The 49,760-nt window shown below is 32.0% G+C and carries 39 protein-coding genes and 1 other RNA gene; 21 read left to right on the forward strand and 19 right to left on the reverse strand.

The annotated features are described in order from the left end of the window. Positions 1–2,135: SprB repeat-containing protein (locus OIU80_RS18800; RefSeq protein ID WP_264288514.1), on the reverse strand; the 2,135-nt coding region annotated here is incomplete at its 3' end. Between the two features lie 797 nt (positions 2,136–2,932). Here OIU80_RS18800 and OIU80_RS18805 point away from each other — a divergent pair. From OIU80_RS18805 to OIU80_RS18835, 7 genes are all read left to right on the forward strand, one after another. Beyond that, the gene (locus OIU80_RS18805; RefSeq protein ID WP_264288515.1) at positions 2,933–3,418 is read left to right on the forward strand and encodes a SixA phosphatase family protein; all 486 of its coding nucleotides are present in this window, start codon (positions 2,933–2,935) and stop codon (positions 3,416–3,418) included. Then, positions 3,415–5,493 (forward strand): polyphosphate kinase 1, encoded by a 2,079-nt coding sequence (gene ppk1 / locus OIU80_RS18810; RefSeq protein ID WP_264288516.1) that lies wholly within the window; start codon positions 3,415–3,417, stop codon positions 5,491–5,493. The genes OIU80_RS18805 and ppk1 overlap by 4 nt, the downstream gene beginning before the upstream one ends. Before the next feature lie 55 nt (positions 5,494–5,548). Continuing rightward, positions 5,549–6,439, forward strand: coding sequence for a Ppx/GppA phosphatase family protein (locus OIU80_RS18815; RefSeq protein ID WP_264288517.1), 891 nt, complete (start codon positions 5,549–5,551; stop codon positions 6,437–6,439). Positions 6,440–6,601: 162 nt separating this feature from the next. Continuing rightward, positions 6,602–7,198: a TMEM175 family protein gene (locus OIU80_RS18820; protein ID WP_264288518.1), complete on the forward strand. Its 597-nt coding sequence runs from the start codon at positions 6,602–6,604 to the stop codon at positions 7,196–7,198. 41 nt (positions 7,199–7,239) lie between these two features. Then, entirely contained in the window at positions 7,240–7,800 is a 561-nt protein-coding gene (locus OIU80_RS18825) for a Crp/Fnr family transcriptional regulator (protein ID WP_264288519.1), read from the forward strand. Positions 7,801–7,859: 59 nt separating this feature from the next. Beyond that, positions 7,860–8,891: a saccharopine dehydrogenase family protein gene (locus OIU80_RS18830; RefSeq protein ID WP_264288520.1), complete on the forward strand. Its 1,032-nt coding sequence runs from the start codon at positions 7,860–7,862 to the stop codon at positions 8,889–8,891. Between the two features lie 6 nt (positions 8,892–8,897). Next, positions 8,898–9,476 (forward strand): NAD(P)H-dependent oxidoreductase, encoded by a 579-nt coding sequence (locus tag OIU80_RS18835; RefSeq protein WP_264288521.1) that lies wholly within the window; start codon positions 8,898–8,900, stop codon positions 9,474–9,476. Positions 9,477–9,638: 162 nt separating this feature from the next. Here OIU80_RS18835 and OIU80_RS18840 read toward each other — a convergent pair whose 3' ends face one another. Both OIU80_RS18840 and dnaX read right to left on the reverse strand, forming a co-directional pair. Then, a complete protein-coding gene (locus OIU80_RS18840) occupies positions 9,639–9,983 on the reverse strand; it encodes a DNA polymerase III (protein ID WP_264288522.1) in 345 nt (114 codons plus the stop codon). Positions 9,984–10,291: 308 nt separating this feature from the next. After that, positions 10,292–11,377 (reverse strand): DNA polymerase III subunit gamma/tau, encoded by a 1,086-nt coding sequence (dnaX, locus tag OIU80_RS18845; protein ID WP_264288523.1) that lies wholly within the window; start codon positions 11,375–11,377, stop codon positions 10,292–10,294. Between the two features lie 308 nt (positions 11,378–11,685). Between dnaX and OIU80_RS18850 the strand changes: the two genes are divergently transcribed. The 4 genes from OIU80_RS18850 to OIU80_RS18865 all read left to right on the forward strand — a co-directional run bounded on the left by OIU80_RS18850 (position 11,686) and on the right by OIU80_RS18865 (position 15,357). Next, positions 11,686–12,252, forward strand: a complete 567-nt coding sequence (locus OIU80_RS18850; protein WP_264288524.1) for a DUF4256 domain-containing protein — start codon at positions 11,686–11,688, stop codon at positions 12,250–12,252. Between the two features lie 998 nt (positions 12,253–13,250). Next, positions 13,251–13,580: a hypothetical protein gene (locus tag OIU80_RS18855; protein ID WP_264288525.1), complete on the forward strand. Its 330-nt coding sequence runs from the start codon at positions 13,251–13,253 to the stop codon at positions 13,578–13,580. Continuing rightward, complete coding sequence (locus tag OIU80_RS18860; RefSeq protein WP_264288526.1) at positions 13,531–14,352, forward strand: hypothetical protein; 822 nt, start codon at positions 13,531–13,533, stop codon at positions 14,350–14,352. The genes OIU80_RS18855 and OIU80_RS18860 overlap by 50 nt, the downstream gene beginning before the upstream one ends. Before the next feature lie 126 nt (positions 14,353–14,478). Next, positions 14,479–15,357: a HEPN domain-containing protein gene (locus tag OIU80_RS18865; protein ID WP_264288527.1), complete on the forward strand. Its 879-nt coding sequence runs from the start codon at positions 14,479–14,481 to the stop codon at positions 15,355–15,357. 100 nt (positions 15,358–15,457) lie between these two features. Here the strand turns inward: OIU80_RS18865 and OIU80_RS18870 are convergent, their stop codons facing one another. Both OIU80_RS18870 and OIU80_RS18875 read right to left on the reverse strand, forming a co-directional pair. Beyond that, a complete protein-coding gene (locus OIU80_RS18870; protein WP_264288528.1) occupies positions 15,458–15,874 on the reverse strand; it encodes a lipocalin family protein in 417 nt (138 codons plus the stop codon). 493 nt (positions 15,875–16,367) lie between these two features. Beyond that, positions 16,368–16,661 (reverse strand): SH3 domain-containing protein, encoded by a 294-nt coding sequence (locus tag OIU80_RS18875; protein WP_129539065.1) that lies wholly within the window; start codon positions 16,659–16,661, stop codon positions 16,368–16,370. A gap of 122 nt (positions 16,662–16,783) precedes the next feature. On the opposite strand from OIU80_RS18875, the gene rnpB reads away from it, so the two are divergent. Both rnpB and OIU80_RS18885 read left to right on the forward strand, forming a co-directional pair. Further along, positions 16,784–17,105: RNase P RNA component class A (gene rnpB, locus OIU80_RS18880), an RNA gene on the forward strand. 199 nt (positions 17,106–17,304) lie between these two features. Continuing rightward, on the forward strand, positions 17,305–18,237 hold the full coding sequence (locus OIU80_RS18885) for a ketopantoate reductase family protein (protein ID WP_264288529.1): 933 nt from the start codon (positions 17,305–17,307) through the stop codon (positions 18,235–18,237). A gap of 85 nt (positions 18,238–18,322) precedes the next feature. Here the strand turns inward: OIU80_RS18885 and OIU80_RS18890 are convergent, their stop codons facing one another. Together OIU80_RS18890 and OIU80_RS18895 are read right to left on the reverse strand one after the other, a co-directional pair. Further along, positions 18,323–19,012 (reverse strand): response regulator transcription factor, encoded by a 690-nt coding sequence (locus OIU80_RS18890; protein WP_264288530.1) that lies wholly within the window; start codon positions 19,010–19,012, stop codon positions 18,323–18,325. A 117-nt stretch (positions 19,013–19,129) separates the two neighbouring features. After that, positions 19,130–20,491 (reverse strand): sensor histidine kinase, encoded by a 1,362-nt coding sequence (locus tag OIU80_RS18895; RefSeq protein ID WP_264288531.1) that lies wholly within the window; start codon positions 20,489–20,491, stop codon positions 19,130–19,132. 137 nt (positions 20,492–20,628) lie between these two features. Between OIU80_RS18895 and OIU80_RS18900 the strand changes: the two genes are divergently transcribed. Both OIU80_RS18900 and OIU80_RS18905 read left to right on the forward strand, forming a co-directional pair. After that, positions 20,629–21,585 carry a hypothetical protein gene (locus tag OIU80_RS18900; protein ID WP_264288532.1) on the forward strand — a complete coding sequence of 319 codons (957 nt, stop codon included), beginning with the start codon at positions 20,629–20,631 and terminating at the stop codon, positions 21,583–21,585. Further along, positions 21,582–23,678, forward strand: a complete 2,097-nt coding sequence (locus OIU80_RS18905) for an outer membrane beta-barrel family protein (RefSeq protein ID WP_264288533.1) — start codon at positions 21,582–21,584, stop codon at positions 23,676–23,678. Before OIU80_RS18900 ends, OIU80_RS18905 begins: the two co-directional genes overlap by 4 nt. Positions 23,679–23,757: 79 nt before the next feature. Here the strand turns inward: OIU80_RS18905 and OIU80_RS18910 are convergent, their stop codons facing one another. Beyond that, positions 23,758–24,360 (reverse strand): RsmD family RNA methyltransferase, encoded by a 603-nt coding sequence (locus tag OIU80_RS18910; RefSeq protein ID WP_264288534.1) that lies wholly within the window; start codon positions 24,358–24,360, stop codon positions 23,758–23,760. Then, positions 24,357–25,178, reverse strand: a complete 822-nt coding sequence (locus OIU80_RS18915; RefSeq protein WP_264288535.1) for a DUF3822 family protein — start codon at positions 25,176–25,178, stop codon at positions 24,357–24,359. Before OIU80_RS18915 ends, OIU80_RS18910 begins: the two co-directional genes overlap by 4 nt. 153 nt (positions 25,179–25,331) lie before the next feature. Between OIU80_RS18915 and OIU80_RS18920 the strand changes: the two genes are divergently transcribed. Both OIU80_RS18920 and ygiD read left to right on the forward strand, forming a co-directional pair. After that, positions 25,332–26,756 carry an ATP-dependent DNA helicase gene (locus OIU80_RS18920; RefSeq protein ID WP_264288536.1) on the forward strand — a complete coding sequence of 475 codons (1,425 nt, stop codon included), beginning with the start codon at positions 25,332–25,334 and terminating at the stop codon, positions 26,754–26,756. Positions 26,757–26,829: 73 nt separating this feature from the next. Further along, positions 26,830–27,660, forward strand: coding sequence for a 4,5-DOPA-extradiol-dioxygenase (gene ygiD / locus OIU80_RS18925; RefSeq protein ID WP_264288537.1), 831 nt, complete (start codon positions 26,830–26,832; stop codon positions 27,658–27,660). A 262-nt stretch (positions 27,661–27,922) separates the two neighbouring features. Here the strand turns inward: ygiD and OIU80_RS18930 are convergent, their stop codons facing one another. Beyond that, a complete protein-coding gene (locus tag OIU80_RS18930; protein ID WP_264288538.1) occupies positions 27,923–29,242 on the reverse strand; it encodes an outer membrane protein assembly factor BamB family protein in 1,320 nt (439 codons plus the stop codon). 138 nt (positions 29,243–29,380) lie between these two features. Between OIU80_RS18930 and kdsB the strand changes: the two genes are divergently transcribed. Next, positions 29,381–30,112 (forward strand): 3-deoxy-manno-octulosonate cytidylyltransferase, encoded by a 732-nt coding sequence (kdsB, locus tag OIU80_RS18935; protein ID WP_264288539.1) that lies wholly within the window; start codon positions 29,381–29,383, stop codon positions 30,110–30,112. 196 nt (positions 30,113–30,308) lie between these two features. Here the strand turns inward: kdsB and OIU80_RS18940 are convergent, their stop codons facing one another. The 8 genes from OIU80_RS18940 to OIU80_RS18975 all read right to left on the reverse strand — a co-directional run bounded on the left by OIU80_RS18940 (position 30,309) and on the right by OIU80_RS18975 (position 45,111). Further along, positions 30,309–32,714 (reverse strand): alpha-ketoacid dehydrogenase subunit alpha/beta, encoded by a 2,406-nt coding sequence (locus tag OIU80_RS18940; RefSeq protein WP_264288540.1) that lies wholly within the window; start codon positions 32,712–32,714, stop codon positions 30,309–30,311. 187 nt (positions 32,715–32,901) lie between these two features. Beyond that, entirely contained in the window at positions 32,902–35,649 is a 2,748-nt protein-coding gene (locus tag OIU80_RS18945; protein WP_264288551.1) for a gluzincin family metallopeptidase, read from the reverse strand. 197 nt (positions 35,650–35,846) lie between these two features. Further along, positions 35,847–36,575 (reverse strand): LOG family protein, encoded by a 729-nt coding sequence (locus OIU80_RS18950; protein ID WP_264288541.1) that lies wholly within the window; start codon positions 36,573–36,575, stop codon positions 35,847–35,849. A 157-nt stretch (positions 36,576–36,732) separates the two neighbouring features. Continuing rightward, a complete protein-coding gene (uvrA, locus tag OIU80_RS18955; protein WP_264288542.1) occupies positions 36,733–39,564 on the reverse strand; it encodes an excinuclease ABC subunit UvrA in 2,832 nt (943 codons plus the stop codon). Positions 39,565–39,914: 350 nt separating this feature from the next. Beyond that, positions 39,915–40,868, reverse strand: a complete 954-nt coding sequence (locus OIU80_RS18960; RefSeq protein WP_264288543.1) for a Fic family protein — start codon at positions 40,866–40,868, stop codon at positions 39,915–39,917. A gap of 63 nt (positions 40,869–40,931) precedes the next feature. Next, positions 40,932–42,716, reverse strand: a complete 1,785-nt coding sequence (locus OIU80_RS18965; protein WP_264288544.1) for a chloride channel protein — start codon at positions 42,714–42,716, stop codon at positions 40,932–40,934. A gap of 128 nt (positions 42,717–42,844) precedes the next feature. After that, positions 42,845–44,530, reverse strand: a complete 1,686-nt coding sequence (ggt, locus tag OIU80_RS18970) for a gamma-glutamyltransferase (protein ID WP_264288545.1) — start codon at positions 44,528–44,530, stop codon at positions 42,845–42,847. Then, positions 44,527–45,111 (reverse strand): acyl carrier protein phosphodiesterase, encoded by a 585-nt coding sequence (locus tag OIU80_RS18975; protein WP_264288546.1) that lies wholly within the window; start codon positions 45,109–45,111, stop codon positions 44,527–44,529. Before OIU80_RS18975 ends, ggt begins: the two co-directional genes overlap by 4 nt. 190 nt (positions 45,112–45,301) lie before the next feature. Between OIU80_RS18975 and glmM the strand changes: the two genes are divergently transcribed. Further along, positions 45,302–46,690: a phosphoglucosamine mutase gene (glmM, locus tag OIU80_RS18980; RefSeq protein ID WP_264288547.1), complete on the forward strand. Its 1,389-nt coding sequence runs from the start codon at positions 45,302–45,304 to the stop codon at positions 46,688–46,690. Positions 46,691–46,797: 107 nt separating this feature from the next. Here the strand turns inward: glmM and OIU80_RS18985 are convergent, their stop codons facing one another. Beyond that, positions 46,798–47,667, reverse strand: a complete 870-nt coding sequence (locus OIU80_RS18985; protein ID WP_264288548.1) for a lysophospholipid acyltransferase family protein — start codon at positions 47,665–47,667, stop codon at positions 46,798–46,800. A gap of 113 nt (positions 47,668–47,780) precedes the next feature. Here OIU80_RS18985 and OIU80_RS18990 point away from each other — a divergent pair, with 113 nt between their 5' ends. Together OIU80_RS18990 and OIU80_RS18995 are read left to right on the forward strand one after the other, a co-directional pair. Further along, a complete protein-coding gene (locus OIU80_RS18990) occupies positions 47,781–48,419 on the forward strand; it encodes a rhomboid family intramembrane serine protease (protein WP_264288549.1) in 639 nt (212 codons plus the stop codon). A gap of 50 nt (positions 48,420–48,469) precedes the next feature. Then, the gene (locus OIU80_RS18995) at positions 48,470–49,162 is read left to right on the forward strand and encodes an SIMPL domain-containing protein (protein ID WP_264288550.1); all 693 of its coding nucleotides are present in this window, start codon (positions 48,470–48,472) and stop codon (positions 49,160–49,162) included. Positions 49,163–49,760 lie beyond the last annotated feature (598 nt).

The following is a 49,760-nucleotide window of genomic DNA, read 5'->3' on the forward strand; positions in this document are numbered from 1 at the left end:
TTAGCACAAGTTGAAGAAACTACGAAAGTTCCACTTACTTTAGTATAAGTAACAGTAGAGCACGCATCCGTTGCTACAGGAGCACTAGCTTGAGCGGTAGTTAAACCAGCAGCATCACTACATTGTAATGTTACATTCAGCGCCGTTGGAGCAGTAGTCCAAGTAGGAGCCGTTGTATCTACAACATTTATTGTTTGACTTACAGGAAGAGAAACGTTGTTACAGGCATCTTTTGCAGTCCATGTTCTGGTTATCGAATAAGTTCCAGGACAAGATCCAGGAGTATTTACGTCTACAAAGGTTAGAGATGTTACCGTGCCACTATTATCACTAGCAGTAGCGACAGCAAATACTGGTGTCTGCGGACAATTAATAGTCGAGGCGGCAGGTAATGGGTTAACGATTGGTTTAGTCGAATCTCCACTATTGATAGTCACAGAAAGTTGTTTTTGACAGCTATTTGCATCAGTTACGGTCACAATATAAGCTCCCGAAAGAATATTTATTAAATCTTGAGTGACAGGAGCAAATGCATTTCCGTCTTTTGTCCAACTATAAGTATAAGGGCCAGTACCACCAGTTACAGTTATATCAATTGCACCAGTAGCATCATTGTTGCAAAGTACATTTGTTTTTGATGTTAAGGTAACAGTTAAGTCGGTTGTGGGTTGTGTAATGGCAATAGTACTAATGCCTTTACATCCATTAGCATCAGTTGCAGTAACTTCATAAGATCCAACTGTTAAACCGGTTAGATTTTGAGTAGTTGCAAAAGGGCTTCCGTTTTTCTTCCAAGAATAGGTATATGGAGCAACACCACCTGTAGCATTGTTAACTGTAATTGCCCCAGTTGAAGCTCCAAAACATTTTACATTAAGATGCGAGGCAGTAGCTTCTGTTACAACAACATTGCTAACAGTTACAACAACAGGTTTTGTATCTGAACAACCAGATACAAGGTTTTTTCCTTTTATATAATAAGTACCAGCAGTTGCAGCAGTTGGAGTATTGTAAGGAATAGTAGCTGCAGCATCTAGCCAATACGTGTAAGTTAATCCAGCAGTACTACCAGCAGTAACAGCTGCTGCAGTAAGGTTTACCGTATTAGGAGAACACACTGGAGCAGGATTTGTGATTACTAAAGTATTTGTAGCAAAACTTCTAGCTTTTAAAAATACACCAGCGTCATATAGTTGATCAGATGCATCGGCAATAGCCATTTTTATTTTATAGGTTTGCCCAGGAGTAACTGCATAAGTAGCAGTAAGAACAGTTGTAGATCCGTCGAATTCCATAACTGTAGATCCAGCAGGATTATTTACATAGTAAGCTGCATTATGAGCAGGAAAAGAAGTGCCGTACGTATTAGTCCCAGCAGAATGGATATTGTTTATAGTAACAGCATCATTGTTGGGTAATTGGGCAAGGTTTACTGCATTATTAGTATAAGAACCAGTGATTCCAGGACCACTTAAGAAAAAACCAAAAGCATCATTAAAATCAGTGTGAACATATTCAAGATATTCTTCAGAGGCAAATACAAACTTAAATTCAACAAGGTTTCCATCAGGAATAAAATTGAATTCAAGGATGGCAGCATCATGCATTGTTTCACCAGAAATGTTAGTTAAGTCTGGATCACTTGCGTTATTAACCATTGCATCTGATTTATTTGCAAAGGAATTGGGACCCATGGCAGAATTTATTTTTCCTGTTGAGATTAAAAGCCCTTCATCAATTGGGAATGTTGAAGTTCCTTTGCTGTAATAACCTAATTGTCTATCACCAGCGGTTCCAGACCAAATATGATCGGTCCAGTTCCAATTACTTCCACTTTTTTGGTAGTAACCAAATCGAACATTGCTCACAACCAAACAGCCAGAAGTTAATATGTTTTTTACTAACCCATCAGCAGTATATCCATTGTTTCCAGCAGCTGGATTAGCAACATCTATAGATCCTGCTACGGCTAATGCTTGTACAGCAGCGGGAGCTGCAAAAGCACTTTTTTTGGCAGTGGATTTGCTTTGGTATGGTGTATTTCCAATTCTAATCGGAATGTTTTTTTCTTGAGCGTATAAACCAAAAGAAAAAAAGAATAATCCTAAAATAGTTAATAAAGTAATTTTTTTCATAATCTTTAATTTCAAAAATTAATAGTTTCTCTAAAGTGATATCCTAGTGTAATTTTATTTAAATATAGTTTCGGTGTGTTTAGGAATTAAGATCCTTTGAATAGATTTTTTCTGTTTGATTTTTCCTTTTTCTTGCCTTCATATATTTAACTTTATGGTTTGTGATTTTTTTTATTTTTTTAACATAATCAAAGTTATATAGTCTATTTTTAATTGATTTTTTTTTCCTGCAAATGACCCAAATACTCGTTGAAAAGACATTTTTGACCTAAAAAAATGAAAAAAAGACGTTTAATTTTTTCGTTTTTCATTTTTTTTAGAAGCAATTTTTGTCAAAATTTTGTTGTAAAATATTTTTTAACTCATGAGTAATGCATTGATAATCAACTAATTGAAAGTTTTTGAATTTTATTTCAAACATCGATGAAATACATTTATCATAGATTAAGTACATGTTTTTCTTATAAAAAAACAGATGAGATTTTAAAAAAAGTTGAATCTTCAGAATATTTGTAACAAACAAAAAGAGACGTTAAAATTGAAGTAGTTTTTTTAAGAATTTATTATGATTATTTTTCGCTATATATAATTCATCCTAATAAATTAGAAATATAAAAATTCAACAAAAGAGATGCCTTTATGAAATTCTTTTGTAAATTGTAGCTAAATTTTCAAGGCTGTTTTTACGATTTAATCATAAAGTTTCCATTTTTGAAACTATAGTGATCAAAAAAAGAACCACGTACAAGTCAAAAAAATAAAAGCATATTCCTTATAAAACAAATAGTATCCGTAATATGAAAAATTTAATATTGATCAGACATGCAAAATCAAGTTGGGAAGCACCTTTAAAAGATTTTGACAGACCTTTGGTGAAAAAAGGAATTCATGATGCGCATAACGTTTCAGCGAGTATTTCAAAATTTCTGCCTAAGACCTTTTTGATATGGAGCAGTACAGCCGCAAGAGCAGTAGAAACGGCACTTATTTTTGCACAAAATATTTCATATCCAATAGAAAGCATCATTTACAAAGACGATCTTTATACCTTTGATGAGAAACAATTGGAAAAGGTTATCAAATCGTGTGATAATGCTTTCGAAAGTGTTATTCTTTTCGGACATAACGAGGCTATTACAAATTTTGTTAATAAATTTGGGGATGTTTTCATAGATAATGTACCAACATCAGGTTTTGTATCACTACAATTTGATACAGAAAGTTGGGACAAAATAGATAAAGGCAGGACTCAAAAAACAATTTTCCCTAAAGATTTAAAATGAATACAGTGTACGAACAAAAATATATAGATAGAGAAAAAAGTTGGTTGGCATTTAACGCAAGAGTATTACAGGAAGCAGCCGATATTTCAGTACCACTTTTAGACAGATTACGATTTTTAGGAATTTTTTCAAATAATTTAGATGAATTTTTTAGAGTCCGCTATGCAGCAATTCGAAGACTAAGTCTTTCTGGAATTTCAGGCGAAAAATATTTAGGCGGAATATCTGCTCAACAATTAGTTAAAGATATTACCGAAATAGTAATTCAACAACAATCTGAGAGTTTAAGAATATTAAGTAATATAGAAGCAGAACTCGAAACAGAGAATATCTTTATTATTACCGAAAATGAGATTACAAAAGATCAGGAAGAATATTTAAAAAATTTCTTCATTGAGAAATTAAGCCCAGAATTAGTTACAATTATATTAAATGACTTAGCCGAATTTCCAGTTTTAAAAGATACGCTAGGGTATTTGGCAGTTCGATTAGAAATGAATCATACCGAAGAAGTTCGATATGCAGTAATAGAAATTCCTAAAACCATCAATCGATTTGTAGTTTTACCATCACACGATGATAAAAATTATATTATTTTGATAGATGATGTCATTAGGCATAATTTGAGTAGCATCTTTACCATTTTTGATTACAAAAGTGTTTCAGCGCACATGATAAAAATTACTCGTGATGCACAGTTGGATATCGATAGTGATTTGAGTAAAAGTATGCTAGAAAAAATAGCCACATCAGTTAAAGATAGACGAATAGGAGAACCAGTTCGCTTTATTTACGACCAATTAATAGAGCCAGATACGTTACAGTTTTTTCTCGAAAAAATGAAAATCATTTCCACAGATAGCATTATCCCAGGAGGAAGATATCATAACCGACGTGATTACATGAATTTCCCTAATCTAGGGAGATATGATTTGTTATATAAAACAAATTTACCATTGCCAATTCCAGGATTGAGTATGGAAGGAAGCATATTAGAAAAAATTGGAAAAAAAGATTACTTGCTAAATGCACCATATCAGTCATTTTCATACGTAACAAAGTTTTTGCGTGAAGCCGCTTTAGACCCCAAAGTCACAACGATTAAGATTACATTATATCGCTTAGCTAAGAATTCCCAAATTATTAGTTCATTAATCAATGCTGCCAAAAATGGGAAAAAGGTAACAGTGCAAATAGAGTTGCAGGCTCGATTTGATGAAGCTTCTAATATTTCGTATGCAGAGCAAATGCAAATGGAAGGAATAGAACTTATTTTTGGAATCAAAGGGTTAAAAGTACATAGTAAAATATGTGTAATCGAAAGAATAGATGAAGGGAAAACCAAAAGATATGGATTTATTTCGACAGGAAATTTCAATGAGTCAACGGCTAAAATTTATACCGATGTTACATTATTTACAAGTCATCAACAAATTCTAAAAGATATATCCAAGATATTTGAATTCTTTGATATTAATTATAGAGTGCATCGATACAAGCATTTAATTGTATCACCACATTATACAAGATCCAAATTTGTAAAGTTAATCGATAGAGAGATTTTGCATGCTTTGGCAGGTCGTAAAACATACATAAAGCTTAAGATGAATAGTTTGTCAGATTTTAAAATGATAGATAAATTATATGAAGCTAGTAATGCAGGAGTAAAAATACAGCTGCAAGTAAGAGGAATTTGTTCCTTGATTCCAGGCATACCAGGGATGAGTGAAAATATAGAAGCTATAAGTATTGTCGATAACTATCTCGAACATTCAAGAGTTTATATTTTTGGCAATGCAGGATTGAGCGAAGTATATATATCATCAGCCGATTTTATGACAAGAAATCTTGATGGAAGAGTTGAAGTAACTTGCCCTATTTATGATATGGCAATTAAAAACGAATTAATAGACAACTTTAATATTGCCTGGAAAGGAAATGTAAAAGTACGTTTTCATTCCTATAGATTGGATAATAAATACAAAGCTAGAAATCATCATGCTATATTTAGAGCACAATTAGAAACATACAAATATTATCAAAACAAAGTAAATGCTATAGAAGAAGTTGTATAAAACTTAAAAGAGCAACCTTTATATCAAGATACTTAATTTCAAATCATAAGCGAGAATGATTAAAATAAAAAAATATGGAGCAATCGATATTGGATCAAATGCCATGCGATTGTTAATTTCCAATGTTGTAGAACAAGAGGGTAAGGAACCTCAATTTAATAAAAGTTCCCTAGTACGCGTACCAATTCGTTTAGGACAAGATGCCTTTACAGTTGGAGAAATATCAGAAGAAAATATCGAAAGAATGTGTGATGCAATGAAAGCATTTAATCTTTTGATGAAAGTACATAAAGTAGAGCATTATATGGCATTTGCAACATCAGCAATGAGAGAAGCCTATAATGGTAAAGAAGTGGTAGAGATAATCAAGAAGAAAGCAAATATAAAGATTGAAATTATAGATGGAAAAAAAGAAGCAGCAATAATAGCTTCAACAGATTTACATCATTTATTAAAAACAGATCAAACCTATCTTTTTGTAGATGTTGGAGGTGGAAGTACGGAATTTACATTATTCTCTAATGGGAAAATGGTTACTTCAAGATCTTTTAAAGCGGGAACAGTACGATTATTAAATGGTATGGTTTGCGACGTGGTTTGGGATGAAATAGAAAAATGGATTAGAACAAACACAGAAGAATACGAAGAAGTAACGCTTATAGGATCAGGAGGAAATATTAATAAGTTGTTTAAAATGTCGGGCAAGCAGCAAGAAAAGCCATTGTCATACATTTATATGAATTCGCAGTATGCGTTCTTAAATTCCTTAACGTACGATCAAAGAATAGCCGAATTAGGACTCAACCCCGATCGTGCCGACGTTATCATTCCTGCAACAAGAATTTATCTTAATGCAATGAAATGGAGTGGAGCAAGACAAATTTATGTTCCTAAAATTGGTCTTTCGGATGGTATAGTAAAAGCAATGTATTACGGTAAGATATAATTATTATAGGCTTTTTTTTAGCCAATTAGGATTAACTATTTTCTCGCAAAGACGTAAAGGCGTCAATTTTGTGTCAGATTTCTTTGAGACTCTGTGTCTTTGCGAGAATAAATAAATGCAGAACTTTTATTAATTACACCGGGATATTAAACTTAATTTTTTATGAATAAAACGAGATTAGAGGCTTTTAGTGACGGTGTTTTGGCAATCATACTGACTATTATGGTTCTGGAGATTAAGGTTCCCGAGGGAGAAAGTTTCAGGAATTTAATGCCTCTTTTTCCTAAATTTATAAGTTATGTTTTGAGTTTTATTTACATAGGTATTTACTGGAACAATCATCATTATTTACTACACGGAGTAACCAAGGTCAACGCTAAAATTCTTTGGGCTAATCTGCATTTGCTTTTTTGGCTTTCGCTGGTTCCAGTTTCAACAGGTTGGATGGGGGAACATAATTTTGCTAAACCAGCAATGGCATTATATGGTTCAATATTACTGTTGTCAGCAATTGCTTATGTTATATTGCAAAAGATTATCGTTTCTAGCGAAGGAAAAAATTCAGCATTAGCCAAAACATTAGGAAAAGATTTAAAAGGAAAAGCTTCGGTAGTTTTATATGTAATAGGAATCGTTAGTTCTTTTTATAACGAATGGATTTCAGGAGCATGTTATTTTATAGTGGCATTATTATGGTTGATTCCAGATAAAAGAATTGAAAATCTTTTTGGCTCCGCCGAAAAAACTTTCGATTCGTAAAAGCTATAATTTTGTAATTCCTTTATTTATAATAAAATACAATGAAATCAATATTTCAATCTCTTTCGATTTTACCTCAAGAAGAATTAAATAAACTAGATGGTTTAATTACGAAGAAGAAACTTAAAAAAGGAGATTTCTTAATTCAGGAAACACAAATAGCTAAAGAAATTGTTTTGATAAAATCGGGTGCTTTGCGCTCGTTTTATATCAATAACGAAGGAGAAGAAATTACAAACTGCATTACATTCGAGAATGAATTTATGGCAGCTTTTGCTAGTTTTATTACCCAGAAACCAACGGAAGAAAATATTCAGGCATTATTTGATACAGAACTCGAAGTTATAAGTCATACTAGTATTGAGCATCTTTATGAAAATAGTATCCATTGGCAAAAAGTTGGGCGAATAATAGCCGAAATGCAATATATAAACTTAGAAAAACGCATTTTGTCTTTTCAAAAACTAACAGGAAAAGAACGTTACGAAACCCTTTTTAAAAATCACCCCAATTATATTCAGTTAATTCCGTTGCAGTATTTAGCTTCTTTTTTAGGAGTTACACCAAGGCACTTAAGCCGAATCCGGAAAGCTATTTTATAGGACATTTGTCTAGTTATTGAGAGTCACTCCGTCATTAATTTTGCTAAAAACAATATGTAATGATGAGAAAAAATATTTTAGTAATTGGAGGAACAGGATTAGTAGGCAAAGTCATTTTACGTATTCTTCAAGGAAGAAATCCAGATTATAACTTATTTGTAGGGAGTCGACAATTAGGAAAAACAGCCAATGATTTAGTTATTGATGTAACCAATCCAAAAACTTTTGATTGTATTGTACATAATAAAATTGATCTAATTGTATTGTGTACAAAAGACAGTAACAATGAAATTTTAAAGTTTGCAATACAAAACAAGCTAGATTATATTGATATTACAAAACCAACCCCAGATTTAACTGTAGCGTATGATTTTGCTAAAGCAAATGAGCAAAGTGTAAATAGTCGTATCGTTTTTAGCTCTGGCTGGATGGGAGGGATTGTTGGGAATTTGATTGATTATGTAGAGCGTGATAAACGTAAAATTAAAGAAACCAATCTTTATATTTATTATTCTATAAAAGATTTAGCAGGGAAAAGTTCTGCTAATTTTTTAGCCGAAAATGTTTGTAAACCATTTATCGTTTATAAAAATAATAAGCCAGAAGAAGTAAAACATTTTTTAGATTCAGAAAAATTTAATTTTGAGTTCGGGATTGGAAAACGTCAAGCTTATAATTTAGATGTTCCAGATTTATTTATTTTAAATCAAATAGAAAAAATACCAACCGTTTCGGTTAAGATGACTTATAATTCTAAATTTGTTACAGGGCTAATGGGATATTTTCAATCGCTTAAGATTTTTAATATCATGTCTTTAAAAGAAAGGCAATTACTGTTTGGTTCTAGTGGAAATGGAGATCAAACTGTTTTTGAAATCGTTATTAAAACCCACGATAAAATAAAAAGAGTTAGCTTGCAAAGTGTTAAAGGTCAGGCTGAATTAACTGCATTTTCTACTGTTTTGCATATCGAAAAAATGCTAAGTGATACTTTAGTAAGCGGAATTTATTTCAGTCATCAAATACATTCAGCACAGGAAATTTATGAAGCATTAAATAATTACAGCACAATTAATCTTAAAATAAGCTAATTGAACATGAAAAATATTCTCATTATCAATGGACATCCTAATTCGGCAAGTTTTAATTTTGCCTTAGCAGAAGCTTATAAAAAAGGAGCTTTACAATCAGATGCAAAAGTAGAAACAATTACAATAGCCAATCTAAAGTTTAATCCTAATTTGCAATTTGGTTATCAAAAAAGAACCGAGTTGGAACCTGATTTATTAGAGTCTTGGCAAAAAATAAAGCGAGCAGATCATTTGGTTTGGATTCACCCTGTTTGGTGGGGAGGATTACCAGCAATTACCAAAGGATTTATTGATCGACTTTTTTTACCAGGAATGGCTTTTCAATACCGTGAAAATTCTGTTTGGTGGGATAAATTATTAAAAGGTAAAACAGCTCATATTATTACCACTCTGGATCAGCCGGGTTGGTACTACAGATTGTTTTTTGGAAGACCAAGTGTTAATCAATTGCGAAAATCAACTTTAGAATTTTGTGGTGTAAAGCCAGTTAAAGTGAGTTATATTGGAGTTATAAAAACATCAGATAATAACCAAAAAGAAAAATGGCTAACAAAAGTCTATAATCTTGGATTAAAAAATAAATAGTTTTTTAGTTACTCCTGATAGCTATCGGAACAGTGATCTTTGCAGTTAAATTTTAGCCACTAATTGCACAAATTCTCACAAATCCATTTATTAGCTCAAAATTTTTAAAACTTTGTGGATCTAACGAAAACCTTTTACCTCAGAACCTTAGAGTCTCTTTTCTTAAGTATGAAGATCTAATCCAAATGTTGTTCTTAAAAGTTCAATATTTGGGTTTATTTCTAATAAACGATTGTAACGATCCTGATCGTTATAGCTTCTTTTACTTTCATAAGCTTCATTTACAATTATGTCAATGGTGATATCATGATTGTGTAAATGACCTTTTAAATGACCTAATAAACCATGAAGTTCTTTCTCAAAATCTAATTTAGAACCTTCATTAGGCAATTCGATAGAAATAGAAGTTCCGTTTAAAACAGGGTCATTAATAAGTAGTAAAGACTCCATTATCTTAAAGCCTTTTTCTCCTAAACGTTGTGCATATTTATTCCACTGCAATAACATTTCTGTTTCAGTAAATTCCTCAGTAGGTAAATGAGTAGTAGGTTTTACATATGATTTACTGCTTGCCTCTAATTCTTTTTTCTTACGAATACTAGATAAAGAAAATGCTGAAATACCCGGCTTTGCAGAACTCTGAATAATAGGAGGATTAGCCGCAGGAGCTTTTTCAGTAACTACAGTTTCAGCTTTTACAGGTTCAGGAGCAGTATTTGGAGTTGCTACAGGAGCAATAGTATCTTCTTTCTTATTAGCAGGAGTTTTAACTTCTGTGATAGAGAAAGTAGGATTTCTATAATAAGTTGGTGGAATTATGTATTGCTCAACTTTTTTTTTTCTCCATCAAAATTGATAGAGGCCAATTGCATCAAACTAAGTTCAACCAAAAGTCGCTGATTCTGACTTAGTTTATATTTTAAATCACAATCATTGGCAATCTCAATTCCTTTTAATAGAAATTCCTGACTAGCTTTTTGAGATTGTACCCCATACATTTGTTGTGCCTGTTCACCAACTTCAAGAAGTGATAAAGTGGCAGGAGTTTTACTTACCAATAAATCTCTAAAATGTGATGCTAAACCAGCAATAAAATGATGACCGTCAAAGCCTTTAGCAAGGATATCATTGTATGCCATTAATAACTCAGGGATTTTATTTTCAAGGATAAAATCAGTGATAGAAATATAGGTTTCGTAATCTAAAACGTTTAAATTTTCGGTAACAGCCTGACGCGTTAAATTGGTACCACAATAAGAAACAACTCGGTCAAAAATAGACAAAGCATCACGCATTGCTCCATCAGCTTTTTGTGCAATGATATGCAGAGCATCGTCTTCATAAACGACACCTTGACTTGTTGCAACTTCAGCTAGATGTTCTTTGGCATCTTTAACAGTAATTCTTTTGAAATCAAAAATTTGACAACGAGATAAAATCGTCGGGATAATTTTATGTTTCTCAGTTGTTGCTAATATAAAGATGGCATGTTTAGGCGGTTCTTCTAATGTTTTCAAGAATGCATTAAAAGCTGCCGATGACAACATATGCACCTCGTCAATAATATATACTTTATATTGTCCTGTTTGTGGTGGGATTCGAACCTGATCAATCAAGTTACGAATATCATCTACAGAGTTGTTTGAAGCAGCATCTAACTCAAAAACGTTAAAAGCAAAATCTTCATTAGGATCATCATATCCGGGCTGATTTATTTTTCGAGCAAGAATACGCGCACAAGTTGTTTTACCAACTCCACGAGGTCCTGTAAATAATAGTGCCGAGGCAAGATGGTTACTTTCTATGGCATTCAGTAAAGTGTTGGTAATCGCTTTTTGTCCCACAACATCTTTAAATGTCTGAGGGCGATATTTACGAGCCGATACTACAAATTGTTCCATAGAATGTTTATTGGATAGCAAAGATAGATTATAATTTAAAGATTTAAAAATTTAAATATTGAAAGATTTTGCATGCTTAAATAGTTGTTGATTTTTAAATAATTACTATTAAATAGTGGCGCTTAACTTTTTGGTAATGATTGTGTTCTTGTCTTTAGTTATTCATTTTTAGAATGTTAATTTGTAAAGAAAAAATAATTATTTTAGCTAGAAATAAAATCATTCATTATTGTGTAATTAGTATAATATGAATTGATTAGATTATTTAGAAGAATCTTTTTAACAGTGGTTTTATAAAAATAGATAAGATGAAAAATAATAAAAGACAGTTATCAGCAGAACAAAGTTCAGCCTTACTTGATATCTTAAAAACTCGTTTTGAGAAAAATAGCAACCGTCATCAAGCTATTGAATGGTCTAAAGTACAAACAAAACTTGAAGCGAATAACGAAAAATTGTGGTCGCTAAATGAAATGGAAATAACCGAAGGCGAGCCAGATGTTGTTGGTTATGATAAAATTACCGATGAATATATTTTTTATGATTGTTCGGACGAAAGTCCTAAAGGACGCAGAAGTATTTGCTATGATCATGAAGCACTGGAAAAAAGGAAAGAAAATAAACCAAAAGATAGCGCTGTAAATATAGCGGCTAATATGGGTATTGAGATTTTGAATGAAAAACAATATCGAGAATTACAGCAACTTGGCAAATTTGATTCAAAAACATCTAGTTGGATAGTAACACCAGAAGATATCAGAAAACTAGGAGGCGCTCTTTTTTCTGATTTTCGTTATAATACTGTTTTTGTATATCATAACGGTGCAGATTCTTATTATGCTGCCAGAGGATTCCGTGGAGTATTAAGAGTTTAGATTCAAAAGTATTTGTGAAGACTTATGTTTGAGTTTATTCCTTAAAATGATAAACTTGAGATTAATTTTGCATGCAGATTTTTATGCATTAATGTTTTCTCGCAAACAAAACTATTGTTAAAAGTTGTCTGTCGTACGAAGTTTCCGGACTTCGTAAATGTTCCAATTTATGTATCAATAAAATCAATAAATTTTGTAGAGCCAGAGAAAAGAGATTTATAAGTCTCTTTTTTTTTTTGAATTTTATTTTTCATAAAGGGTATTTACAAAAGAATCCACAGCCGTTACCATTTGAATAGTTATGCATATACAAGCGCAGTTATTTTGAATTAATCAATTAAGTAGCTTGATTAGAAAAATGATATTGAATTTGGTATTATCAAAACAATTAAGAATAATTAAAATGAATTTGTATCTTATTCTAACCGGTATGGAAAGAATTAGCATATTATTTTTGAATATATCCAAGTGATCAGGTTGAATATTTATTTTAGAACATGTATAATTGAGATTTGATATTGTAAGTAAGATAATTTATATGTATTATTGTGTAAAAAGAAGTAATAACTTACAATAATATACTATTTACTATGTTTAGAGATTTTGATAACTTTAATAGTTTTGAAAACTTTACGAAAGAGGATGATCTTGGGTAATATTTTTCATATGCGGCCTATAACAACGATTTATTACAATTAGCTGATTTTTATGGACGAACTCCATTTGATTGGTACAGGAACAAAAAAACGGGTCAAATAATTTGGCTTGACGGACGTGCTGAAATTGACCATTATTCTAATTTAGGGCATACCTGGGGGAAGACCTTTGTTAATGGTAATCGAATATTATTAGATGGAGACACCAAATTAATAACTTATAACGGAAAAGTTATTCATGATTTCAATAAAAAGTCATTTCGTTTTGGAGAAATTTCAAAAACATTCCGTTTTGGAGGAATTGCATTTTCTGACGGAGGAAACAATCAAGACCCAAGCTCCTTGCGCCGAGGCACAAGAGACGCTACATGGATTGATTTTAGAGGTGCTTTAGAAGCCCTTACAATTATAATGGGATTTGAAAGAAGAGGTAGCATTTCAAAAGGAAAAGGAACTAATGGAGGAAAACCAACTAAGGAAAACAAAACTGATGATTATATTACCGCAACCGATCATGGAGCAAATGCTACTAAAGAAATAAAAGGAACGGCTAGAACAATAGATAATAAGCCTTATACTGCGGAAAAGAGAGACTCAGTAAGGGAAACATATTATGCTAAAGATGGAACAGAAATTAGAACAGAAATTAGGGCTAAAAGGAAGAATGAATAAAAAAATTAAAGTAATTCTGTTAGTTGTGCTTATTTTAATCATAGGTATGGTAGTTGTATACTTTTCTTTAAAAAGAGAAAAAACATATATTTTAAAAGACTATTATCCTGATATAAAACAGACAGCAGAATATGAATGTATTATTAAAGAAGGAGATACTATTTTACATGGTCAATTTGTCCGTTATAATGTTGAAGGTATAATTGTAGCTCAAGGTATAAATGTGAATGGAGAGCCAAACGGGAAGAGCATGTATTACTTTGATGATGGTATTATAGAATCAATTCATTATAGAAAAAACAGTAAGGTTACAGAAGAAAGTACTTACAATTACCCAAGTGGTAAGGTTAGGGAATACCTTATGTATGATGATTTTGGAATACTAGATTTCTTAATTAATTATGATGAACTGGGTAATATAAAAAATTACGAGGGCTTGCCATTGATAGAAATTTACCAATATAAAATAACAAATAAGCGATTTCAAACAAAAATCAATCAATATTTAAAAGTAGGTGATACATTAAAATATAAATATTTAATAGCAAATATTCCTAATGCTAAACGTAGTTTTAAAATTGAAAATATAGGTGTAGATGATTCAAAAGTTAAAAGAACATTCAAAAAAGTATCTCAAGTAGGAATTGATGTAAAAGAAGTGTTAACCAAAAAAGGTGCTAATACGATAAGAGCTATAGTTAAATATGAATTTAAGGATAAAGAAAAAACAGTTATTAATGATACAATTTCCTTCGATGTCAATGTTCATTAAAGCCAACTAATATCTAAACTATTTTTATAATTTATCTTGTTTTTCTCTAACATATATCAAAGCAAATTTTTCATTTCTAATAGAATAAGAATATAATTATCTTTGTTTCATAATAACCACTTTCTAATGAAGAAATCCATCGCTTATCTGCCGCAAAAGAAACAAAGAGATCTCCTTCGTTTTGTAGAACAAATAACTGCAAGACTTCCAAAAACTCAAATGATCATTCTATACGGAAGCTATGCAAGAAACGAATTTGTAGATTGTGACGAAAAAGTAGAATTTGGTGTTCCTACTTCTTATAGGAGCGATTATGACATACTTGTAGTAACAGATGGAGTAACCGATCAAAGAGCAACTCGAATGCTTGATGCCATTGATGATATGTATTATCAGGATCCCGAGTTACAAACTCCAGTTGAGTTTATTCATGAAAATATTAAACGATTAAATGAATATATCGAAGCAGGCAGATATTTTTATACACAGATTAAAGAAGAAGGAATTCTACTTTATGACAGTGAGAAATTTACTCTTGCAGAACAACGTCCGCTTCGTTTTGACGAAATAAAACTACAGGCAGAAGAATATTTTAAAGAAAGATTTGAAAGCGCAAATGAGTTTTTATTAGTTGCCCAATTTTGTTACGAAGAAAAATTATATAAAAAAGGTTCCTTTAATCTTCATCAAGCCTGTGAAAACAGTTTTCAGACAATTCGATTGGTACATACGTTGACCAATCCAAAACAACATAATTTGTCCAAATTGTTTTCTTTCACAAGAAAATATTCATCAGATTTACTGTCTGTTTTTCCTAATGATACCATCGAAGAAAAACGATTATTCGAACTCTTAAAAAGCGCCTATATCGAAGCACGTTATAATCCAAAGTTTATAGTAACAAAAGAAGATATCGATGCATTGTTGCCCAAAGTAAAACGATTACTTGAAATAACAAAGCAAATAAGCGAGGCTAAAATCGCCGAATATGCAAAACTGATTTAATCTCATGAGCAAAAAAAAACAGAAATGACTTTTTATAGTCATTTCCGTTTCATATTCAACCCCAAAAAAATAGGTTAATACCAAAAAAAAATAATTAGTTTTATCTGGTATATACAGTAATGATTCCTGCTGCATCTTTTAGTTTTAATTCGGTAAATGTTAGATTTACAATATCTTGTGTTTTAGATTCGCCAGCAATAACTGTTGTTAAGTTATTATGTGATCGGGAATAGATTCCTGCATCGGTAGTTAATGCACAAGCACTAATAGTTGAATCATAATCTCCCTCGGTTGCTGTATTATCAAGCTTAAGTTCTAGGTAATCTTTGTTACAGCCAGTTTGATTTTGTGGAGCATCTACTAAAGTTTCTTTTCCATCTATAACGGTTCCTACTTTACTAACATCCCATTTTCCAGCTAAAGGTACCAGAGTTTCACCTTCGTTATCATCACTACACGATGCTGAAAATAATCCGATACTTAATAATATTGCGAGTAATATGCTTCTGTTTTTCATTTTTAAAATCTTTAAATTGTTAGATACTAATGTAGTCGCAACATATTGATAATGTGTTCTATAATTATTTATTTCATTTACATAATTCGTGGTTTTTTGATTTAAGATAGTTGTTTAGAAATAAGACAGCTCAAAAAGATTATGTATCTGAATACTTTGCAGATAATATGGTTATTCTCGCGAAGATCTATAATGTAAAAGGAGATAAGTGCTCCAAAAATCCAAAAAAAGAAGTCAAACTATTAGAATTCTTCATAGTAGAATGGATTTAAAAAAGTAAATTTTTAAGATAAAATTATAGAAGGTAGAGATGATGATTTTTTTATTTTAAAAACTGAAGATAGTTGGAGTGGTTGTATTCTAGGTTTTTTTGTAGCATACTTTATTTTTGACATACAAAAAGCAGCATTCTTTTTCTGGCTTTATTTAGCCAGAAAAAGATACAGCGAAGAGCAGGTTTCGATAGCTATCGGGGGATAGCTCCTAAATAAAATTATCTTCCTTTTATGCTTAAATCACTTAATATTTTTGCCGTCTCAGAATCAGAATTGGCTGAGAATCCAGCTACATAAACACCTTTTTTACCCGATGTAGATTTTATTCCATAAACCACGGCTTCATCGCCTGGATCGGAGTTGCCTTCGTATCGATACACATGTACGATTTCAAATTTTTCGGGATTTTTCTTAATTACATCTTCATTTAGATTAAAATCATAAGTAAATCCTTTTTCGTTTAATTGATCCAAAGCTTTGGATACAGTTGCGTAATGATACATTCTAATCATGATAAATGAAATTTTACAGGTTAACGATTAAAGATAACTATTTTAAAATTAAGAGGTTGTAAAAGAGTGTTAAAGTAAATTTTGTAATGCTCGAAAGTAACCTATAAAAACGCTAAATTTGCCACGCAGACCGCCTTATCGTCGTTTTGAGAAATCAAAAGGGAGGAAAGTCCGGACACCACAGAGAAGCATAGCGGGTAACACCCGTCGGCGTTAGAAATAGCGTTAGGACAAGTGCAGCAGAAAGTATGTACAGGTAATGCTGTAGTGAAAACAGGTAAACTCTATGCGGTGAAATATCAAGTATATCAGCATTTAAGAGCTTCTCGTTCGTTGCTGAAGGGTAGATAGCTTGAACTTATGAGTAATTGTAAGTCTAGATAAATGATAAGGTATTGTTAGTAATAACAAGAACAGAATCCGGCTTACAGGTCTGCATTTTTTTTATATTTGTGAGAGTATCAAATTTATTTTCATGAAACTATCTTCACTAGTTATTTCTGAAAAACCAAAATAAGAATCAACTTCTTATTACTTATGGGAAATAAAAAAAGGACACGTAGATTGCGGCTATTTGCTTTTTTAAATTTGTGTAAATTTTTTAATCCCAATAGCTATCGGGAATGACAAAAAATATATTGAAATGAAAACAAGAATTGGAATTTTAGGATTGGGTGGAGTAGGCGGTTATTTTGGTGGCCTTTTGGCAAAAGCCTATGCCGAAAATGATACTATAGATATCGTTTTTATTGCTAGAGGAAAAGCGATGGAAGTTATTGCCGAATCGGGTTTGAAAATTAGTACAGATGAAGGAGAAACGACTGTTTTTCCAACTGTAGTATCTAATGATCCTGATGTAATCGGAAAACTAGATTATCTTATTTGCGCTACTAAAACCTATGATATCGAAGAAAGTCTTGATGCCATAAAAAAATGTATTACTAAGAATACGGTTTTCCTTCCTTTGTATAATGGTGTTGATGCTTCGGAACGTATTAGTACGCTTTTTCCAGATAATGAAGTTTTACAAGGTTGTGTTTATATTGTTTCGATGATTGCCGCACCTGGAGTGATTAAAAAAATAGGTGTTTACGAAAAGTTATTTTTTGGTTCAGATAGTGCTTCTGTTTATAGAATGAAAGCATTGCAAACTATTTTCCAAAATGCTAAAATCGAAAGCTATTTGGTAGATACTATCGAAGAAACAGTTTGGGAAAAGTTCGTTTTTATTTCGTCTTTGGCTTCGGCTACTTCTTATCTGAATCAGAACATTGGTGAAATCATGGAAAATGCTTCCAGCCGAAACTTATATGTTTCGTTATTGAATGAAATCACGATGATTGCAGCAGTTAAAGGACTAAATCTGCCTAATGATATTGTAATGCAAACGATACTGAAACTAGAAAAATCGCCTCGTGATGCAACTTCATCTATGCACCGTGATTTGTTGGCAGGAAGAAAAATCGAGCTTTCATCGCTTACTGAATTTGTAGTAAATGAAGGATTGAAATACGAAATAGAAACACCAACGTATCAGTTGATTTTGGATAAATTAGCCAAACACGAGAATAATTAATACTTTATTGAATATAATTTTCTATAAAAACACTTTAAATCTTTGTTTCTATGTGCTAAAAAAAAGTTTAGTATTGTGCGATGGTTCAATCTATTATTTTAAATTCCAATCCGATATTGCGAATACTATCAATGCTAATTCGGGAGTCGTCTTTAAAGTATTTTCGAATTTTACTGATATAAACATCCATGCTTCTGCCTGAAAAAAAGTCATCATTTTTCCAAATTGATGATAGGATTTGTTCTCTTTTTAGCATTTGATTTTTATGTGTGTAAAAGAAATGAATAAGAGCAGCTTCTTTTTCGGTAAGTTGTTGCGTTATATTGTCTTTCTTTAAGGATAAACGTTTGGTGTCAAATAAATAAGTGCCAATCTGTAAATCGTTTGTTTGGGCAAAAAGCAGGTTTTTTTGTTGGCTTCTTTTCAATATGTTATTCAGTCGTAAGATAAGTTCTTCGGCTTCAAAAGGTTTTACGATATAATCGTCTGCACCAAGTTTTAACCCGATGATTTTGTCTTCTTTAAGCTTTCTGGCTGTTAGAAAAATAAATGGTATTTCGGGATTAATTTTAATGATTTTTTCAGCAAGAGTAAATCCGTCAATAATAGGCATCATAACATCAAATACACAGATATCAAATGTTATAGTTTGAAATATAGCTAAAGCTTCCTGACCATTTTCTGCCCAAGTAACTTCATAATCATATAATTCCAGGTATTGTTTGAGCACATTTGCAAAATCAGAATCATCCTCTGCTAAAAGTATTTTTTTCATTTTTGATTATAAATTTATTTTGTAGCTAAGTACTAAGTAATCACAAAGAACACAAAGCTTAGTGAACTTTGCCTTAAATTTTTGCGTTCTTTGCGGTTAAATTTTAGACACTAAGCTTTAACTCAACGGAATATTAATTTTAAACCTAGCTCCTTTTCCTAAATCGCTTATTACAGCAATTGATCCTTGATGCGCTTTTATAATTTGGTTTACATAATAAAGTCCCAATCCTAATCCTTTTGTATTGTGTAGATTGCCTTGTTCTACTCGGTAAAATTTATCAAATAGTAACAAATGTTTGTTTTTAGAAATCCCAATTCCGTTATCCTGAATGTTTAAGCCGAATTGGTTTTTATCTAATGTTGTTTTAATAGTAATTGTATTCGAGCCATATTTTACTGCATTTTCGAGTACATTTAATAGGGCTGTTGTTAAATGAAATTTATCTAATATCAATACCGTATCGTTTGTAGTAAAAAAAGTTTCAACGGTAACATTTGGATACGCAATTCTAAAATCTTCTATAATTGCATTAAGGAAGGGCTCAGTAATGATCTTTTCTTTTTGCATTTCCATTTCATTCTCATCTAAGGAGTTTGCCAGAACTTGGTCTATTAAACTCTGTAAACGGTTGTTTTGGCGAGAAATCGTATTAAGAATGGAATTGAAATGAATTTCGTTGTCACGAATGTCTTTTCGCTCCAGTATTTTGGTCGAAATAGCCAAAGTAGTTAGCGGAGTTTTGAGTTCATGCGTTATATTATTGATAAAATCGGTTTTAATATCGCTTACTTTTTTCTGCTTGATTAATGCTTTTATGGCAATTACAAAAAGTGTTATTAAGGTTAAAATTGATATCAAAGAAAGAAACAAAATCATGCTCATTCTTTTTAATATAATCATTTCCCAATCGATAACCGAAACATACATAGAATCTTCGGTTAGCAGATTATAATCTTTCATTTGCGCCGTTACACTTGCCGTACTTGCATAATTCCGAACTAAAAAAGCATTGTCTAGCGAAGCCAGATTACCGTATAATTTGTTTTTTATAAATGGCTTTTCAGAGAAAATAGTATCCGCTTTTTGAGAATTATTATAAATGATAAACTTGTTAAGTACAATGGCAAAATCAATCGAAAAATTTGGAATTTCTCTTTCAAACTTCAGTTGCAATTTTTGGGTTAGTTCATTACGAAACTCGTTTTGAAGCAAAGCGGTTTTAATATCTGATTTTGTTTTCTTGTCATGAATGTAATTCTCTGCTAATTGCTTGTAGAGAAGTTCTTTTTTGTTGACAATAGTTGAATCGATATCACTATAATCATTTGTAATAGTAGCAATTTCATTCTTTATTTCTGAATGAAATTGTGCCACTTTATAATCGTAGGTTGTTTTTACTAAATAGCATTGTACAACAGATAAAACCACGAGGGCGATAGCCGAAAAAAAGATTAATAAATTGATTCTGTGTTTCATATTATCAAAAAATACATTTCAAAAATAAGTCTTTTATCTTTTAATTTTTGAATTAACTCTCGATTAACCTACGATTAACTTACGATAGTATTTTTTAGAAGCATTTTTGTAATCGAATATATAGAAAAATACTAATTATGAGAAAACGATTATCAATGCTGATTCTATTTGGAATTACATTTTGTTATGGGCAAAAAATGGAAAAAGTAACGGTTGATTATTTAGATACCAATGATATATACGTCAATGATGATGACTCTCAGTCATTGCATTATTACAAAATGGTTCCAAAAACGGACATTATAGGGGCTTTGGTAATCTTACCTTCAGGAGGAGAAACTACAGAAGATTTATTAAAGCAAATAACACTACATGAGTTGGCTGTTAAGAAAGGAATGGTAGTAATTATTCCTTCAATAAATTGGGGAACGGATAGTAGAGAAGCTGAGTTTTCTTTTTTAGACAAGATTTTTAAGGAAATTGTACTAAAGCACCATGTTTCTAAGGATAATTTTATTTTAGGAGGTTTATCGAATGGTGGTATTATTTCTTTGACTTATGCAGAAAATGCCATTAAAAATCCAAACAAATTATTTTTAATTCCTAAAGGAATATTCTCTTTAGATGCTCCACTGGATCAAGCTCGTTTTTATAAATATTGCGAAAGAGAAATTGAAAGAAATTTTTCTGAAGCTGGAGCAAATGAGGCAAAATGGATAAAGAGTAATTGGGATAGTTTGTATGGCGGTTCACCAGATCAATTCCCAGAAAAATATATTGATGCTTCTATTTTTTCTTATGGTGTAAAAGATGGAGGAAATGCAAAATACTTAAAAAATATGCCTATTCGTATGTATACAGATCTAGATGTTAACTGGTTAATTAATGAACGTCACCGCGATTTGTATGATTGGAACGGAATTGACATTGTTGCCATGATAAATCAATTGAAAGTTATGGGGAATAACGATGCAACTGTAATTATAAGTCAAGGAAAAGGCGTGAAATTAAACGGTAGTAAAAATCCGCATTCTTGGTCGATAATGGATACAGAAGATTGTTTGAATTGGATTCTTAATTTACTTAAAAGATGATTAAAATAATAATAATTGTAATTTGTCTTCTTGTTTCAGCATTTGGATATGCACAAAACGATACCCCAAAAGATAGTATTTCGAATAAATTAGAAGAAGTTGTTATTGATGCCAAGGTAAAAACAATCACCAATAAGAACGGAAATTTTAAAATTGATGTTGCCAATTCTATTTATAGCTCGATTCCTAATACGCTGGATTTATTATCTAAACTGCCAAAAATTATTATAAGTCCCGATAAAGAAAAGATTTCGATTATTGGTAAAGGAACTCCTCTTATTTATATTGATAATCAAAAGGTAGGAATAAATGATTTGAATGCCCTAGCTGTTGATGATATAAAGAATATTGAAATTATTCAGAATCCATCTGCCAAATACGAAGCCGAAGGAAGAGCAGTAGTTTTAATTACAAGAAAGTTTAGCAAGAAAGAAGGCTTTAAGGCCATTTTATCAGAAACAGCTTCCTTTAAGAAAGACTATAATAATTATCTCGGATTTAATTCTAGTTTTAAGAAAAATAAGCTAGAATGGAAGCTTAATTTCAATTACAATAAGTTAAATCCTTGGGAAAATCACAGTATCGATTACAAGATTACTAATGCTAATATTATTTCGAATTATGACGTCGAAGCGTACACAAAACGCAAACAATATGTTTTTGGAGGCGGTTTGTTTTATAAAATAAATGAGGATGACTATTTTTCTTTTAATATAAACAGCAAGTTGCAAAAAGATACTTTTGATATTAATACAAGTACTTATAATAAAAAAGATAATGACGAAAATAACGTTTTAACCTTTAGTGCTAATGATAGTAATAAGGATTTTGTAAATGCATTTTTAAATTATTCTAAGAAAATAAAGGCTATCGATACGCAGGTTTTTACTGGTTTGCAATATTCGAATTTAGATCAGGGATTATGGAGTGAAGTCGAAAATAATTTTAATGATACGGAGTTTGGCTTAACACAAATTCGAGATCAAAAATTTAAAGTAGGAGTTTTTTTAGGAAGAATCGACATTGAGAAAAAGTTTAAAAATGAAATAAAGTTTGAAGTCGGAGGATTGTATTCTTCTGCTAATTCAAAATCGGATTTTGATATATTTTACAATGAAACAAATGAAAATGTATTAAGTCATTATGATTTTAAAGAACAAAGGTCAGCGGGATATAGCCAGTTATCAGGTAAGATTAAGAAAGTTGATTTTTCAGTTGGAGTGAGGGTAGAGAATACTAATGTAAACGGAAGATTCAAAACAGATTTAACACCTTTGATTGATAAAAATTACACCAATTTTTTTCCAAAAGTAGAATTTATATTCCCGATAGATAGTACAAAAAGTATTAGCTTAAATTACTCCAAAAGCATTTCGAGACCCAATTATTCGTCCTTAAGTCAAGGAACAACTTATATCAATCCTTATTTTTTATATGCACGAAATATCAATTTAGATCCAACAATCGTAAATGAAGTTTCTTCGGTTTTTCAGTATCATGATAAATCGGTTAAGTTGAGTTATTATCAAAATTCGAATCCTGTTTATAATAGTTTTACATATGATGAGGAGCAAAATATAATGACTTTTAAAGATGTAAATTTCGATAGAGAATTAGGGTTTGCTGCCGACTTTACATTGCCTTTTAGTTATAGATTTTGGACAACTACAAATTCATTAGTTTTCATTTTAGAAAAAATAGAAGATGATTCTGCTTTATTTCTAGCTTCAAAACCGTATTTGTATTATTATTCAAATAACGAATTCAAACTTCCAAAGGGATATACTTTTTCTATAACTGGCTGGGGATTAACGAAACAAAAGAAAGGTGTTTTTGAGCGAAACGAAAGATTTGTTGTAGATATGGCACTCTCTAAGACTTTTTTCAAAAATTGGAATTGTACCTTGAGTTGTAATAACGTTTTTAATCGTAATATGGAGAATGAAGAATTTGTTATTAATAATGTAAGCTCAAAAGCAAGATATCTAGTAGATTCACATGAGATTTCTATTGCCGTGAAATATTCTTTTGGTAAAATGAAAGATTCACAGTTTAAAGAAAAAAATGTAGATGATTCGAATCGAATTCGATAATATTTGTTTAGATATGAGTTTCTAAAAATAAGCCCCCTTGATTATACAAGGGGGCTTTATATTGTGAATTAGATTTTAATTATCCTTCGTCGTCTTCAGTGTTTTTTGTAGATGATTCGTTGTTTATCTCTTCTTCTTCAGATGAATCAAATTCGAAGAAACTAAAAAATGAACCACCATAACTTTTCTTGAATGAGAAATTACTCAAATGATCCAGTTTAGTGTATTTAGAATGTTCGATAATCATCATTCCATCTTCTTGTAAAAGGTCTCTTTCGAAAACCAGCATGACAATTTTTTCAAATGTAGCTTGATCCATCGCATAGGGAGGATCTGCAAAAATAATATCGTAAGAAGTTTTACTGCTTTCTAAAAATTTAAAAACATCACTTTTTGTAGCAGCAATATTAAAGTCATACTCTGCAGCAATTTGTTTGATGAATTTTACACAACCAAAATCACCATCTACAGATGTAATTGGAGTGCATCCGCGAGAAGCAAATTCATAGCTTATGTTTCCCGTTCCTGCGAATAAATCTAATATCTTTAAACCTTCAAAACTAAAATGGTTGTTCAAAACATTAAATAATGCTTCTTTAGACATGTCAGTTGTAGGTCTTACTGGAAGGTTTTTTGGTGGAAAAATACGTCTTCCTTTGTGTTTTCCTGAAATGATTCTCATGATTGAAAAAGTATAAAATGTTGTTGATTTTGAGCTGTTGAAAAAGAATTTTTTCTTTTTAAATTAGATACGTCAAACAAGGATACATTTCGGATATATTTATAAGCGATTGCAAAAAAATCATCTTCTTCAGAAATCGTTCCTAATAATTCAAGTTTAAAAATCTCTGGGTTCATATTAAGTTGTTCGGCTGTAAACAGTAAATAATAAATAAAATCCTCAGGAGTTTGATATTCAAAAGAATTAAATAGTAATAGTTTTTTGTTTTGTAGCACAATGATTTCAAAATGCCCAAAATTAAAATTGACAACCATTGTTTTTTCATCATTGTTTTTGGATGTATCCAAAAGCTTTTCGACAAGAATACTATTGGCATGTTTGTATTCGAATGAACCAAACTGGTCAATAAAAAAGTTATTGATATTTACATAAGGAATGTAAACAGCATTCATTTGATAATTAGAAATTACATCGAAAGCAAAAAAATCGGTTTCAAAAACTTTGGTGTTATATTGTAAATAACTCCCAAGGAAGTTTTCATCAAAAAGGGCAGTAGGAACAAATGTTGATAAATTATTGTTGTGAACAACTGTTATTTCATCATAAGTGTCTTTAAGTTCTGGATGTTTACTAAAAGCATCGGCAAACAAATCTTCAATTTTGGTAGTTTTATGAAACGTATCAAAAGTGACTTCGTTTAAAGATAAAATAGTATTGTTTAATGTATCAAAACAACAAAACGAAAGTCCGGCCAGTGAAACCTGAATGGAAAGTTTTTTGTATTTTTTTGATGTTATATTTGTATTTTGTGATTGCATAAATGGTTTTAGAATTCAATTCTTGTTAAGAATCAAAATAGAATTATACGTGATGACAAACTTACAATTTTTTTTTATTCATTTGGGATTTTATGTGGTTCCCTCGCGTTTGATACCTATATTTGATGATAATTTTACATTAAAATAATCGTTATGAGTTCTTCCCTGTTTTATAGTCTTTTACAAAAAAAATTCCCCTTTTCTCCTACATATAAACAGGATATTTTTTTTCAGAAGATTGCTATATTTTTAACCGATACAGCTAATGATACGATTTTTGTGCTTAAAGGGTATGCAGGAACAGGAAAAACTACGGTAATTTCGACCATTGTAAATAATTTAACCGAGATTGATAAGAAATATGTTTTGCTTGCACCAACAGGTCGTGCTGCAAAAGTAATTGCTAATTATTCAGAGAAACCCGCTTTTACAATCCATAAAAAAATATATTTCCCTAAGAAGTCTTCGGGAGGAGGCGTTTCGTTTACTATTCAGCAAAATAAGCATAAAAACACCATTTTTATTGTCGATGAGGCTTCGATGATTTCTGATAGTAATTCGGATTCTAAATTATATGAAAATGGCTCTTTACTGGATGACTTAATTTCTTACGTATATTCTGGAACTAATTGCAAAATGATTCTTTTGGGAGATACAGCTCAGTTGCCTCCAGTAAATCTTGATATTAGCCCAGCACTTGATATTCATACGTTAAGCGTAAATTATAATAAAGAAATTGAACATATCGAACTTGATGAAGTAATGCGTCAGGAAGAAAATTCAGGAATTTTATTTAATGCTACAGAATTACGTGAATTGTTAAAAGAGAGTTTTATTACCGAATTTAGGTTTGATGTAAAGAAATTTAAAGATATCGTGCGATTAACAGATGGTTATGATATTCAGGATGCCATCAACTCAGCTTACAGTAATTATAGTATTGAAGATACAGCATTTATAGTACGTTCTAATAAAAGAGCCAATCAGTATAACGAACAAATTAGAACCAAGATTTTATTTAAAGAAAGTGATCTTTCTACTGGCGATTTCTTGATGGTGGTTAAGAATAATTATTTTTGGTTAAAAGATTCAGATGAAGCAGGTTTTATTGCTAATGGTGATATTATCGAGATTTTAGAAATCTTTAGCATTCAGGAATTATACGGATTTAAATTTGCGAAAGTAAAAATACGAATGGTCGATTATCCAAATCAAAAACCTTTTGAAACCGTTTTGTTATTGGATACTATAAAAAGCGAATCACCATCATTAACCTTCGAAGAATCGAATAGATTGTATGAAGAGGTAATGAAAGATTATGAAAATGAAACAACCAAGTATAAGAAATTCCAGAAAGTAAAAGCCAACGAATATTTTAATGGTTTGCAAGTAAAATTCTCTTATGCAATAACTTGTCATAAGTCACAAGGAGGGCAATGGGATACAGTATTTATTGAGCAACCTTATTTGCCAAACGGAATCGATAGGGATTATATTCGCTGGTTGTACACTGCTATGACAAGAGCAAAAAATAAATTATATTTGATAGGCTTTAAAGACGAGCATTTCGTAGAGTAATTCCCTATATAGAACAATAATTTGTGCTAATTCGTGTTAGCCTTTCAATGAAAACATTAATCTCACTTAGATTATGAATACACTAAACGATTTACATACAATTTCACAAACTTTCTCGAATACCGATAAAATGCCAGTTTTGTTTTTAGGGCATGGTAGTCCGATGAATGCTATTGAAGAAAATGAGTTTGTAGCTGGATTTAGGAACTTGGCTAAAACATTGCCTCAGCCCAATGCTATTTTGTGTATTTCGGCACATTGGTACACCAAAGGAACAAAAGTTACGGCTATGGAAATACCTAAAACGATTCATGATTTTGGAGGTTTTCCACAAGCTTTGTTTGATGTGCAATATCCTGCCAAAGGAAGCCCAGAATTGGCCGTTGAAACCAAAAGAATACTTAGTCCTGTAGAAATAGAGTTAGACGAAACCTGGGGCTTGGATCATGGCGCATGGAGTGTAATCAAACATTTATATCCTGAGGCGAATGTTCCGGTGATTCAGTTGAGTATTGATTATACCAAATCAGGACAATATCATTTTGAATTAGCTCAAAAATTACAATCCTTGCGCCATAAAGGAGTTTTGATTATTGGTAGCGGTAATATCGTTCATAATTTAAGATTGGTCGATTTTCATAACTATGATAGAGATAATTATGGTTACGATTGGGCTATAGAAGCGCGACAAACCATAAATGATTATTTGCAGGATGGAAATTTTCAGCCACTTATTAATTACGAAAAAATGGATAAAGCGATTCAATTAGCAATTCCAACTCCAGATCATTATTTGCCATTGCTTTATACATTAGGTTTAAAAGATAAATCAGAAGAATTAAGCTTGTTTAATGATAAGCTATTGGCAGGGTCATTGAGTATGACTTCGGTTAAGATTATGTGATTTTAAGTTTCAGGTTTCAAGTTCTGTTAAGATTGATGTTGATGAAAAAATCTGCTGAATCTGCTGAATCTGCGTGATAATAAAGTTTATAATTAAAATTTAGTCTCAGTTTCAGTTTTCAAGTTAAACAACTTAGCGTTCTAGCGTATCTCGATAGCTATCGGGATTGCGATCTTTGCGGTTAATTTTAGTTTCAGGTTAAATTACATAACGATTTCCTTACGGTTAACTTTAGTTTTTATTCTAAGTAGATATCCTAACTTTAATAAGAGGTTGTCAAGCCAATTGCATAAAAATAACCATCGGCACTCCCGAAATAAACAGTATTGTTACTAATAAATGGTGATGAAACGATTGCGCCAAGTTTATAGAATTCATCCATAACCTTTTTGCTCTCCTTGTATTGTGATAAATCGGAGCCTTTGGCTGCGTAAATAAAATCTAGGGTATCGTCGTTTAGTATTTCGCCAGCATGTTTTTTTCTTGCGTCTGTACTTATAAGCTTTGATATTCTGCCCGACGAAAGCATATCTAGAGAAAAGAAGTTACCAGTAAAGTCTCCAAAATAAATAGTGTTTCCAGCAATTGCGGGTGATGAATATACGTATCCGCTAGTTCTAAAACGATAGAGTTCTTTTCCTGTTTTAGAATCTAATGCAAGTAATGCATAAGTATCAGAGGTTCCTACATATAGAATGTTGTCTAACACTACAACCGAGCTAAGAATCCATGAGTTTTCGGCATCATATTTCCAAATTTCCTTTCCTGTTTCTGAGTCTAATGCAAAAAGGTAAGGGTCTCTAGCACCAAAATATACCATTCCATCGGCAACTGTTACAGACGATTGAATCCCTTTGAATCCCGTTTTAGTTCCTGTAGAAAATCTCCATTTTTCTTTTCCTGTTGTGCAATTGATAGCATACAAATTAGCGTCCCATCCGCCAATATATAATATGTTTTTATGTATAACTGGTGTGCTATGAATTGGACCGTTAGTTTTAAATTTCCAATTAAGACTTCCTTTTTTTACATCAAGTGAATATACGTTTCCATCGCTACTTCCAAAAAGAACCGAAGCTTGTTTGTCGTCTTTGTAAATAACAGGTGATGATAAAAAATAATCCCATAAATTATCCATTGCTCCCTCAATGCCAGTTTCTCTATACCAGTACTCGCCTCCGGTTTTAAATTTCCATACCTCTTTTCCTGTAGTTGTATTTACAGCATAATAATAACCATCAAAACTGCCAAAATATATAGTGTTTTCATAAATACTAGGAGAACTATGGATTGCTCCATTTGTTTTAAATTTCCATATTAAGTTTCCAGATTTTTCGGCTATGGCATAAAGAAAGCCATCTTCACTACCGATAAATACAATTCCATTTTTTGCTATTGGAGAAGAAAATATTTTGCCCTCAGTTTTAAATTTCCATTTTATATCTCCTAATGGTAAATATCCTTTACCTGGAAATACTCGATCAGAGAATGAGTTTATGATAGATGTTTCATTTTTTTGTGCAAATGAATTATGCATAACTAAAAAGAAATAGAGTGGGAGAAGTACCAATGATCTTTTCATATTTTTTTATTATAAAAATAAAAATTTTATAATACATTAAAATTTAATTATTTAAGAAATATGTTATAAATAATTTTTTAAAACCTGATTGTGAATAGGTATATTTGTTTTTAAGATTGAACATTAATACTATCAAAAATGAAAATAATAGCAGTTATTCCCGCGCGTTACGCTTCTACACGGTTTCCGGCGAAACTTATGCAAGATTTGGGAGGTAAAACAGTAATTTTAAGAACATATCAAGCTGCAATACAAACCAACTTGTTTGATGATGTATTTGTTGTAACCGATTCTGATATTATATTCGACGAAATAGTTTCTAATGGCGGAAAAGCGATTATGAGTATCAAAGAGCATGAATCGGGAAGTGACAGAATTGCTGAGGCTATTCAAGATTTAGAAGTTGATATTGTGGTAAATGTTCAAGGAGATGAGCCTTTTATAGATGCGGAGCCACTAGCAAAAGTTATTGAAGTTTTTAGAAGTGATTACGACAAAAAAGTTGATTTAGCTTCTTTAATGCGTGAAATAAAAGAGGAATCTGAAATAAATAATCCTAATAATGTAAAAGTTGTGGTAGATCAAAGTGGATTTGCTTTGTATTTTTCTCGTTCAGTAATTCCGTATCCAAGAGATAAAGATGTTGGAGTACGTTATTTTCAGCATATTGGGATTTATGCTTTCAGGAAACAGGCATTATTAGATTTTTATAGCCTTCCGATGAAGTCTCTTGAAGCTTCGGAGAAGTTAGAGCAATTACGTTATTTAGAGTTTGGGAAGCGCATTAAAATGGTTGAAACAGCTCATGTAGGTATAGGAATAGATACGCCAGAGGATTTAGATAAAGCTAGAGTATTGTTATTGTCTTAAAACATTAAAAAGTAACCATAAGATTAGGAGTATTTACTCATTTTTTTATTGATGAGAATGTTTCTTAGTGTTTAAAGATTAACAATTTTATACTCAAACTAAGGTCTTTGAACCTTGCAATTTAGAACCTTAAATAAAAAGCTCCAAATCGTTACAATTTGGAGCTTTTTTTATATTTGATAATCAAACTAAATTCTTAATATAAATTAGGGAATTTAGAAGGATTTACCTCATTCATCATGCTATAAACTTTTTCATAAATATCTTCGGCAGAAGGTTTAGAGAAGTAATCCCCATCGGTTCCGTAAGCAGGACGGTGAGCTTTAGCAGTTAATGTTTGTGGTTTGCTATCTAAATGCACGTATGCGTCTTGTTGCTCAATGATTTGTTGTAGGATGTATGCAGAAGCTCCTCCAGGTAAATCTTCGTCGATTACAAGAAGACGATTTGTTTTAGCAATACTTTTTACAATATCTTGGTTAATATCAAACGGAAGCAAAGATTGTAAATCGATAATCTCACAGTCGATACCTATTTCTTGTAACTCTGTAGCAGCTTGCTCTACTAAACGCAATGTTGATCCGTAAGAAACTAGCGTAATATCTTTACCCTCTTTTAAAGTTTCAACAACTCCAATTGGGGTTTTAAATTCTCCGTAGTTACTAGGAGCTTTTTCTTTTAATCGATATCCGTTTAAACATTCAATTACAAGAGCAGGTTCATCACATTCTAATAAAGAGTTATAAAATCCTGCAGCTTGAGTCATGTTTCTAGGAACTAGTACATGTATTCCGCGTATAGCGTTAATTATCATTCCCATAGGAGAGCCCGAATGCCAGATGCCTTCTAAACGGTGTCCACGTGTTCTAACGATTAGTGGCGCTTTTTGTTTACCTACGGTTCTATATTGTAAAGTAGCCAAATCATCACTCATGATTTGGATTGCATATAGTAAATAATCTAAATATTGAATTTCAGCAATAGGGCGTAATCCTCTTAAAGCCATTCCAATTCCTTGACCAATTATGGTAGCTTCACGAATACCTACATCGGCAACACGAAGTTCTCCATATTTTTCTTGCATTCCTTCTAATCCTTGGTTAACATCGCCAATGTTTCCTACGTCTTCTCCAAAAATTAAGGTTTCAGGATATTTAGTAAAGATTGCATCAAAGTTATCTCTAACAATCATTCTACCATCAACATCTAAGCTATTAGCGTCATATTTAGGTAAAACTTTCTCAACAGAAAAAACGTTCAAATCAGAGTCTGAGAATAAATTACTGCTAAATCTTTCTTGAGTAGTAGCTATATAAGATGTAATCCAGTTTGCTAATTCAGCTTTGCAATCTTCGTTTATAATTAAACGCAATATTTTACGAGCAGTGATTAACATTTCCTTTTTTAGAGGAGATTTAATAGTGCTTAATTCGCTCGAAAGTTTTAATATTTGATCTTTGTTAGCGCTTCTAGGAGCAATGTTTTCTAATAAAGAGAGTAATTCTTTTTGATCTTGAATAATAGGATCAATAAAAGAATTCCATGCTTCTTTTTTGGCATCAAGAACTTCTTTTTTAAGTTCAAGTTCCATTTCAGATAATTCCTCAGGAGAAGCAATGTTAATGGCAATCATCCATAATCTCATTTGACGAATACAGTCAAAATCTTTTTCCCAAGCTAAACGTGTTGCGTTTTTATAACGCTCGTGAGAACCAGAAGTAGAATGTCCTTGTGGTTGTGTTAATTCGTTTACATGAATTAATACAGGAATATGTTTTTCGCGGGCAATAGCTGCCGCTTCTTCGTAAGTTGCTATTAATTCGGCATAATCCCAGCCTTTTACTCTAAATATTTCATACCCGTTTGAGTTTTCATCACGTTGGTATCCTTTTAAAATTTCAGAGATGTTTTCTTTAGTAGTCTGATGTTTTGCGTGAACCGAAATTCCGTATTCATCATCCCAAACACTCATTACCATTGGTACTTGCAGTACTCCAGCAGCATTTATGGTTTCAAAAAATAATCCTTCAGATGTGCTAGCGTTTCCAATAGTTCCCCATGCAATTTCGTTACCATTAACAGAGAAATTATCTTTGGTTTTTATGCCATCAACATTTCTATAAATTTTAGATGCCTGTGCAAGACCTAATAATCTAGGCATTTGTCCAGCAGTAGGAGAGATATCAGCACTTGAGTTTTTTTGTTTGGTTAGGTTTTTCCATGAACCATCTTCATTTAAACTATGAGTAACAAAATGCCCACCCATTTGTCTTCCTGCAGACATTGGATCAAATTCTAAATCGGTATGTCCGTATAAACCAGCAAAAAATTGTTTAGGAGTTAATTCTCCAATAGCCATCATGAAAGTTTGATCGCGGTAGTATCCTGATCTGAAGTCACCATTCTTGAAAGCTTTAGCCATTGCTAATTGAGGGACTTCTTTTCCATCGCCAAAAATTCCAAATTTGGCTTTTCCTGTCAATACTTCTTTACGCCCTATTAAACTACATTCCCGGCTAATTATAGCGATTCTGTAGTCGTTCAAAACTTCGGTTTTGAAATCTTCGAAAGTAAGTGTAGTATTGTTTTTTTCTTTTATCATAATCTGGAAAGGGTCATGTTAGATCACAAAATTACTTAAAAACTAGCAATTATCATAATTCGTTAAAAAAAATATAATTTAATTATCTGTATTTAAATGGGTGTTACAGGATGCTTTTTTTATTGTATTTTTATTGTTTTGTTTAATTTTGTAATAATAATTTATGTTTTGTTTAATTTTTATTTGATTAAAACCACTTTCTTGTAAAAAGATTGGTTAATGTTTTAGGAGATAAGGTGACCACAAAACGTATTTTTTCACCATATTTATCTTGAGAAATTTCCCATCCATTATTAGAATACACAGGAAAATACAATTCAAAGTAATCTGGAACAAAATTTAATCGGATACCGCTATCATATATAAATTTTTCAGAAAGACCTTTGCTTTTAATAATACCTACGTCACCATAAGCTTCTATCCAATTCCAAAGAGAATAACTCGCATTTAAGGTAGTTATCCACTGATTAGCAAATTGTGGGGTTAGTTTTGATTTAAAACCTCCTTCGGCCATTATAAATTGCTGACTAAAAACACCAGTACTTTCAGATCTGCCATAATAATTATAATCAAATAAATAATCAGTTGGACGATCAATACCGAAACTAAAATAATCAGAATTGGTATTGTTGTATAAGAAAGTTCCAGCGTACATTCTTAGATTAATTTGCCGATTGTTTTCAAAAAGCTTTCTAAATTCTATCTCACTGGCAACTTTTCCAAATTCACTTGCAAATTGTACTTCCGACATGAAATTAAAATGGTTTGTAATTTCGGTTTTGGTATTAAAATAACGGGCATTGAACACCGAATAATTTGGACTCGAATTGTCTGTAATATAATTGCTTTTTTCTCGATTTACGATTACCTGACGTATCGTTATAAGTTGTTTTCTGTTGTCACGAAAGTTTTCTTCTCTAATTCGTAACTGTACTGATGGGTTTAACTTTAAATAAGTTGCATCTGGAGCGTAGTGAAAATAGGCTTCCGAAAAAGAATACCTTACATTGTATAAGGTGCTATTTCTAAAATTTTGAACATAAGAGAAACCCGATGAACCAGATATAGTCTTAGCTTTTATAGAGTAAGCAGGATTAATATCAAATGTAAATGGTTTGTCTAATATAGTTTTGTTATGAAAACGTATTCCAGGAGCAATCCCATCATAATAATTATAGTTAAGCGTAGGGATATAGATTATCTGATTGTAATACGGATCTTCTAAATCTTTAGCAAAATTAAATTTTATAGGACGATTGGTTGGCGAAAAACCTTTTAAGGACTTCCAGTTATTTCTCAAATTATATTCGGGAACCTCATTGTCATAATTCAAAACAATTTTGTCGGCATTTTTTCTTTCTACAGTAAATGTAGTGTCAGTGCTTTTAGTATCAATCCATTGTTTAAACATTACGTCCTTTTTCTTTACTCCGTAAACAGGAATCGGAAGATAAGTATCCGTTTTGTTTCTTATTGAGAATGTAATACTATCTTTTGTTTTAGAAACATTATGGAATTTATAATCTATTATTTTTCTTGAGTTTATTATAATATCAAAAAACCAATCGATATTCTTTTTTGCATTATAATTCAATAAGCTTTCAAAATTTGTACGGCTTACTTGCTCTATTTTATTAAGTTCATAAAAATCCTGAATACTTGTTTGTACACTATTGTTACCCAAATAATCATCTAGGTAGCTAAGGCTTAGACCTGCTCGGTATTTGCTGGCAATTTGTTCGTTAAATTTTATTAGGGTGTTTTTAGGGTCTCCTAATGGTTGATCTAGGTTTTTACGAGCCATAAGCATATAAAAATAGCTGTATTGTTCGTTAAAACTTAGATTGGTTATTTTGTAGCTTTTTAAGATTTTCATTTTCGAAAGACTTCCCATCATTTTCTGTTCAGGGTAGTTTTCTTCAATGTATTTCATCATGACATATATTTGAATGCCATCATAAATCCAATTGTCTTTTCTGGGGTCTAAACGTAAACTGTTTTTTAAGTAAGTGTTTAAATAAGTTTTTAAGAACTTAATTTCAAACATAAACGCATCAGGAAACGGATTTATAAAAGAAGGTAATTGATTTAAACCATAAAACGGATTTCTTTCATAATCTATTTGCGAAACAGTAATTTTATCATGCGGGTATTTACCAATATATGCATTCGTGTAATCTACAATTTTGCTTATGGCAAGAGCTTTCTGAATTTCGTTTAAATTGTTGTTCTTTAAATTTGTAGCAACCTCTAATGAACCAATTTTATAGTTGGTGTAACTATTTTTAGGCTCAATAAACATACTAAAATCAGTTCTCTTATTACCTGAATAGTTGGTATTACTATATTTTTCAAATTGTTCTTGCGAAACCTTATTTAAGTCGGTTGTTATAGTGTAATTATTCGGGACTTTTATTTCAACTTCATAATCAGTAGTGGCATTAGCAATATCATCTAGATTATAATTGTTGTATTTTATAAAACGATGATTCTCAAATCGGGCAGGGCTCAAATACCAGTTTTTTAGGTTTAAGCTTCCGTTTTGAGAAAAACCATATTTAGTAAACTTATCACTAGGTATTTTAACGATATAAGTAAGGTGTAACGAAATGGTTTCGTTAGGAGCTAGTTTCCGATTTAGTTTAACAACAATAAAGTCTGGATTTTTGTTTGATCTTTCCCAAGCAAGTGCCCCGTCCTGAGTATCGGTTAAGCTAATGATTGTTGTGTTTCCTCGCTCTTCGGGTTTTGCAAGATGAAATCCTCTGTAAAACTCATCCGAAAAACGTCTGGCAAGAGGGGTGTTTTTATCCGAATATGAATTGTTCCAATCGTTAAGAACAACAGAAATTAAAGTATCATTCGATACGTTGTTAAAAGTAATTTCTTGTTTGATATTCAATGTCTTTAGCTCGAGATTTACCGCCACCGCCATTTTAGAATGATGCTGTGCATATTGTTTTATCGAACTAAATAAAACAAGAATACAAATAGTAAATTTAGAAAGTAACTTCAATGATTATCTTTAACGATTTAATAACGAAATAAATATACTATTAATTATGGAGTAATTAAGCTTAATGCATAGAAAAAAGTATAAAAAAAGCTGTTATTACACAGCTTTTTAAAATTTTAGAAATTAGGACTTAAATCATATTTTTTATAGAATTTATCCAGTGCTTCAACTACTTCATCTTCAGAATCAACGATTTTGAATAAGTTTAAATCATCAGGACTTACTGTTTGTTCTTTCTCAACCAAAACAGTTTTTACCCAATCAATTAACCCTGACCAAAATTCTTTTCCAACCAAAATGATAGGGAACTTACCGATTTTTTTCGTTTGTATTAAAGTAATTGCTTCAAACATTTCGTCAAGAGTTCCAAAACCACCTGGCATAACCACAAAACCTTGCGAATATTTCACAAACATTACTTTACGAACAAAAAAGTAGTCGAAATTTAAGTTTTTATCATGGTCAATGTAAGGGTTGAAATGTTGTTCAAAAGGCAATTCAATGTTCAGACCAACCGAAGTTCCTCCGCCTAAATGAGCACCTTTATTACCAGCTTCCATGATTCCAGGACCACCACCAGTAATTACACCATAACCAGCTTTACTTATTTTATAAGCAATTTTCTCTGCCAATAAATAATATTTACTATCTGGTTTTGTTCTTGCCGATCCAAAAATAGATACGCACGGACCAATACGTCCCATGTTTTCATATCCATTTACAAATTCAGCCATGATTTTAAAAATCGCCCAACTATCATTGGTTCTGATTTCGTTCCATGTTTTTTGTTTTAATCTATCTTGGATTACTTTATCTTCATCATTGTCAAAATCTTCTAATCTCATTTTCTTTGTATTAATTTATTTTTTAAGAGCTATCCCGACCAGCTGTTTACTTGTATCTTTTTATTTTTAAAGAAAAAACAAAAAGGATACCGTTGCCATCTGGGCTAGAGCTATGTTCTTTATAGTTGCCTTTTATCTTAAAGCGGGGTGCAATATACTAAGATAATTCCTTTTTCAAAAACTGTGCTGTATAACTTTTCTTATTTTTAATTATTTCTTCGGGAGTTCCTTTAGCAATAAGTTGTCCTCCACCTTTTCCGCCTTCAGGACCAATATCAATAATATAATCGGCAAGTTTTATAACATCCATATTATGCTCGATAATTAAGATGGTATTTCCTTTATCGACTAGTTTATTAATTACATCCATAAGAACCCGAATATCTTCAAAATGTAATCCTGTAGTAGGTTCGTCAAGAATGTAGAACGTATTTCCGGTATCTTTTTTTGATAATTCTCCAGCAAGTTTAATACGTTGTGCTTCACCACCAGAAAGCGTTGTACTTTGTTGTCCAAGTGTGATATAACCTAAACCAACATCCTGAATTGTTTTTACTTTTCTGTAAATCTTAGGAATGTTCTCAAAAAATGGAACAGCTTCATCTACAGTCATATTCAGAACATCCGAAATAGATTTTCCTTTATAGCGTATTTCAAGCGTTTCTCTATTAAAACGCTTTCCTTGGCAGGTTTCACATTCTACATAAACATCAGGTAAGAAATTCATTTCGATAGTTCTCACACCCGAACCTTCACAGGTTTCGCAACGACCGCCTTTTACATTAAAGCTAAAACGACCTGCTTTATACCCACGAATCATACTTTCAGAAGTCATCGTAAACAGATTTCTTATTTCGGTAAAAACTTCAGTATATGTTGCAGGATTAGAGCGAGGAGTTCTACCAATCGGACTTTGGTCAATATCGATAACTTTATCAATATGTTCTAAGCCTTCTATCTTTTTATATGGTTGTGGTTTCTTTACGCCATTAAAATAATAAGCGTTCAAAATTGGGTAAAGCGTTTCGTTTATCAACGTCGATTTTCCACTTCCAGAAACTCCTGTAACACAAATCATTTTCCCTAATGGCAATTCAATTGAAACATTTTTCAGGTTATTTCCTGTTGCACCAGTAAGTTTTAAAAACTTTCCATTTCCTTCACGACGCTTTGCAGGAATTTCAATTTTCATTTCGCCATTCATGTACATAGCCGTTATGGTATGGTGCTGCAAAATTTCTGCTGGAGTTCCTTTGCTAATAATTTCACCACCATATTTTCCTGCTTTCGGTCCAATATCAATTACATAATCGGCACGTTCAATCATGTCTTTGTCATGCTCTACAACAATAACAGAGTTCCCGATATCACGCAATTGCTCCAAAGAATGAATTAATTTTTCATTATCCCTTTGGTGTAAACCAATACTTGGCTCATCTAGAATATATAATACACCAACCAATTGCGAACCAATTTGAGTTGCCAATCGAATACGCTGAGCTTCACCACCAGAAAGCGATTTAGAACTTCGGCTTAAAGCCAAATAATTTAAACCAACATTCATTAAGAAGTTCAAGCGGTCTTTTATTTCTTTAACGACTTCAGAAGCAATCAAAAGTTGTTTGTCACTTAAATGACTGTTTAGATCCAAAAACCATGCAGTCAAATCAGATATATCCATATCACACAAATCGGTGATATTTTTTTCGTTTATTTTAAAAAACAAAGCTTCTTTCTTTAATCTGGAACCATGACATTCCGGACATTTTATTTCGTCCATAAAGTCTTTTGCCCAACGTTTTATTGTAGTCGAAGCACTTTCGTCATGTTGGCTTTTGATAAAATTTGATATTCCTTCAAAATCTATTTTATAATCGCGAGCTACGCCTAGATCTTTAGAGTTTACAGTAAATTTATCTTTTCCACCATGTAGAATCATATTCATGGCTTCATCAGAAATTTTCTCGATAGGATCGGTAATTTTAAAACCAAACTTCTCTCCAATAACTTCTAGTTGCTTGAAAATCCATGATGATTTATATTCGCCAAGCGGAACAAATCCGCCAGCTTTAATAGATAATTTAGGATTCGGAATTATTTTTTTTATGTTGATTTCGTGTACCGTTCCCAATCCGTTACAATGAGAGCAAGCTCCCTTCGGCGAGTTGAAAGAAAATAAATTAGGCTCTGGATTTTGATATGATATTCCGGTAGACGGACACATTAAGTTACGGCTAAAATAACGTACTTCATTAGTATCTTGATCCAAAATAATCAATACATTTTCACCATGATGCATGGCAGTATTGATGCTTTCTGATAATCGTTTTTGATTGTCAGGAGTATCCTCGATTACCATTCTGTCAACAACAATTTCAATATCATGTGTTTTATAGCGATCCAGTTTCATGCCAGTAACTAAATCCTGAACTTCACCATTAACACGAACTTTTATAAATCCTTGCTTGGTTATTTGCTGGAAAAGTTCAGCATAATGTCCCTTACGTGCTTTAATTACAGGAGCAAGAATATTGATGCGTTTACCGTTAAAATCTTGAATAATTAAATCCTTGATTTGCTCATCGCTATAACTTACCATTTTTTCGCCCGTATTATAACTATAGGCATCTGCACCTCTAGCATAAAGCAAACGGAGGAAATCATAAATTTCGGTAATTGTACCTACGGTAGAACGAGGGCTTTTACTAGTTGTTTTTTGTTCGATAGCAATTACAGGCGAAAGTCCGTCGATTTTATCAACATCAGGACGTTCCAAACCACCAAGAAACTGTCTGGCATAGGCCGAAAAAGTTTCTACATAACGACGTTGTCCCTCAGCATAGATGGTATCAAATGCCAAAGAAGATTTCCCCGAGCCTGATAAACCAGTAATTACTACCAGTTTTTCACGAGGAATAGAAATATCGATGTTTTTTAGGTTGTGAACTCTTGCACCAAGAACTTCAATAGTATTATTTGTATCCGACATAGTTTTTGCAAAAAAGCAAAGTTACCATTTTGATTTGTTCTTTTGATATAACAGTATAGAAGTTTGTGTTAAAATAGTGTATTGAATAGAACACTGATTAAATATATTCGTTATTGTGAAAACGTTGAACGATACGGATTTAATATGAGTTGTGCTAAGATAGTACGCGGTTGAAACGGATTCGCTATCGCGAAGACGCGGATAAAAACGGATTTTAAAAGAATGGTTAAAACTGATTTAAACTTTGTTAAAAAAAATCCGTTTATATCCCTGTCTTTACAAAGTAAATCTGTTTCATCCGTATTCCATTATGCGTATCGACTACAAAAAAGAAAACGTCAACTTAATAGTTAGCGTTTTCTTTTTCGGGTTAAAATATAATCATCGATGGCTTCTTTGGTAGTGTACCAATTTCTCCCTTCTTTATATGCATCAATCTTTCCTGTTCTAGCCAATAAACTTACATATTCCTGACCATAAGAAACGCTCGGTTCACTCACGATATTAGATATTGTTTTATATTCGGTTTCGTTACCAGGCATTGCATTCAGGTAAATAGTAAGTGTTCTTTCTAGTGCTTGGCACATTAAAAGAATGAGTTTTTGATAATTACCATTATTTGCCTGATTGAGCGCTTCGTAATATTTTTTTCTGTCATTTTTCAGAATAATAGCAGGAGGAAAACCACAGCGCATCAATAGTAAATTCATACTCAAACGTACAGTACGCCCATTACCATCAAAAAATGGATGTATCCAAACAAATTTATGATGAAAAATTGCTGCTAACTCAATATCATTTAAACCTAATGGATTTGTATTTACAAAATCGATTAATTCATCTAGATAATCGGAAACTTTATTAGCATTTGGAGGCATAAAATTAGCACCTGAAATTCGAACTCCACCATTACGAATGCGTCCTGCAAAATCATCTTCGATGGAGCGTAATACTAATCCATGAAGTGAAAGAATGTCTATGCTTCGAAGCTTGTAATTATCGTTTACAATCGAATATAAATAATCAATGGCTTTATCGTGGTTATGAGTTTCAAAATGTTCTCGAAGAGATTTTCCTTTTATAGTAATTCCTTCCTGAATTACCATTTGAGTTTCTCGCAAACTCATAGTGTTACCTTCGATACTATTGGAATTGTATGTCCATTCTATCGATAAGCTTTCGCGAATTTTATGCAAAGCAATATTTGGCAATGGTCTGCTGGCTTGCAAATCTTGTTTTTTCTGGTAGAGTCTTTCAAATGTTGATTGAAATTCTGTTCTATATGTTAAGTCTATGTTCCACATAATACCACAAAGATATGTCTTAATATCGGATAATTATAATTTTAAACCTATCCGATGTTAAGGTTATTCTATGGTCATAGATTTTAACTTGGTTCTATAAGCTTCTAGGGCTATAGATTTGGAAATGAATCCGTAATATTTTCCGTTTTTTATTACTGGTAAAAATGCCACTTTAGATGCTTCAAATTTATTCATCACAGTTTCCATGCTATCTATTGAGGAAATAGTTGCTGGAGGAGTCTTCATTATATCTTTTATCAAGGTATATTTTACTCTGTAAACATTAAATATAATCTCTCGAATGTCATTAAAATGTACTATTCCTACTAACTCTGAATCTGAATTTATTACCGCAAAAACAACTTGATTTGAATGCGAAATATAATCAACTAATTTACTAAGATGTTCATCTGGAGAAACCGTTAAATAATCGGTTTGAATGATAGAATCAATTTCTAGAGTTGATAAAATATTTGAATCTTTATTACTCGTAAATGCATGCCCTTTTTGGGCCAATCCTTTTACATCAAGAGAGTATTTTTCGAAACGTTTAGAAATAGCAAAACTAATCGAAGAGACAATCATAAGCGGAATCATTAAGCTATAACCACCCGTAATTTCGGCAATAAGGAAAATAGCAGTAAGAGGAGCATGAAATAATCCACTTAAAATTCCTGCCATTCCTACCATGGTAAAATTACTAATTGGTAATTGCGTAAGACCTGTAAGGCTAATGAATTTAGAAAAGAAATAACCTATATAAGAACCTAGAAATAGAGAAGGAGCAAAGTTACCACCATTACCACCGCTACCAATTGTTAAACCAGAAGCAAAAACTTTTACCATCATAGTGCATCCAACAAAAAGTAATAAAACCCACTGATTGTTTCTGAAGCTTTCAAATAAGGTATTATCCAATAATTTCCCTGGATCACTTTCTGATAACGTTTTTATGCTTTCGTATCCTTCACCAAAAAGAGTTGGAAATATGAATATAAGAATTGCTAGCATCGAAGATCCAAATAGCGCTTTTTTATAAGCACTCATTTTTAATTTAGAAAAATAATGTTCTACTCTTTGGAAGTTTCGGGCATAATATACCGCTATAAAACCAGTTAATACCCCTAGAAGTACATAGAAAGGAATATTGTGATAATCAAAAGTTTGTTGCTGTTTAAAATTTAATAAGATGTTTTCGTCCAAAACAATTGCCGAAACCAAAGCGCCAGTAGCAGCCGAAATCATAATTGGGGTAAATGCTGAAATACTTACATCAACCAATAAAACTTCGATAGCAAAAAGAACACCAGCAATTGGAGCGTTAAATGCCGCAGCAATTCCAGCTGCAACACCACAACCTATAAGTAACGTTCGGTCTTTATAAGGTAATTTGTAATTTTGAGCATAATTAGAGCCAAAAGCAGCTCCAGTAACCACAATTGGACTTTCTAAACCTGCAGAACCACCAAGACCAACAGTAAGAGAGCTGGTGATAATTTGCGCATACATTTGCTTCTTAGGAATAATACTAGCTTTCTTAGCAACAGTATATAAAATCTGAGAAGTACCTTTTTCAATAGTTCCACCTAAGACTCTTTTTACCACAAAAACGGTGAGTAAGATACCAATGATAGGCAAGATACTATTGATGAAACTTAGTTTTAGAATACCATTAATGTAAGTGGCAAACGAGAACACACTATGTGCAAAGGTTTTTAAGACAATTACAGCAAAGGCGCAGGAAATACCAACCAAAACACTGGACATGAATATAAATTGCTTTTGCGTCAATATAGATTGCAGCATAGCAATAATTGATTCGAATCTCCTGAAGTATTTTTTTAACATTATGTTTGAAAAAAGTTATATGATGGTACAAATTTAGCCTTTAGAACCCAAATTAAACAATTTTAAAGCTGTTAATCTCTTTAAAGAAATTAACAGCTTTAAAAAAAGTATTCTAAAATGTTATTTAATTAAAATCCAACGGCTGCATCATCTCCACGATAATCAGCACCACCTTCTAGTTTTTTGTTTGGTAAGACCAAAATAGCATCTACTTTTCCAATTACAGGAGGATTTTTTTCGTTGATGATATAATTTTTAGATTTTAGATAATCAAGTGTTTTTATATCAAATGCATTAGGTTCAAAAATCACATTGTCAGGTAGCCATTGGTGATGAAAACGGGGAGCATTTACAGCTTCTTGCATGCTGAAATTATATTCATATACATTTAAAATAGTTTGTAAAACCGATGTAATAATTGTAGAACCACCAGGAGTTCCAACAACCATATATAGACTACCATTTTTTTCAACGATTGTAGGAGTCATAGAACTTAACATTCTTTTTTGAGGAGCAATACTATTAGCTTCATTTCCTACTAATCCAAACATATTAGGTTCACCAGGTTTTACGCTAAAATCATCCATTTCGTTGTTTAAGAAAAAACCTAATTCGTCACAATAATATTTAGAACCGTATGCATCGTTAATTGTTGTTGTAGCTGCAACTGCATTCCCGAATTGATCTACGATAGAATAGTGTGTTGTTTCGGTACTTTCGCTATATTTAACTTCTCCATGTTTTACATCCGAAGATAAAGTAGCTTTGTCAAAAGTAAAAGAAGACATTCTTTGTTTTAAATACTCATCAGAAAGTAATCCTTTTAATGGAATTTTTACAAAATCTGGATCACCTAAGAAGTAGCTTCTATCAGCATAAGCTCTTCTTTCGGCTTCTACAATAACTTGAATTGCCTCAGCAGAATTATGTCCCATTTTTTCTAAATCGTAAGGCTCAATCATTTTTAAAATTTGTGCCAAACAAATTCCGCCACTACTAGGAGGAGACATCGAGGTGATTTTTAAATCTTTGTAATTAAAAGTCAATGGTTTTCTCCACTTTACTTCATATGTTGCTAAATCTTTCATGGAGATAATCCCCCCTTTTTTGTTAAGATAATCAACTAATATTTTAGCAGTTTTTCCTTTGTAAAATTCATCGCGGCCATTTTTCTGAATTCTTTTTAAAGTTTCAGCAAGAGCAGTGTATTTAATAGTGTCATTTTCTTTATATACAGTTGCTAGCAAAGTATTTTTACCATTTCTTTCTATAATTACATCTCGATAATCATTTAATCGTTTTTCTTGCTTTTTGGTTACAATAACGCCTCTTTCTGCAAGGGCAATAACTGGTTCCAGAATTGTTTTCATTGGTAAAGAACCAAATTTTTTATGCACTGCAAAAACTCCTGCGACAGTTCCAGGTATTCCAATTGCTAGTGCAGTTTCAGTGCTTTTTCCTTTGATAACGTTTCCATTTTTGTCTAGAAACATATCTTTGGTAGCTTTCAAAGGCGCTCTTTCTCTGTAATCAAGAGAACCGACTTCGCCATTTGCTTTTCGGTACACCATAAATCCGCCGCCGCCAATGTTTCCAGCATAAGGAAAGGCAACAGCCAGTGCTAATTCGGTAGCAACCATCGCATCAAATGCATTTCCTCCTTTTTTCATGATATCGGCACCAATTTTTGAAGCTTCTTCACGTGCCGAGACAACCATTGCTTTGTTTGTAACCAATCCTGTTGGTTGATTGGTTGAGTTCTGGGCAAAAGAGGTAAGAGAGATAAAGTAGCATAAAAAGGCAATCTTTTTCATAATGAAAGTAATTTGTGATTAACATGTTGTTTTAATTCTTCAAAAAAGGCAGTGAATTCAGTCTCAAATTCGGCATAGAATTCTTTTAATTCCGCTGTAGCGAATTGCATTTTTGAAGTGTTTTTTGTTCTGCGATCCATCTGAGTAAGGATATGATTAATACCTTCGATGGTTTGGTAACTTACCAGCCAATTTTCTTGAAACATAATCGGCATTATACGCTGCGTTTTTTCAGATAAGATATCATGATTTTTAGTCAAAGAATCGTAAAATCTCTTAACAAAGTCATCAAGTTTTTCATCAGAATAAACATTCCAGTTTTTGGCTAAAAAATGATCATAAAAAATATCAATGATAACGCCAGCATAATGATGGTATTTTTCATGAAGCTTTTTGGTGCTTTTTCTAAACACAGGATGAGCATCGGTATAGGTGTCTATGGCGCGATGCAAAATTATGCCTTTTTGAACTTCTGCAGGAAAATTTTCAAATTGTTTTCCTCGAATTCCATCGGCCATAAAATTGCCAATTTTGATTAAATCATTATCGCCAGAAAGATATATATGAGCTAAGAAATTCATTTTTTTTGGAGTTACTAACGCTATAAAAAGACAGGGCGTTAAGTTTACTCTTGTAAATGTAATAAAAACTTTTCAACTCATTTACTTAAAAACACAGCGGTTTAGATACTTTTTTAAAATCTTGGCTTCTTATTATCATAGTTACTCCACAACTTTTTTATATTTGTAGCAATAACCATAACTCGTTAAAATGACTTTAATAAAATCGATATCAGGGATAAGAGGAACAATTGGAGGAAAAGTAGGTGATAATCTAACTCCGGTTGATGCAGTAAAATTTGCTTCGGCCTATGGAACATTCCTTAAAAATAATATTAAAAAAGAAAAACTAACTGTTGTAATTGGTCGTGATGCAAGAATTTCGGGGCCTATGATTCACAATTTGGTTGTAAATACATTAATAGGTTTAGGAATTAACGTTATAGATTTAGGACTTTCAACAACGCCAACTGTAGAAGTTGCTGTTCCTTTAGAAAAAGCAGATGGAGGAATAATACTTACAGCATCTCATAATCCAAAACAATGGAATGCATTAAAATTATTGAATGAAAAAGGTGAATTTCTAAATGGAGCTGAAGGAGCAAAAATTTTAGAAATTGCAGAAGCAGAAGCTTTCGATTTTTCGGATGTAGATAGTTTAGGAGAAATTACAACCAATGATGCTTATATGGATATTCATATCGATGAAGTTTTGAATTTACCTTTGGTAGATGTAGAAGCGGTAAAAGCAGCAAAATTTAAAGTTGTAGTTGATGGAGTAAATTCTTCAGGAGGAATAATTATTCCAAAATTATTAGAATTAATGGGGGTTGAAGTAGTAAAGTTATATTGCGAACCAAACGGACATTTTCCTCATAACCCAGAACCATTAAAAGAACATCTTACAGATATATCGGAATTGGTTGTAAAAGAAAAGGCAGATTTAGGAGTAGTAGTAGATCCAGATGTAGATCGCTTGGCTTTTATTTGTGAAGACGGAGAAATGTTTGGTGAAGAATATACTTTAGTAGCTTGTGCAGATTATGTTTTGAGTAAAACACCAGGGAATACAGTTTCGAATATGTCGTCATCACGTGCATTAAGAGATGTTACAGTTTCTCATGGAGGAAAATACGAAGCCAGTGCAGTAGGAGAGGTGAATGTAGTAGAATTAATGAAAAAGAATAATGCTATTATTGGTGGTGAAGGAAATGGAGGAATTATTTATCCAGAGTCTCATTACGGAAGAGATAGTTTGGTAGGAGTAGCATTGTTTTTAACGCATTTAGCAAATAAGAAAATGACAGTTTCAGCTTTGCGAGCTTCATATCCTGAATATTATATGAGCAAAAATAAAATCGAATTAACGCCTCAGATAGATGTTGATGCGATTTTGATTGAAATGACAGAGAAATATAAAAATGAAGATATCACAACCATTGACGGAGTAAAAATTGATTTTGCTACAGAATGGGTTCATTTAAGAAAATCGAATACAGAACCAATAATTCGTATTTATACCGAAGCGCCATCTCAGGAAAAAGCAGATGTTTTGGCTTTAAGAATTATAGATGAAATAAAAGCAATTGCAGGAATTTAATTTCTGCGATAGAATTGAATAAAAAATGCCCCAAATAGTGTCTAACTTTTTGGGGCATGTCCAATTTCGGGCATTTTTGTTTTACGACTTTTAAATTTCTGACTTATTTATCTTCGATGTTTCCATCTTTTATGAGTCCATAAATAGTACTCGGGAGCTTCAAGGATTTGTTTCTCAACTTCTCGCAGGTAAGTATGAGTAATTTCAAAACCATCTGCTTTTTTGGGAGTATCACAAATAGGAATAAAAGTAGCCTCGTAATACCCGCGTTTTACCTTTTTTACCTTCACAAATAAAACACTCAAATTGTATTTTCTTGCTAGCATTTCGGCACCAGTATGAACAGGAACTTCAATTCCCATAAAAGTATCCCAATGAAAGGCTCTGTCAAGTTTAGGAGATTGGTCACTAGCTAAGCCATACATACTTAAAATGCCTTCTCTCTGATTTTGTGCCATGAGTGGAATTATTTTTTTGGTTTCGACTAATTCAGCATCATACTTAGAACGAATTTTTCGAACTAATTTGTCAAAATAAGGGTTCACAATTTTTTTATAAACTCCAATACCTCTAAATTTAATTTGCGAATTTATAGTTAATAGCCACTCCCAGCTAGCATAATGAGAAGCAACCAAAACGACGCTTTGACCTTTTTCTTCGTATTCTTTTATAAGTTCAATATTGGTAATGACAAAACGTTTGTGCATTTCTTCTGGAGAAATAGTCATTGTTTTTATCATTTCCAAAAACATGTCACACATGTGTTGGTAGAACTTTTTTTCAACTACTTTTCTTTCCGTTTCGCTAAGATGAGGTAGTGCAAGAGCTAAATTCTCTTTAACTGTTTTTCTACGATACCCAATCAAATAATAAACAATGAAGTAAACAACATCAGAAAATAGATAAAAAACTGGAAAAGGAAGTATCGATATAATCCAAAGTAATGGATATGAAAGTGTATAAACAAGGAATTGCATGCGGTTTTATTTTTTACAAATATAACTCAAAAATGAATAACGTATATCTTTTAATCAGTAACTGTCGTGTCTATGAGAATCACTATATTTACAATTCATTATAAATATAGAATATGAATACCATTTTGATAGGAATAATTGTTGCCAATGTTTTAGTTAGTTATAAGGGATTTAATGATCTTTCTTTTTTTAGAAAATATGAATTTCATGTTGGAAGTATTCGTTCAGGAGAGCAAATAAGAATGTTGACATCTGGTTTTCTGCATGTTGATATGATGCATTTGCTGTTTAATATGTTAACACTTTGGTTTTTTGCACCAGTAGTAATTAATCATTTGGGAAATTTTTCGTTTGCATTGATTTACATAGGGAGTTTAGTTTTTGGAAGTTTGCTCACAATGGTATTTCATAAAAATGATTATAGTTATCGAGCAGTAGGAGCTTCAGGAGCTGTTACTGGAATCTTATATTCGGCAATATTGTTGCAGCCTAACATGATGTTGGGAATATTTTTTATAATTCCGATGCCAGCATATCTTTTTGGAATCTTGTATTTGTTGTATTCTATATACGGAATGAGAGCTAAAAATGATAATATCGGGCATACGGCGCATTTTGGAGGAGCTATAGGTGGTTACTTGATTACTTTAATAAAAGAGCCAACATTAGTTTTTGATCATTCATTGATGGTCATCCTGTTAGCTATTCCAATTGGGGTGCTTTTTATAATGGCAAAGCTAGGAAAGCTATAATGGCACAACTTTTGAAAAGAATTAACAAAAAACAATTAAATAATACAAATATGAAAAAAGTAGCTTTATTTTTAACCCTTATGTTTATGACTATGTCTTACGCTCAAGAAACTAAACAAATCCCTCAAATTAGTGTGTCTGGTGAAGGGAAAGTAAAAGTTGCTCCAGATCAGGCAACAATATTAGCAACCATTGAAACCAAAGGAAGCAATGCTAAAGATGTAAAAAAGCAAAACGATCAAAAGATGGATGCAGTATTGAAATTCATTAAAAAAATGAATATTCCAACAGCAGATTTTAAGACCAAACAAGTTTCGTTAAATCCTCAATATGATTATGAAAAAAAGAAACATAATTATAATGCTACACAAACAGTAGAAATTTTATTGAAAGATTTAACTAAGTATGATGAATTAATGGAAGGATTAGTTGATCAAGGAATCAATCGTATCGACAATGTAACTTTTGAATCTTCTAAATTGGCACAACACGAGTCAGAAGCTAGAAAATTAGCTATAAAAGATGCAAAATCTAAAGCAGAGGATTATGTTTCTGTATTAGGACAAAAGGTAGGTAAAGCAATTGTTATTTCAGATAACTCTCAAGGATACCGTCCACAACCTATGTATGCAGCTATGAAATCTATGGCAATGGATAGTGCAGGTGCAGCTTCTAATGAAACGCTTGCGATTGGAGAGATAGAAATTGTATCGAATGTAAGCGTGAGTTTTATTTTGGAATAAATAAAATTCCTCTAAATAGTAAAATCCGTCATTTTATAAATGGCGGATTTTTTTTGCTTAACTATTTCCCCATGAAGTAGTATGCAGTCTTCTTTTTATATACTTATATATAAGGTATAGTATTGTCCTTATATATTAAGGAGTAGATAGAATTGATACAGGCAGGTCTTGTTGTGAGTTTCGGGAATAGTATAATTAAGTTGTTCCTAAGTGGTACTATATATAGGAGTCGCTTTTTTTTACGTTCTTATATATAGGAGTAATACTTGATTATACTATCTAGGAGAAGTTTTTAGGAGCTATTTCCTGCTATCCGCTCCAATCTTGTTCTTTTTAAGGGAAAAAGCCCAAGGATTTCCACTGCTATCAGGGCTAGGGGAGGTGAAATAGAACGGAACCCTTGTATTAAAGGCAATAAAAGTAACTTAGCGCCTTAGTGACTTAGAAAGAAACCTAGAAAAAACAAGGGTAACGAAAGAAAGAAACTCTGCAAAACCACGAAATAGCTTAGAAAAAGAACAAGAGTTTAAAAATTTAACAATGTAAAAAGCATATAATCAAGGTGTTGAAAAATAAACACAAAAATGCACGCAAAAAG

Origin of the sequence: Flavobacterium frigoritolerans (genome assembly GCF_025847275.1) — a bacterium.
Classification (GTDB): Bacteria; Bacteroidota; Bacteroidia; order Flavobacteriales; family Flavobacteriaceae; genus Flavobacterium; species Flavobacterium frigoritolerans.

Bases quoted from the DNA above. Each gene is read 5' to 3' on its own strand.
- OIU80_RS18805 (WP_264288515.1), top strand. From the start codon at position 2,933: ATGAAAAATTTAATATTGATCAGACATGCAAAATCAAGTTGGGAAGCA.
- ppk1 (WP_264288516.1), top strand. From the start codon at position 3,415: ATGAATACAGTGTACGAACAAAAATATATAGATAGAGAAAAAAGTTGG.
- OIU80_RS18815 (WP_264288517.1), top strand. From the start codon at position 5,549: ATGATTAAAATAAAAAAATATGGAGCAATCGATATTGGATCAAATGCC.
- OIU80_RS18820 (WP_264288518.1), top strand. From the start codon at position 6,602: ATGAATAAAACGAGATTAGAGGCTTTTAGTGACGGTGTTTTGGCAATC.
- OIU80_RS18825 (WP_264288519.1), top strand. From the start codon at position 7,240: ATGAAATCAATATTTCAATCTCTTTCGATTTTACCTCAAGAAGAATTA.
- OIU80_RS18830 (WP_264288520.1), top strand. From the start codon at position 7,860: ATGATGAGAAAAAATATTTTAGTAATTGGAGGAACAGGATTAGTAGGC.
- OIU80_RS18835 (WP_264288521.1), top strand. From the start codon at position 8,898: ATGAAAAATATTCTCATTATCAATGGACATCCTAATTCGGCAAGTTTT.
- OIU80_RS18840 (WP_264288522.1), bottom strand. From the start codon at position 9,983: ATGTTATTGCAGTGGAATAAATATGCACAACGTTTAGGAGAAAAAGGC.
- dnaX (WP_264288523.1), bottom strand. From the start codon at position 11,377: ATGGAACAATTTGTAGTATCGGCTCGTAAATATCGCCCTCAGACATTT.
- OIU80_RS18850 (WP_264288524.1), top strand. From the start codon at position 11,686: ATGAAAAATAATAAAAGACAGTTATCAGCAGAACAAAGTTCAGCCTTA.
- OIU80_RS18860 (WP_264288526.1), top strand. From the start codon at position 13,531: ATGGAACAGAAATTAGAACAGAAATTAGGGCTAAAAGGAAGAATGAAT.
- OIU80_RS18865 (WP_264288527.1), top strand. From the start codon at position 14,479: ATGAAGAAATCCATCGCTTATCTGCCGCAAAAGAAACAAAGAGATCTC.
- OIU80_RS18870 (WP_264288528.1), bottom strand. From the start codon at position 15,874: ATGAAAAACAGAAGCATATTACTCGCAATATTATTAAGTATCGGATTA.
- OIU80_RS18875 (WP_129539065.1), bottom strand. From the start codon at position 16,661: ATGATTAGAATGTATCATTACGCAACTGTATCCAAAGCTTTGGATCAA.
- OIU80_RS18885 (WP_264288529.1), top strand. From the start codon at position 17,305: ATGAAAACAAGAATTGGAATTTTAGGATTGGGTGGAGTAGGCGGTTAT.
- OIU80_RS18890 (WP_264288530.1), bottom strand. From the start codon at position 19,012: ATGAAAAAAATACTTTTAGCAGAGGATGATTCTGATTTTGCAAATGTG.
- OIU80_RS18895 (WP_264288531.1), bottom strand. From the start codon at position 20,491: ATGAAACACAGAATCAATTTATTAATCTTTTTTTCGGCTATCGCCCTC.
- OIU80_RS18900 (WP_264288532.1), top strand. From the start codon at position 20,629: ATGAGAAAACGATTATCAATGCTGATTCTATTTGGAATTACATTTTGT.
- OIU80_RS18905 (WP_264288533.1), top strand. From the start codon at position 21,582: ATGATTAAAATAATAATAATTGTAATTTGTCTTCTTGTTTCAGCATTT.
- OIU80_RS18910 (WP_264288534.1), bottom strand. From the start codon at position 24,360: ATGAGAATCATTTCAGGAAAACACAAAGGAAGACGTATTTTTCCACCA.
- OIU80_RS18915 (WP_264288535.1), bottom strand. From the start codon at position 25,178: ATGCAATCACAAAATACAAATATAACATCAAAAAAATACAAAAAACTT.
- OIU80_RS18920 (WP_264288536.1), top strand. From the start codon at position 25,332: ATGAGTTCTTCCCTGTTTTATAGTCTTTTACAAAAAAAATTCCCCTTT.
- ygiD (WP_264288537.1), top strand. From the start codon at position 26,830: ATGAATACACTAAACGATTTACATACAATTTCACAAACTTTCTCGAAT.
- OIU80_RS18930 (WP_264288538.1), bottom strand. From the start codon at position 29,242: ATGAAAAGATCATTGGTACTTCTCCCACTCTATTTCTTTTTAGTTATG.
- kdsB (WP_264288539.1), top strand. From the start codon at position 29,381: ATGAAAATAATAGCAGTTATTCCCGCGCGTTACGCTTCTACACGGTTT.
- OIU80_RS18940 (WP_264288540.1), bottom strand. From the start codon at position 32,714: ATGATAAAAGAAAAAAACAATACTACACTTACTTTCGAAGATTTCAAA.
- OIU80_RS18945 (WP_264288551.1), bottom strand. From the start codon at position 35,649: ATGGCGGTGGCGGTAAATCTCGAGCTAAAGACATTGAATATCAAACAA.
- OIU80_RS18950 (WP_264288541.1), bottom strand. From the start codon at position 36,575: ATGAGATTAGAAGATTTTGACAATGATGAAGATAAAGTAATCCAAGAT.
- uvrA (WP_264288542.1), bottom strand. From the start codon at position 39,564: ATGTCGGATACAAATAATACTATTGAAGTTCTTGGTGCAAGAGTTCAC.
- OIU80_RS18960 (WP_264288543.1), bottom strand. From the start codon at position 40,868: ATGTGGAACATAGACTTAACATATAGAACAGAATTTCAATCAACATTT.
- OIU80_RS18965 (WP_264288544.1), bottom strand. From the start codon at position 42,716: ATGTTAAAAAAATACTTCAGGAGATTCGAATCAATTATTGCTATGCTG.
- ggt (WP_264288545.1), bottom strand. From the start codon at position 44,530: ATGAAAAAGATTGCCTTTTTATGCTACTTTATCTCTCTTACCTCTTTT.
- OIU80_RS18975 (WP_264288546.1), bottom strand. From the start codon at position 45,111: ATGAATTTCTTAGCTCATATATATCTTTCTGGCGATAATGATTTAATC.
- glmM (WP_264288547.1), top strand. From the start codon at position 45,302: ATGACTTTAATAAAATCGATATCAGGGATAAGAGGAACAATTGGAGGA.
- OIU80_RS18985 (WP_264288548.1), bottom strand. From the start codon at position 47,667: ATGCAATTCCTTGTTTATACACTTTCATATCCATTACTTTGGATTATA.
- OIU80_RS18990 (WP_264288549.1), top strand. From the start codon at position 47,781: ATGAATACCATTTTGATAGGAATAATTGTTGCCAATGTTTTAGTTAGT.
- OIU80_RS18995 (WP_264288550.1), top strand. From the start codon at position 48,470: ATGAAAAAAGTAGCTTTATTTTTAACCCTTATGTTTATGACTATGTCT.